56 protein-coding genes and 1 tRNA gene are annotated in these 56182 nt (G+C 60.7%); 49 read left to right on the top strand and 8 right to left on the bottom strand.

Translation table 11 applies throughout. The features are described 5' to 3' along the window. Positions 1–68: 68 nt before the first annotated feature. Positions 69–2522, bottom strand: coding sequence for a PTS transporter subunit EIIC (locus ACTQVX_RS07675; RefSeq protein ID WP_441560760.1), 2454 nt, complete (start codon positions 2520–2522; stop codon positions 69–71). Positions 2523–2746: 224 nt separating this feature from the next. Here ACTQVX_RS07675 and ACTQVX_RS07670 point away from each other — a divergent pair, with 224 nt between their 5' ends. Continuing rightward, positions 2747–3466 carry a GntR family transcriptional regulator gene (locus ACTQVX_RS07670; RefSeq protein WP_427719731.1) on the top strand — a complete coding sequence of 240 codons (720 nt, stop codon included), beginning with the start codon at positions 2747–2749 and terminating at the stop codon, positions 3464–3466. A gap of 184 nt (positions 3467–3650) precedes the next feature. Further along, positions 3651–4589 (top strand): ABC transporter substrate-binding protein, encoded by a 939-nt coding sequence (locus ACTQVX_RS07665; RefSeq protein ID WP_441560757.1) that lies wholly within the window; start codon positions 3651–3653, stop codon positions 4587–4589. 114 nt (positions 4590–4703) lie between these two features. Here ACTQVX_RS07665 and galE read toward each other — a convergent pair whose 3' ends face one another. Next, positions 4704–5765, bottom strand: a complete 1062-nt coding sequence (gene galE, locus ACTQVX_RS07660; RefSeq protein ID WP_427728932.1) for a UDP-glucose 4-epimerase GalE — start codon at positions 5763–5765, stop codon at positions 4704–4706. A 266-nt stretch (positions 5766–6031) separates the two neighbouring features. Here galE and ACTQVX_RS07655 point away from each other — a divergent pair, with 266 nt between their 5' ends. Continuing rightward, positions 6032–7237 (top strand): coiled-coil domain-containing protein, encoded by a 1206-nt coding sequence (locus ACTQVX_RS07655; protein WP_152067824.1) that lies wholly within the window; start codon positions 6032–6034, stop codon positions 7235–7237. Positions 7238–7455: 218 nt separating this feature from the next. On the opposite strand, the gene murB is transcribed toward ACTQVX_RS07655, so the two are convergent. After that, entirely contained in the window at positions 7456–8418 is a 963-nt protein-coding gene (murB, locus tag ACTQVX_RS07650; RefSeq protein ID WP_441560762.1) for a UDP-N-acetylmuramate dehydrogenase, read from the bottom strand. A 183-nt stretch (positions 8419–8601) separates the two neighbouring features. Here murB and ACTQVX_RS07645 point away from each other — a divergent pair, with 183 nt between their 5' ends. The 39 genes from ACTQVX_RS07645 to hisE all read left to right on the top strand — a co-directional run bounded on the left by ACTQVX_RS07645 (position 8602) and on the right by hisE (position 47234). Further along, positions 8602–9630: a LacI family DNA-binding transcriptional regulator gene (locus tag ACTQVX_RS07645; protein WP_118388843.1), complete on the top strand. Its 1029-nt coding sequence runs from the start codon at positions 8602–8604 to the stop codon at positions 9628–9630. A 204-nt stretch (positions 9631–9834) separates the two neighbouring features. Beyond that, positions 9835–12363: a phosphoketolase family protein gene (locus tag ACTQVX_RS07640; RefSeq protein WP_441560755.1), complete on the top strand. Its 2529-nt coding sequence runs from the start codon at positions 9835–9837 to the stop codon at positions 12361–12363. A gap of 193 nt (positions 12364–12556) precedes the next feature. Next, positions 12557–12700 carry a hypothetical protein gene (locus ACTQVX_RS07635; protein ID WP_441540165.1) on the top strand — a complete coding sequence of 48 codons (144 nt, stop codon included), beginning with the start codon at positions 12557–12559 and terminating at the stop codon, positions 12698–12700. A gap of 67 nt (positions 12701–12767) precedes the next feature. Continuing rightward, positions 12768–13502, top strand: a complete 735-nt coding sequence (locus ACTQVX_RS07630) for a GntR family transcriptional regulator (RefSeq protein ID WP_441560753.1) — start codon at positions 12768–12770, stop codon at positions 13500–13502. Positions 13503–13798: 296 nt separating this feature from the next. After that, positions 13799–15262 (top strand): YfcC family protein, encoded by a 1464-nt coding sequence (locus ACTQVX_RS07625; protein WP_441540167.1) that lies wholly within the window; start codon positions 13799–13801, stop codon positions 15260–15262. A 10-nt stretch (positions 15263–15272) separates the two neighbouring features. After that, the gene (locus ACTQVX_RS07620; RefSeq protein WP_441540168.1) at positions 15273–16835 is read left to right on the top strand and encodes an amidohydrolase; all 1563 of its coding nucleotides are present in this window, start codon (positions 15273–15275) and stop codon (positions 16833–16835) included. Positions 16836–16843: 8 nt separating this feature from the next. Next, complete coding sequence (locus ACTQVX_RS07615) at positions 16844–17710, top strand: sugar phosphate isomerase/epimerase family protein (protein WP_441560751.1); 867 nt, start codon at positions 16844–16846, stop codon at positions 17708–17710. 101 nt (positions 17711–17811) lie between these two features. Beyond that, on the top strand, positions 17812–18780 hold the full coding sequence (locus ACTQVX_RS07610; protein ID WP_441540170.1) for an SIS domain-containing protein: 969 nt from the start codon (positions 17812–17814) through the stop codon (positions 18778–18780). A gap of 100 nt (positions 18781–18880) precedes the next feature. Then, the gene (locus ACTQVX_RS07605; RefSeq protein ID WP_441540171.1) at positions 18881–19753 is read left to right on the top strand and encodes a PfkB family carbohydrate kinase; all 873 of its coding nucleotides are present in this window, start codon (positions 18881–18883) and stop codon (positions 19751–19753) included. A gap of 56 nt (positions 19754–19809) precedes the next feature. Continuing rightward, a complete protein-coding gene (gene frlD / locus ACTQVX_RS07600; protein WP_441540172.1) occupies positions 19810–20610 on the top strand; it encodes a fructoselysine 6-kinase in 801 nt (266 codons plus the stop codon). 12 nt (positions 20611–20622) lie between these two features. Next, positions 20623–21486: an amidohydrolase family protein gene (locus ACTQVX_RS07595; protein WP_441540173.1), complete on the top strand. Its 864-nt coding sequence runs from the start codon at positions 20623–20625 to the stop codon at positions 21484–21486. Beyond that, positions 21486–21914, top strand: a complete 429-nt coding sequence (locus tag ACTQVX_RS07590) for a secondary thiamine-phosphate synthase enzyme YjbQ (RefSeq protein ID WP_441540305.1) — start codon at positions 21486–21488, stop codon at positions 21912–21914. Before ACTQVX_RS07595 ends, ACTQVX_RS07590 begins: the two co-directional genes overlap by 1 nt. Before the next feature lie 76 nt (positions 21915–21990). Continuing rightward, the gene (locus ACTQVX_RS07585) at positions 21991–22800 is read left to right on the top strand and encodes a BtpA/SgcQ family protein (protein ID WP_441540174.1); all 810 of its coding nucleotides are present in this window, start codon (positions 21991–21993) and stop codon (positions 22798–22800) included. Positions 22801–22811: 11 nt separating this feature from the next. Then, complete coding sequence (locus ACTQVX_RS07580) at positions 22812–24341, top strand: FGGY-family carbohydrate kinase (RefSeq protein ID WP_441540175.1); 1530 nt, start codon at positions 22812–22814, stop codon at positions 24339–24341. Between the two features lie 53 nt (positions 24342–24394). Continuing rightward, positions 24395–25069: an SGNH/GDSL hydrolase family protein gene (locus tag ACTQVX_RS07575; RefSeq protein WP_441560749.1), complete on the top strand. Its 675-nt coding sequence runs from the start codon at positions 24395–24397 to the stop codon at positions 25067–25069. Between the two features lie 219 nt (positions 25070–25288). Next, on the top strand, positions 25289–25777 hold the full coding sequence (locus ACTQVX_RS07570) for a hypothetical protein (RefSeq protein ID WP_441560747.1): 489 nt from the start codon (positions 25289–25291) through the stop codon (positions 25775–25777). Positions 25778–25815: 38 nt separating this feature from the next. Beyond that, on the top strand, positions 25816–26583 hold the full coding sequence (locus tag ACTQVX_RS07565; protein ID WP_441055349.1) for a GntR family transcriptional regulator: 768 nt from the start codon (positions 25816–25818) through the stop codon (positions 26581–26583). Then, a complete protein-coding gene (locus ACTQVX_RS07560) occupies positions 26568–27281 on the top strand; it encodes a GntR family transcriptional regulator (RefSeq protein ID WP_427719867.1) in 714 nt (237 codons plus the stop codon). The genes ACTQVX_RS07565 and ACTQVX_RS07560 overlap by 16 nt, the downstream gene beginning before the upstream one ends. A 193-nt stretch (positions 27282–27474) precedes the next feature. Continuing rightward, positions 27475–28590 carry an SIS domain-containing protein gene (locus ACTQVX_RS07555; protein WP_441560745.1) on the top strand — a complete coding sequence of 372 codons (1116 nt, stop codon included), beginning with the start codon at positions 27475–27477 and terminating at the stop codon, positions 28588–28590. Between the two features lie 60 nt (positions 28591–28650). Continuing rightward, the gene (locus ACTQVX_RS07550) at positions 28651–29712 is read left to right on the top strand and encodes an SIS domain-containing protein (RefSeq protein WP_441540179.1); all 1062 of its coding nucleotides are present in this window, start codon (positions 28651–28653) and stop codon (positions 29710–29712) included. Between the two features lie 46 nt (positions 29713–29758). Continuing rightward, positions 29759–30178 (top strand): PTS sugar transporter subunit IIA, encoded by a 420-nt coding sequence (locus ACTQVX_RS07545; protein WP_427719849.1) that lies wholly within the window; start codon positions 29759–29761, stop codon positions 30176–30178. 57 nt (positions 30179–30235) lie between these two features. Then, a complete protein-coding gene (locus ACTQVX_RS07540) occupies positions 30236–30718 on the top strand; it encodes a PTS sugar transporter subunit IIB (RefSeq protein WP_427719850.1) in 483 nt (160 codons plus the stop codon). A gap of 60 nt (positions 30719–30778) precedes the next feature. Next, positions 30779–31552, top strand: a complete 774-nt coding sequence (locus tag ACTQVX_RS07535) for a PTS mannose/fructose/sorbose/N-acetylgalactosamine transporter subunit IIC (protein ID WP_427794525.1) — start codon at positions 30779–30781, stop codon at positions 31550–31552. Then, positions 31533–32366 carry a PTS system mannose/fructose/sorbose family transporter subunit IID gene (locus ACTQVX_RS07530; RefSeq protein ID WP_427719852.1) on the top strand — a complete coding sequence of 278 codons (834 nt, stop codon included), beginning with the start codon at positions 31533–31535 and terminating at the stop codon, positions 32364–32366. The genes ACTQVX_RS07535 and ACTQVX_RS07530 overlap by 20 nt, the downstream gene beginning before the upstream one ends. A gap of 88 nt (positions 32367–32454) precedes the next feature. Next, a complete protein-coding gene (locus ACTQVX_RS07525; RefSeq protein ID WP_427719853.1) occupies positions 32455–33345 on the top strand; it encodes a DMT family transporter in 891 nt (296 codons plus the stop codon). A gap of 225 nt (positions 33346–33570) precedes the next feature. Further along, positions 33571–34344 carry a PTS mannose/fructose/sorbose/N-acetylgalactosamine transporter subunit IIC gene (locus ACTQVX_RS07520; RefSeq protein WP_035137735.1) on the top strand — a complete coding sequence of 258 codons (774 nt, stop codon included), beginning with the start codon at positions 33571–33573 and terminating at the stop codon, positions 34342–34344. Further along, positions 34325–35158, top strand: a complete 834-nt coding sequence (locus ACTQVX_RS07515) for a PTS system mannose/fructose/sorbose family transporter subunit IID (protein WP_427719852.1) — start codon at positions 34325–34327, stop codon at positions 35156–35158. The genes ACTQVX_RS07520 and ACTQVX_RS07515 overlap by 20 nt, the downstream gene beginning before the upstream one ends. Before the next feature lie 91 nt (positions 35159–35249). Further along, positions 35250–36464 carry an MFS transporter gene (locus ACTQVX_RS07510; RefSeq protein ID WP_441540180.1) on the top strand — a complete coding sequence of 405 codons (1215 nt, stop codon included), beginning with the start codon at positions 35250–35252 and terminating at the stop codon, positions 36462–36464. Positions 36465–36634: 170 nt separating this feature from the next. Continuing rightward, positions 36635–37696 (top strand): SIS domain-containing protein, encoded by a 1062-nt coding sequence (locus ACTQVX_RS07505; protein WP_441560743.1) that lies wholly within the window; start codon positions 36635–36637, stop codon positions 37694–37696. A 73-nt stretch (positions 37697–37769) separates the two neighbouring features. Continuing rightward, a complete protein-coding gene (locus ACTQVX_RS07500) occupies positions 37770–38606 on the top strand; it encodes a sugar phosphate isomerase/epimerase family protein (protein WP_441062947.1) in 837 nt (278 codons plus the stop codon). Positions 38607–39070: 464 nt separating this feature from the next. Then, on the top strand, positions 39071–40786 hold the full coding sequence (gene hisG, locus ACTQVX_RS07495) for an ATP phosphoribosyltransferase (RefSeq protein ID WP_441540182.1): 1716 nt from the start codon (positions 39071–39073) through the stop codon (positions 40784–40786). A 105-nt stretch (positions 40787–40891) separates the two neighbouring features. After that, entirely contained in the window at positions 40892–42328 is a 1437-nt protein-coding gene (gene hisD / locus ACTQVX_RS07490; RefSeq protein ID WP_152067999.1) for a histidinol dehydrogenase, read from the top strand. Between the two features lies 1 nt (position 42329). Then, positions 42330–43445: a histidinol-phosphate transaminase gene (gene hisC / locus ACTQVX_RS07485; RefSeq protein WP_441540183.1), complete on the top strand. Its 1116-nt coding sequence runs from the start codon at positions 42330–42332 to the stop codon at positions 43443–43445. Further along, positions 43446–44033: an imidazoleglycerol-phosphate dehydratase HisB gene (gene hisB, locus ACTQVX_RS07480; protein ID WP_441540184.1), complete on the top strand. Its 588-nt coding sequence runs from the start codon at positions 43446–43448 to the stop codon at positions 44031–44033. Between the two features lie 137 nt (positions 44034–44170). Further along, the gene (gene hisH, locus ACTQVX_RS07475; RefSeq protein WP_441560741.1) at positions 44171–44872 is read left to right on the top strand and encodes an imidazole glycerol phosphate synthase subunit HisH; all 702 of its coding nucleotides are present in this window, start codon (positions 44171–44173) and stop codon (positions 44870–44872) included. Further along, a complete protein-coding gene (locus ACTQVX_RS07470) occupies positions 44869–45612 on the top strand; it encodes a HisA/HisF-related TIM barrel protein (RefSeq protein WP_441560739.1) in 744 nt (247 codons plus the stop codon). The genes hisH and ACTQVX_RS07470 overlap by 4 nt, the downstream gene beginning before the upstream one ends. A gap of 3 nt (positions 45613–45615) precedes the next feature. Further along, the gene (hisF, locus tag ACTQVX_RS07465) at positions 45616–46398 is read left to right on the top strand and encodes an imidazole glycerol phosphate synthase subunit HisF (protein WP_117769949.1); all 783 of its coding nucleotides are present in this window, start codon (positions 45616–45618) and stop codon (positions 46396–46398) included. A 142-nt stretch (positions 46399–46540) separates the two neighbouring features. Further along, positions 46541–46870, top strand: coding sequence for a phosphoribosyl-AMP cyclohydrolase (gene hisI, locus ACTQVX_RS07460; RefSeq protein ID WP_154515095.1), 330 nt, complete (start codon positions 46541–46543; stop codon positions 46868–46870). A gap of 46 nt (positions 46871–46916) precedes the next feature. Continuing rightward, a complete protein-coding gene (hisE, locus tag ACTQVX_RS07455) occupies positions 46917–47234 on the top strand; it encodes a phosphoribosyl-ATP diphosphatase (protein WP_006235893.1) in 318 nt (105 codons plus the stop codon). Positions 47235–47344: 110 nt separating this feature from the next. Here hisE and ACTQVX_RS07450 read toward each other — a convergent pair whose 3' ends face one another. Further along, on the bottom strand, positions 47345–48256 hold the full coding sequence (locus tag ACTQVX_RS07450; protein WP_441560737.1) for a hypothetical protein: 912 nt from the start codon (positions 48254–48256) through the stop codon (positions 47345–47347). A 338-nt stretch (positions 48257–48594) separates the two neighbouring features. Here ACTQVX_RS07450 and larC point away from each other — a divergent pair, with 338 nt between their 5' ends. From larC to ACTQVX_RS07425, 5 genes are all read left to right on the top strand, one after another. Continuing rightward, positions 48595–49080, top strand: a complete 486-nt coding sequence (gene larC, locus ACTQVX_RS07445) for a nickel insertion protein (RefSeq protein WP_441560735.1) — start codon at positions 48595–48597, stop codon at positions 49078–49080. Between the two features lie 59 nt (positions 49081–49139). Continuing rightward, positions 49140–49688 carry a phosphodiesterase gene (gene yfcE, locus ACTQVX_RS07440; protein ID WP_441547332.1) on the top strand — a complete coding sequence of 183 codons (549 nt, stop codon included), beginning with the start codon at positions 49140–49142 and terminating at the stop codon, positions 49686–49688. A gap of 2 nt (positions 49689–49690) precedes the next feature. Beyond that, positions 49691–50551 carry a nucleoside triphosphate pyrophosphohydrolase gene (gene mazG, locus ACTQVX_RS07435; RefSeq protein ID WP_441560733.1) on the top strand — a complete coding sequence of 287 codons (861 nt, stop codon included), beginning with the start codon at positions 49691–49693 and terminating at the stop codon, positions 50549–50551. A gap of 168 nt (positions 50552–50719) precedes the next feature. Then, entirely contained in the window at positions 50720–51481 is a 762-nt protein-coding gene (locus ACTQVX_RS07430) for a hypothetical protein (protein ID WP_441540190.1), read from the top strand. A 19-nt stretch (positions 51482–51500) separates the two neighbouring features. After that, complete coding sequence (locus ACTQVX_RS07425; protein ID WP_441540191.1) at positions 51501–52502, top strand: Ppx/GppA phosphatase family protein; 1002 nt, start codon at positions 51501–51503, stop codon at positions 52500–52502. Between the two features lie 149 nt (positions 52503–52651). On the opposite strand, the gene ACTQVX_RS07420 is transcribed toward ACTQVX_RS07425, so the two are convergent. Next, positions 52652–52736 (bottom strand) — tRNA-Leu (locus tag ACTQVX_RS07420). Positions 52737–52767: 31 nt separating this feature from the next. Next, positions 52768–53391, bottom strand: coding sequence for a hypothetical protein (locus ACTQVX_RS07415; protein ID WP_427718884.1), 624 nt, complete (start codon positions 53389–53391; stop codon positions 52768–52770). 163 nt (positions 53392–53554) lie between these two features. Here ACTQVX_RS07415 and ACTQVX_RS07410 point away from each other — a divergent pair, with 163 nt between their 5' ends. Both ACTQVX_RS07410 and ACTQVX_RS07405 read left to right on the top strand, forming a co-directional pair. After that, positions 53555–53842, top strand: a complete 288-nt coding sequence (locus tag ACTQVX_RS07410; RefSeq protein WP_055252380.1) for a PTS sugar transporter subunit IIB — start codon at positions 53555–53557, stop codon at positions 53840–53842. A gap of 11 nt (positions 53843–53853) precedes the next feature. Further along, positions 53854–54228, top strand: coding sequence for a VOC family protein (locus tag ACTQVX_RS07405; protein ID WP_427718886.1), 375 nt, complete (start codon positions 53854–53856; stop codon positions 54226–54228). Positions 54229–54522: 294 nt separating this feature from the next. Here ACTQVX_RS07405 and ACTQVX_RS07400 read toward each other — a convergent pair whose 3' ends face one another. Continuing rightward, on the bottom strand, positions 54523–55818 hold the full coding sequence (locus ACTQVX_RS07400) for a sensor histidine kinase (protein WP_441560731.1): 1296 nt from the start codon (positions 55816–55818) through the stop codon (positions 54523–54525). Further along, positions 55802–56182, bottom strand: a 381-nt coding sequence (locus tag ACTQVX_RS07395) for a winged helix-turn-helix domain-containing protein (RefSeq protein WP_441560729.1), incomplete at its 5' end; no start/stop codon positions are given. The genes ACTQVX_RS07400 and ACTQVX_RS07395, both read right to left, overlap by 17 nt.

Genomic DNA, 56182 nt, shown 5'->3' with positions numbered 1-56182 from the left:
TTAGGGCATCGAGCGCGGCGGTTGAAGACGATTGAGCCATGTTGTCGCAAATGCGGCAAGAGGCGCGGCTAGATAAGTCCAAAGTGCTCGAGCGCGGTGACGACGCCGTCGTGGTCGAAGCTGTCGGTGACGTAGTCGGCCTTTTCCTTGAGGAAGTCCGGCGCGTTGCCCATGGCGACGCCAACATCGACCGCCTCCATGAGGGCGATGTCGTTGCTTGCGTCGCCGATGCCGTACACAGTGCCGTGATCTGGCCCCAGGGCGTCAAGCACGGCCTTGATTCCGGCCCGTTTGGTGCATTCGCGAGGCGAGATTTCCGTGACCTCGAGTTCGAGCTCGTTGAGGCAGAGCAGAGGCCCAAGCTCTTCATCTTGGGCGATGCGGTTGGCGAGCGGTGTGGACATAAGAATTTTATAAGCGTTGTAGTGCTTGAGTTGCGTGACGGCGTCGCCCACGGTGCGCGCGTATCCGTACGTCTCGGGGGCATCTGCGCTCATGCGCACGACGCGATCGATGCCCTCAAAGCGAATGACCTCACCCGATTGTTCGAGATAGGGGGCGAGGCGCTGTAGCAGACCGGGGTTTATGGCCGCATTTCGTACGATGCGCCCCTCGAGTTCGGCGTAGCCGCCCGCGAGACATACGATGCCCGCCCACGGCAGCTCGAGCAGCTTGGGATGGATGCAGCTGAGGGTGCGCCCCGTGCAGATAAAGGCTTTGTTGCCGTTGGCGACAAACGTGCGAATTGCCTGTGCAACCGTTTCGTTGGGATAGGGGGAAAGGTCTCGCTCGCCCTCGGGGAGCTCTTGGGCAAGTTTGGGATCTTGCCAGGCAAGCGTACCGTCGATGTCGAAGAAGCAGATATTGCCATGCTTTTTGGCGTCATCGGCGGCATGAGAAAGCGGGGTGGCAAATGCAAAACCCGGTTCGAGTCCCATAGTCTGATCAAAGTGTTCTTTGACGCGGGGGACCGAGACGCCGATGATTACCTGGGCGGTCTTGCCGGTGACGATGAGGCCTTTGGCGCCCGCTGCGACAAAGGTTGCGTTGTCCGCGACGATAGAAGGGTCCGCGACTTCGACGCGCAGCCGCGTGGCGCAGTTGGTTGCGCCCACAATGTTGGAGACGCCGCCCAGAAGCGCCACAACCTGCTCGGCGAGCAGACGATCTTGTGATGCCTGGCAGTCGGAAGCGCCGGCTTCGGATAAGCGCTTTTCGTCAACGTCGTTTCCCGTCAAGCGCGAGAGCGCCGTGTTGCTGGCAATGTAGTCCTCGCGTCCCGGGGTTTTAAGGTCAAAGGTCAGGATAAGACCTCGAAAGCTCAGAAAGAAGATGACGCTAAAGACGAGTCCGATTCCGAGTGCCAAAAGGTAGGAGCCGGCATGCGTCCGCATGAGCGGGATAAAGTTGAAGGCAGCCATCTCCATAAGGCCACCCGAGAAGATGCCGACGACGCCAAAGAAGTTCATGGCCATGGCAAGGCAGGAGGATAGGACGGCGTAGAGCAAAAAGAGTCCGGGATAGGTGAACATAAAGAGAAACTCGAGCGGCTCGGTGACGCCGCAGACCATCGAGGCGACGATGGCGGGCAGAAGGATGGTCTTGAGGCTGGCACGGCGTTCGGGCTTGGCCGTGGTGTAGAACGCTACGGCGATGGCGGGAAGACCAAAGAGCTTGACCCAACCGGTGGCGGTGAAACCAGCCCAGGGCGCTAGCTCGTTGAGGGGGCGCGTGCTGTGCGAGAGGATGGGAAGCAAGTTGGTCCACGTGGCGTAGATGCCATCGGTAATAACCAGATTGTCGTAGTAGATTGGCATGTAGAGCAGGTGATGCAGCCCCACGGGCTCGAGTGCTCGCTCTAAAAACACAAAGGCGCCCACGCCGAAGGGACCGACGCCCGTAAGTGCATGGCGCAGTGTTTCGGTCATTGCGTATACGATGGGCACGATGGCGGCCGAGATAGCGGCAAGGGCGAATACGGCAAAAAAGCTAATGAGGTAGACCAACGAGGAGCCCGAGAAAGTACCGAGCCAATCGGGAACCTTGGCATCGTAGAAGCGGTCATGGATGGCGACGACGGTGGCCGATACCGCCAGCGGGCCGATAATGCCGGTGTCGAGCGTCTTGATGCCGTCGATGACGGTGATGCCGCTGGCGGAGGTCAAAGACGACGGGTACTTAAGTCCAAGGTTGTCACCGCTCAGCTTAATGATCTCGCTCAAAAAGAAGCAATAGGCAAAATAGGCCACGAGTGCCTCGAAGCAGCAGCGCGCCGGTTGCTTTTGGGCAAGGCCGATGGGCAGCGCTACGGCAAAAAGCAGTGGGAGGCGTTTAAAGACCGTCCACGAGCCGCGCTGGATGATAGCCCAAAAAATATACCAAGGGGTTCCGTATACGGCGAGGTCGCCGACGATGTCCGCAGACGTTGCGAGGGCGGAGACGCCGACTATAAGGCCCGATATGGAAAACAGCATGGCGGGCGCGAACATTGCCCCGCCAAAGCGTTGGATTTTCTGCAGCATAATATGCCTTCCGGATGCAACATGCTGTGCGAGCAAGAACGTTTAAACAATGAACTCATTGTAGAGGACTGGCTGCTTGCCGCATTGACGGTTTTGATTCGGTCCGATTTGGGTGCCGGGGGAACCGTCGACGGTAAATAATCCGTGCTTTGCCGATAGACGGTTTAAACAACCCCAAGAAATGCTATCGTGCCTAGCCATACATATTCATTAGAGGTGAAGCCATGCCAAAAGCGATTTACGAAGGAATCTACCGCGAGATCCGTTCGCGCATCATTAACGGGACCTATGCGTTTCAGGAGATGCTGCCAACCGAAGCCGAGCTGACCGCAGAGTTCGACTGCACGCGCAATACCGTCCGCCGCGCCTTGAGCATGCTGGCCGACGAGATGTTTGTGCAGCCCATACACGGCAAGGGCGTGCGCGTTATTTGGCTCAAGGGCGAAACCGACATGTTGGGCGCACTCGAGGAAGTCGAGTCGTTTGGCGAATTTGCAAAGCGCAACAATGCCGTTGCATCGACGGACGTTAAGTCCTTTGAACATCTGGTCTGCACCGAGCAGCTCTCTCGTCGCCTGGGCTTTAAGGTGGGCGAGGAGCTGATTCGCGTAGTGCGTGTCCGAAGCCTCAACGGCAGCGCGCGCCAAGTGGACCATGGCTACTTTTTGGAGTCGATTGCCAAGGGTCTGACCCCCGAGATCGCGGCAGAATCTATCTACGACTATCTGGAGCACAAGCGCGGCATCAAAGTGATGGCGAGTCGCCGTACGGTGAGTGTCGAGCTCGCCAACGATGAAGACTGCAGCTATCTTGACCTCGGCAAATACAACTGCGTTGCCGTCATGGAGAGTCAGTCGTACACCTCGGACGGCATCTTGTTTGAGGTGACGCATGCTCGCACACACCCCGAGATCTTCCATTACCGCATCAATTCCAAGCGATAGGTAACAGACGCATAAGCTTGCGTTTCGATATGAAGCGCCCCGTGCAGTCGATGGGATATCGGCCGCACGGGGCGCTTTAATTGTTTAGACAATATTTGTCAAGTACGAATGTATCAGGAACCGTTCACCGAAGTTTTTCTACCGCTCTAACAATACTTGTTCAAACAACTAGCCAAATAGCGTATTGTACAAATCAGAAAAAGGGGCAAAGTCCCCGAACCAATCTCCGAAGGCGGCGGCAAAGGGTGCCGCCACGGTCTTTGGCCTAGGTCTCATGGGCTGCGGTGGCTCCGCCGGCTCCGGCTCCTCTGCTTCTGGTGACGCTGCCGAGGTCTACTTCCTCCAATTCAAGCCCGAGGTCGACAAGGAGTGGAAGGAGATCGCCAAGGCATACAAGGAGGAGAAGGGCGTCGAGGTCAAGATCGTGACCGCCGCCTCTAACACCTACGAGGAGAAGCTCAAGTCCGAGATGTCCAAGAGCTCCGCTCCGACCCTGTTCCAGGTCAACGGCCCCACCGGTCTTAAGAACTGGAAGGACTACTGCGCCGACCTGTCCGATACCAAGGTCCGCGGTGAGCTTGTCGACGACTCCCTGGCTCTGCAGTCCGACGGCAAGGATCTAGGTATCGACTGGGTCCAGGAGAGCTACGGCATCATTTACAACAAGGAGCTCCTCGAGAAGGCTGGCTACAAGGCCGAGGATATCAACTCCTTCGACAAGTTGAAGGCTTGCGCCGATGACATTCAGGCCCGCAAGGACGAGCTTGGCGTTGACGGTGCCTTCACTTCCGCCGGCATGGATGACTCCTCCAGCTGGCGCTACACCACCCACCTCGCCAACCTCCCGCTCTACTACGAGTTCGAGAAGGAGCACAACCAGGAGGATGACGAGATTAAGGGCGAGTATCTCGACAACTTTAAGCAGATCTTCGACCTGTACATCACCGACTCCACCTGCGATCCTTCGCAGCTTGCCTCCAAGACCGGCGACGACGCCTCCAATGAGTTCGCAACCGGCAAGGCCGTCTTCTATCCTTCTTGTTGTGGGGTCGGCCTGCCGATGGGTGTGCAGTCCGCCTCCGATGTTCTGATTCGATACACCTATTGTATACATGTTGTTTAAACATGTATAGGCAAGATAAAAAAGTTGGTCGATTTTCGGCGAATGGTTACATGCCATGAAAAAGCCCCGGTCTCACATCGTGAGATCGGGGCAAGAACGGTATGTAGGTTTTTGCTACTCGGCGTCGGCGAAGCCGTTGGGGTTGTGGCTCTGCCAGTTCCAGCTATCGCGGCACATGTCCGCGATGTCGTACTGTGCCTTCCAACCCATCATGCGCTCGGCCTTGGAAGCGTCGCACCAGTTGGCGGCGATGTCGCCGGCGCGGCGCTCGCGAATCACGTAGGGCAGCTCTTTGCCACAGGCCTTGGAGAAGGCTGCGACAACCTCGAGCACCGAAGTGCCGGTGCCGGTGCCCAGGTTGAAGATCTCGACGCCGGTCTTGCCGTTCATCCAGTTGAGAGCGGCCACATGGCCCGATGCCAGGTCACACACGTGGATGTAGTCGCGCACACCGGTGCCGTCGGGGGTGGGGTAGTCGTTGCCAAAGACCTGAACGGCTTCGAGCTTGCCCACGGCAACCTGCGCGACATAAGGCACCAGGTTGTTGGGGATGCCCTTGGGGTCCTCGCCGATCAGGCCCGACGGATGGGCGCCGATGGGATTGAAGTAGCGGAGCAGCACAACGTCCCACTCGGGATCGGCGGTGTGAACGTCCATAAGGATCTGCTCAATCATCCACTTGGTCCAGCCATAGGGGTTGGTCGCAGGCTTCTTGGGGTCTTCCTCGGTGACGGGCGGGTTATCCGGATCGCCGTAGACGGTCGAGGAGCTCGAGAAGATGATGGACTTGCAGCCATGGTTGCGCATAACGTCGACGAGCACCAGGGTGTTCTCGATGTTGTTGTGGTAGTACTCGACGGGCTTGCTCACCGACTCGCCGACGGCCTTAAAGCCGGCGAAGTGGATGACGCGGTCGATCTGATGGGTATCGAAGATCTTGTTCATGGCATCGCGGTCGAGCACGTTGGCCTCGTAGAAGGTGAGGTTCTTGGCGGCCTTGTCGCCCACGATGGTCTTGACACGGTCGACGGCGACGGCGCTGGAGTTGGAGAGGTCGTCGACGATGACGACCTGGTAGCCACCCTCGAGCAGCTGAACGACGGTGTGCGAGCCGATAAAGCCGGCGCCACCGGTTACGAGGACGCAGGTGTCTTTGGGGTCGAGTGCTTTGGACATGTAGTCTCCTATCGAATCAGGAACACTTCCTGAGGGAGTATAGCGCAGGCAGGGGCACCCAAAACGTGCAGGGCAGGAAAAGCAGACGAGCATGCTAACGTACTCATGGAAATGTTTGGCGTGGGCATAACCTTGACTTTGACGTTTGCATACGAGCCGCCGACCATGGGGTTTGCTGCCGTTCGTGGAAATCGTTGGGACGCGTCGGATGTACGCTAATATGTATGAGTTGAGCGACATATAAATAAACATGTAACGGAGTAGATATGTCACCAAACAGCGATTCCATCCTTTCCCAGGAGCTTTCGCGTCGCACTGCCCTCAAGGCCTTGTTCGGCGCCGCTTCTGCAGCCGTTCTTTTTGGTCTGCCCGCTCGCGCCCATGCTGCGGAGGCCACCAAGGAAACCACTGACAAGCTCAATGCGGCCCAGGCTCAGCTTGACGAGGTCCAGGCCCAGCTCGACAGCATCGCAAATGAATACGCGGCGCTGGCCAACAAGAACGCCCAGACCCTCAACGATATCGAGAGCGTACAGGGCCAGATTGACAGCACGCAGGCGCAGATTGACGAAAAGAAGGCCGAGCTCAAAAAGAAGCGCGGCGATCTTTCCGATCGCGTTTCCGCCAGCTATAAGTCGGGCGGCACCAACATCCTGTCGCTGCTGCTCGCCTCGGGCTCGTTTGAGGAGCTCGTCGCCAATGCGCACTATGTTGAGAAGATCAACAAGAGCGACCGCGACGCCATCGAGGATATCCAGACCATCCAGAAAGAGCTCGATACGCAGAAGTCCGAGCTCGAGTCGCAAAAAGCCGACTTGGAGAAGCTTAAGGACCAGCAGACTGCCCAGATGCAGGACATGCAGGCCAAGCAGCAGGAGGTCCAGACGGTTCTGAACGGCCTCTCCGACGATGTCAAGGAGCTCATGGCCCAGCGCGATTCCGAGATTCTCGCTGCCGCCCAGGCTGAGGAGGCTGCCAAGAAGGCTGCCGCTGCTGCGGCTGCCGCAAACAAGAACAATTCCTACTCGGGTGGTTCGAGCTCGGGTGGCGGATCGTATGCGCCCGGAAATCCGCAACAGAATGCCGGCTCGGGCAAGCAGCAGGCTGTCGTCAACGCATGCTACTCCACGCCTTCGCCTGGCCTGAACTGGTGCGCCGCCTGGGTCACCAACGTCTTCCGCAACGCCGGCGTGGGCTACTTTGGCGGCAACGCGTGCGACATGTTTAACGCCTGGTGCTACAGCTCCGATCGTTCGGCGCTGCAGGTGGGCATGATCGTGGCCGACTCGTCGCACAGTGGCACCGGTATGCCGGGTCTGCTGTACGGACATGTGGGCATCTATGTTGGCGGCGGCATCGTTATGAGTAACGAGGGCGCCATCACGTCGAGGTCGCTTGACTCGTTCATTAGCTTTTACGGTACTGGCTCTGGCGTGCGCTGGGGCTGGCTTGGCGGTATTGCGCTGTCGTAGCTGCGGCTTGGTCCGGGACTGCGGGCGAGGCATAAGGTTGCCTGCTCGGGCAGTCCTGCGCAAGACGAAGGCCACATTAAGTGGCCTTCTTTGCGTGCGGAACTCGCGATCAACCTTATGCCTCGCCCGCAGTCCCAGACCTTCCGGGCTCAAGGCGCGACACACCGGACTGGTTGTCTGAATTAAAGAAAGTGAAGGCCCCTTTCGGGGCCTTCCTTTTATAAAAATTCGCCTACTCGGTGGACTTCGGGTTCTAGGTCTACGTCGAACTGCTCTTTGACGGTTGCTTGGATGTGGCGGATGAGTTCGTCGACGTCGGCGGCGGTGGCGTGGTCGGCGTTGACGATAAAGCCGCAGTGTTTTTCGCTCACCTGGGCGCCGCCGACGGCATGGCCGCGCAGGCCGGCGTCCATGATGAGTTTACCGGCAAAGTGGCCCTCGGGGCGCTTGAAAGTGGAGCCGGCACTCGGCATGTCGAGCGGCTGCTTGTCCTCGCGGCGTTGGCGGTAGTCGTCCATGTCGGCCTTGATCATCGCGGCGTTACCCGGGGCGAGATTGAAGGTGGCCGAAAGCACGATGAAGCCGTCGTCGGCGATGCGGCTCTTGCGATAGCCCAGATTGAGCTCGTTGACATCGAACTCGATGATGCTGCCGCTACCGCGGGTGCCGTCGTCGAGCATGCGGGCGGGCTTGTAGACGCGTACAGACTCCAGCACATCGGCCATGCAGGCACCGTAGGCGCCGGCGTTCATGTAGCAGGCGCCGCCGACCGATCCGGGGATGCCCGAGATGGGCTCCATGCCGGTGAGGCAGGCTTCGGCTGCCGCGGCCGCAACATCCGAAAGCAGCGCACCGGCTGCTGCCGTAACGTGCGTGCCGTCGACGGTAATGTCGGAGAGGCCCTCGCCTAGCGCTACGACGACGCCGCGTATGCCCTTGTCGCCGACGAGTAGGTCGGAGCCGTTGCCCACGATGGTGAGTGGCAGATCGCAGCGATAGCAGGTATCGAGCGTGGCGACGAGGCCCTGCTCGGTGTCGGGCGTGACAAAGACGTCGGCCGGGCCGCCAATCTTAAACGTGGTGTGCTCGCGCATGGGCTCGCTCATCAACACGTTGTCCTCGCCGGCAACGCCAGCGAGCGTGCACAGCAGGTCCTCGTTAAAAAAGTCGTTCTCGTGCATCCGAATATCCGCCTTTTGGTGGTCGTTGTCATCAATCGATTGCAATATACCCCACCTGGACGTATTTGGTGCGCTGGCGGCGATAAAACAGCCGTCTACCGGATTGGTAAAGTGTTTATCACCGAGGTAGAGGGGCAGTCGCTATACTTTAAAGAGATTGCGCGTAAACCCGGAAGGAGCGAGATGGCCAACAAAGTCACCCTCAAGCAGATCGCCCAGGAGGTGGGGCTTTCCCCCTCGTCGGTCTCGCTTGTTCTCAACAATCGGCCTTGTCGCATCTCGGAAGAAAACCGCAAGCTCATCAAGGAGGTCGCGGCGCGCAACCACTATGTTCCCAACCAGATTGCACGCAGCCTGGTCATGCGCGAGTCACGCACCCTGGGCCTTATCGTCCCCAACATCGAGAGCCGATTTTTTGCCTCACTTGCCGGTAGCTTGGAAAAGCGCTGCCGCGAGGACGGCTATGCGCTCTTTATTACCAGCTCGGGCGGAAGCGCCGACGATGACTTGGAACTGCTGCGCCAGCTGGTGACGCGCGGCGTCGATGGTGTCTTCCTGGTGGTAGGCGACGAGTTCTCGGACGACCGTGCCCTGCGCGAAGAGGTCAGCCATCTACCCATCCCTGCCGTGATGGTCGACCGCGCCATTGAGGGGCTCGAGTGCGACAAGGTGATGTTCGACCACGAGATGGGTGGCTATATGGCTACCCGCTATCTGATCGAGCAGGGCCACCGTCGCATTGCCTGCTTGGTTAATGCGCGTCGTTCCAATACGGGTCGCAAGCGACTTGCCGGCTATGAGCGCGCGCTGCGCGAGGTTGGCCTGCCTATCGACGCGCGTTTGGAGTTTGAGAGCGAGTACTACATTCCGAGCGCCTACGAGGCCTCGGAGGCGGTGCTCGCAACCGACGCCACTGCCGTATTCGCGAGCTCGGACAACATTGCCCTCGGTTTGCTCAAGCGTTTGCACGAGATGGGGAAGAGCATCCCGGGCGATATTTCGGTGGTGAGCTATGACAACTCGGCGGCCGACGTTCTCTTTGAGCCGGCGCTGACCGCCATTGAGCAGGATCCTGGTGTCCTCGCGGAACATGCTTTTGGCTGCATGTCCAAGCGTCTTGCCGGTAGGGGCGGTAGGCGTGCCGAAGAGGTCGTCCTGGAGCCGGCGCTTATCGTTAAGGGCAGCGTGCTCGAGCTTACTAAACATAACTAAACACGTTTATCAATTTGCAGAGACCGAATGTGGAGCACCTGTGGCAGACAATGCCGCAGGTGAATGTCGCGTTTTGTTGATCGATGTGATTGATAAGGGTGATAAAACGTTTTTTCACCATGATAAAACGTTTTAGCAAATATACTAGTCCCAACGAATGGTTGCCGTATTGGAGGGCGACCGCACAGCGGAGGGACATAAACAATGGCTAAAACACTGGGGACGCCGTGGCAAAAGCTGGGCCACGAGGTGCCGGCTTCCGAGCTCGAGGGCGTCGACCTGTATTGGCGTGCATCGAATTATCTGTCCGTCGGTCAGATCTACCTTCGCTCTAACCCGCTCATGCGCCCCGACTTTGTCGATGAGAAAACCGGCGAGGTGCGCGACTTTGGTCGCCCGGACGTTAAGCACCGCCTGGTCGGTCACTGGGGCACCACGCCCGGCATCAACTTCCTGTTCGGTCATGTCAACCGCCTCATCGCCGATCACAACCAGAACGCGATCTTCTTGATGGGCCCGGGTCACGGTGGCCCCGCTGGCACCGCCCAGTCGTTGCTCGATGGTACCTACCGCGAGATTCGCCCCGACATTACCAATGACGAGGCCGGCCTGCAGAAGTTCTTCCGCCAGTTTTCCTACCCCGGCGGTATTCCGAGCCATTTTGCGCCCGAGACGCCTGGCTCCATCCACGAGGGCGGCGAGCTCGGCTACACGCTCAGCCACGCTTACGGTGCCGTCATGGATAACCCGAGCCTGCTGGCCGTGGCTGTGGTGGGCGACGGCGAGTCCGAGACCGGTCCGCTCACGACCTCTTGGCAGTCTAATAAGCTCGTGAACCCGGCAACCGATGGTATCGTCCTGCCGATCCTGCACCTCAACGGCTACAAGATCGCCAACCCCACCATTCTTGCCCGCGTGTCCGACGAGGAGCTCACCAAGTTCTTTGAGGGCATGGGCTATAAGCCGCATTTCTTTGTCGCCGGCTTTGACGACGAGAGCCATGCGAGCATTCATGCGCGTTTCGCCGCCCTGTTCGAGCAGGTCTTCGATGAGATCTGCGACATCAAGGCCACCGCTATGGCTCAGGCCACTGCGGGCGAGACCGTGGTCCGTCCGGCCTATCCCATGATCGTGTTCCGTACGCCCAAGGGTTGGACCTGCCCCAAGCAGATTGATGGCAAGAAGACCGAGGACTCCTGGCGCGCCCATCAGGTGCCGCTCGCGAGCGCCAAAGATACCCACGAGCACTTCCGCGTGCTGCGCGAGTGGCTGCGCTCCTACAAGCCCGAGGAGCTCTTTACGCCCGAGGGCCAGGTGCGCCCCGAGGTGACGGCCTTTATGCCGACCGGCGAGCTGCGTATCGGCGCCAATCCCAACGCGAACGGCGGCAAGGTACGCCGCGAGCTCGAGCTTCCCGATATTCACGCTCACGAGATCCCCGCCGCAAGTAAGGGCCACGGCTGGGGCTCCACCGAGGCCGCCCGCGTCTTTGGTGAGTACACTGCCGATGTTCTGGCCAAGAACATGGATGATTTTCGCATCTTCGGTCCCGACGAGACCGCGTCCAACCGCCTGCAGGCTGCCTATAAGGTGACCAAGAAGCAGTGGGATGCCGGTTTCTACGAGGACGATGCCAACGACGAGCTGCTGGCCGGTTCCGGTAAGGTTGTCGAGCAGCTGTCCGAGCACCAGTGCGAGGGCTTCCTCGAGGCCTACGTGCTCACCGGCCGCTCCGGTGTGTGGAGCTCTTACGAGAGTTTTGTCCACGTGGTCGATTCCATGGTCAACCAGCACTGCAAATGGCTCGAAGCAACCAAGCGCGAGATTCCGTGGCGTGCTCCTATCAGCGGCCTCAATATTTTGCTGTCGAGCCATGTCTGGCGCCAGGACCACAACGGCTTTTCGCACCAGGACCCCGGCTTTATCGACCTGCTGCTCAACAAGGCCAACGACACGCATGTCGTGAATGCTTATTATCCGGCCGATGCCAATATGGCCCTTGCTGTGGCCGAGCGCGTCTACCAGTCCACCGACTGCGTCAATGCCATCTTCTGTGGCAAGCAGCCCGCCCCCACCTTCCAGACGGTCGACGAGGCCAAGTCTGAGCTCGTCGAGGGCGTAGCGACCTGGGAGTGGGCATCGACTGCCGACTCGCTCGCCGAGGCCGACGTCGTGGTCGCTACTTGCGGTGACGTGCCGACGCTCGAGGCACTGGCCGCAACCGATATGCTGCGCGGGCTGGGCATCAAGGTCTGGTTTGTCAACGTAGTCGATCTGCTCAAGATCCAGAACGTCTGCGAGAACGACCAAGCCATCAGCGATGAGCGCTGGGCTGAGTTGTTTGGCCGCGGCGAGAAGCCCGTGCTCTTCGCATTCCACGCTTATGCCGGCACGATTCGCCGCCTGATCTGGAACCGTCCCGGTCACGATGCCTTCCGCGTTCACGGCTACGAGGAGAAGGGCTCCACGACCACGCCGTTTGACATGCTGCGCCTGAACAACATGGACCGCTGGGCCCTGGCCGCCGACGTGCTGCGCATGGTTGACGCCGATAAGTTTGCCGAGCAGATTGATGAGTGGGAGGCCTTCCGCACCGAGGCCTTTGAGTTCGCGTGCGACGAGGGCTTCGATCACCCGGCCTTTACCGACTGGGTCTGGCCCGACGCCGCAGCCGCAACCGCTGCCGACGGCGTACTCTCCGCAACCCAAATGACCGCGGGCGACAACGAGTAACTTTGTTACGCGGTTTTACCAAACCGCGTAAAGGCTCGACGCTGCGCGGGTTCCAAGCACCCCATCTCGCCGTTCAAACCGTCGCTCGCGTACAGAAGTACGCGTCGCTCCTCTTTCACGGCGACCTGGGGCACTTGGAACCCGCTCGCTGACTTTTGCTCAACCAGCGGCGAGCGGCAGCTCGGGGGTGCTTGTGCTGGACGGTCTCGCGCTGGGGCCGCCTCCGGGCGGGTTCGCCAAGCGCGAGGAGCGTTTTGGTTTTTCGCAAGTAAGCGCGGACGAAATCATCGACCAGATTCCCGATCTGCTCAAACATGCAGAGCTCCTATATGTTTAGCCCCATTTTCCCATGTGCGGTAGAATGAAGTCTATGAGATCAGGAACGCCGTAAAGGGAGAGTTTTTGTGGATGCGCATCTGGATGGGGGCTCTTCCGCCCCGCTGTATCAACAGGTGCTCGATTTGCTTAAGAGCGATATCGAGCAGGGGACATATCCCGTTGATTCGCAGATCCCAACGGAACTTGAGCTTTCTAAGATGTACGGCGTGGGAAGGGTCACGGTTCGCCGCGCTATAGAGGGGCTTGTGGACGAGGGGTATCTCACCAAGCGGCAGGGGCGTGGTACGTTTGTGACCGCGACCAAGATAATTCGCAAGGTGCATCAGAAGGACGATGTTCAGAGTTTTACCCAAGCATGCGCTGAAAACGGCCAGAAGGCGGGCGCTCGCGTTGTCGCCCGCAGGGTCGTTGCCGCCGATCGCGACCTCGCTTCTTTCTTGGGCCTGGATGAAGGCTCTGACCTCATCTTGGTCTCACGCGTGCGTACCGCAGACGGCGTGCCGGTCCTGTTCGAGAACAACTACTATCCTGTCGAGGGATTCGAATTTCTCAAAGATATCAGTCTCTCCAATTGTTCGATATTCGAGACTGTGGGGGAGCGTACGGGCAGGTATCCCTGTTCGTCCGATCCCTGCAGGTTGGAGATTGCCCGTGCGGGAATCGATACCGCCCGCGAGCTCAAGGTCCCAGTAGGGGAGCCGCTCTTCTTCATGAACGTGGGCTTTCTCGATTCCAACGGAGAACCCTTCTGCTACGGCAGACAGTACTACGTGGGTTCACGCTACAGCTTCGATATCTAGCGAGTCCCGTGGAGGCTGCTCCCGCCTCTTGGAGCCTTGCATCCCTTTATGCATAACCGGAACGCGCGAGGCTTCTCGGGAGCATCCCTTATCGAGCCTCCCTGCCTTCTTGTGCCGCGCCGCCCTCACCATCGCTGCAACGGGTCCGTTTAGCGCGTAAAAGCAACCGTTTATAGAACAATCTAATATGTTTCTTGACCGGCACCTTCATGCAGGTTATACATAGGACAACCTAAGATGTTTGCTTATACATGAGGATTTATGGCAAGCATCGTTGTTCTGACAGGAGGTCAAGAATGTCGGATACCAAAAAGGAGAAGCCCAAGCGCAGATTCCGCCTCCAGCTTCCCCATGTGTACACCATCGCGTTCATGCTGATCGTATTCTTCGCGGTGCTCACATGGGTCGTTCCATCGGGTCAGTTCGACCGTCAGATCATTCAGACGGCTGCGGGCGAGCGAGAAGTCGCTGTAGCTGGAACGTACCAAGAGGTCGATAAGGTCTACACCGATCCGGAGACGGGGGAGACCGTCGATTTGCGACAGGGCATCGATGCCGTTCTGCAGGCTCCCACCCAGGGCATCCAGGCTGCGGCCGATGTCGTCGCGTTCGTCCTGCTGATCGGCGGATCGTTCGCCATCGTCACCAAGACCAACGCCCTAAACGCCGGTATGAGCCGCGTGATCAAGAAGTTGAAGAACAAGGACATCTTGATCATTCCCATCACCATGATCCTGCTCTCGATCTGCGGTTCCACGTTCGGCATGTCCGAGGAGGCGCTGCCGTTCTACGCGATCTTCATCCCCATCATGCTGGGCATCGGGTATGACTCCATGACCGCGTTCATCATCTGCTTCCTCGGTCCCAACCTTGGTTACTGCGCATCCACCATCGATCCCTTCAACGTGCTGATCGCCCAGGGTGTTATCGGCATCGAGGGAAATCCCCAGCTGTGGCTCCGCGCCATCCTGTGGGTCATTTTCACCGCCGCGGGCATTTTCTGGGCCATGCGCTACGCGCACCGCGTCAAGCTCAATCCTAAGTCTTCCATCACCTATGAGGATGATAAGCAGAAGCGCATCGAGTTCTCCGTCACCGACGCCTCTGTCGAAGAGGAGTTCACGCTTCGCCACAAGCTCGTCCTCATTGATTTCGCGGTCGGCATGGGCGTTATCGTGTGGGGCCTCGTTACCCAGGGCTGGTATATGAACGAGATCTCTATGGTGTTCCTGGCCATGGGCCTTCTCGCTGGCATTCTCGGCGGTTTGGACGAGAAGACCATTGCGGAGGAGTTCGTCCGCGGAATCGCTGACTTCGCCTACGCAGCCTGCATCATCGGTATCGCCCGCGGCATCCTGGTCGTCGCAGAGGGCGGAATGATCATCGACTCTATTCTTAACGGGCTTGCCGGACTCCTTGCGGGCGCTCCGTCCTTCATCTATACCACGTTCATGTACATCGTCCTTGGCCTGCTTTCGCTGCTCGTTCCTTCCAGCTCCGGCCTCGCTGCACTCACCATGCCCGTCATGGGCCCGCTGACCGAGCTTATGGGTCTCAATCCCGAGGCCGCCGTCACCGCTCTGCAGTTCGCGAACCAGACCATCAACACCATCAGCCCCGTTGCGGGCATGACCGTCGCGGGTCTCGCCGTAGCGAAGATTTCCTTTGGGCAATGGTGGAAGACCATCTGGAAGTTCTTTATCTTCATGGTTCTGTTCGGATTGGTCGCGACTACGATCTCCGGCCTGCTGCCGATGTAGGAGGTGCCCAGTGTCTGATCGTTCGCTCGTATTGCTGTCCCGCAGCATCTTTACCGGCCTTTCTGATGAACCGATCGACGGATATGTCTCGATTCGCGGTAATCGCATCGAATCCGTGGGTGCCTCTGATCGGGCTGCCGAATATATTAAGCATGCGGACGAGGTTCGCGACCTTGGCTCCAGAACCGTCATGGCAGGCCTTGTCGACGTGCACACGTTCTTTACCGGCTGGGTGCTTCGTCGCATCGGCGCCGATCTTATCGATGTGGCCTCGGCAGATGATGTTCTCACCGCGATGTCGAATTGGAAGGAGGAGCGGCCCCAGGCCCCTATGGCGTTGGGCATGAACCTTCCAGACGCTCTCATGGGTGACGACCTGGTCGATATGCTGGACGAGAAGTTCTCATCCACGCCTGCCGTCGCCTTTACTGCCGGCGCGGAGACCTGCGTGCTCAACTCTGCCGCTTCCGAGCGCTACGGGTTCACGCCCGAAGCCTGCTATGCCGAGATGATTTGGCGTCTTATGCGCGACTACCTGCCCCTTCGGGAGGTTCGTGATGCATATGGCGACTATATGGCCATGCTCAACTCCCGTGGCGTCACCGCCATCAAGGAGATGTGCTTCGACGATTATTACGGGTTTGCGGACGAGATGTATCGCCGCGAGCAGGAAGGCGAGCTCACGGTTCGAGTCGACATGATGAGCCAGCCCGTCGGGCGCGGAGCCGATCTTGATTACGCCTGCTCGGCGCGCAATCGCTTCCAAGGAGACTTCGTCAGGTTCTCCGGCTTCAATCGCATGACCGATCGCGGCGTGTGGTGCGGCCTGGCCGAGATGATCGATCCCTACGAGGAGGGGGCCGATGCGGGCGCCGGCGGAAAGACCGTGGTCGAGGAGCCCGAATGGGACCTCATTTCTCGCGAGCTGTCTAAGATCGATGCCCAAGGATTCCGTTACTCCCTTCATTGTCAGGGGGATGGGGCCGTTCGCAAGACAATCGACCTGTATGAGCGCCTGCCGCGCGACGAGTCGGGAAGGCTCGCTCGCAGGCATTCGATTACGGACCTTGAGAACTCCGATCCGATCGATCTGGCGCGCATGGGCGCCATCGGCGGAATCTGTGAGGTCTACCCCCAGATCCTCACCCTTGATAAGCGCGAGGATTGCCTTTCGACCATGCGCCGCCAGATAGGAGAGAAGAGGCTTTCCCGCAGCTGGAACCGTCGCGCCATGGTGGATAGTGGATGCGTGCTGTGCTGCGGCACCGACCTCCCCCTTCTTATCCCGCATCTGGGAGATTCGATCTACAGCGCCTGCGGAGGGTATTTCGCCGACGGATTGGACGTCAACCCGCAAAATACCGTCAGCGTTGCCGAGCTGCTGCGGGCATGGACTGCCGGGGGTTCCTACGATCTGGTTCGCGAGGACGATTTCGGTACGCTCGAGGCGGGCAAGCTCGCGGACATCTGCGTTCTCGACCGCGATGTGTTTGCGGTAGACCCCAAAGATGCCCGAGACATCCGGGTCTCGCTCACGCTGAGCGATGGCCGGGTCGTGTACGAAGATTGCTAGGAGAGGAGATGCCTAACATGGATTTAAACGCTTCTGTGCCCCGTCTGCATCGCGAGCAGGTCGCCGGCATGAACATTCACTACATCATGTGGTCGCTCGATTACTTCCTTGATGTCCAGCAGCGCCTTGGCTTCAAAACCATCGAGCTGTGGGCGGCAGAGCCGCATGTGACGCTGGACCACACGGGGTATTTCGAGGCCGACGAGCTCCGCCACAAGATCGAGTCCCGCGGCCTCTCCGTGAGCTCCCTGTGCCCGGAGAACGTGGTGTATCCGTGGCAGTACGCTGCTAGAAAGCCCCTCCACGCGCAGCGGAGCCTTGCGTACTTCAAGCACGGCATCGAGCTCGCCGAGGTGCTCGGCGCCCCGTATATGTCCATCAACTCCGGTTGGGGCGACTGGGACGAGGACCGCGAGGAGGCTTGGAAGCGCTCTGCCGAGCACTTGGCGATTCTTGCGGACTATGCCGGCGAGCACGGCGTGACTCTCTGCATGGAGAGTTTGCGGCCGGAAGAGAGCAACTTGGTGGTTACGCTCGCAGACGCTAGGCGCATGCTCGACCAGGTAGCCAGCCCGCACCTTACCCCAATGGTGGACACTACCGCTATGGGAGTCGCCGGCGAGAGCCTTGAAGAGTGGTTTGCCGAGTTTGGCGACGGTGCCATAAAGAACATGCACTTCATTGATGGCGACCCATACGGCCATCTGGTTTGGGGCGATGGAAAGCACAGCATGGACGATTTCGTACGCGTCCTCAACGCGCATGGGTTCGAGGGCTATCTTGGCCAGGAGATCACCGATGGAAAGTATTTCGATGATCCTGCCGCCGCGGACCGGCGCAACATGGACGCCTTCGAGAAGTATTTTGTCGATTAGCGCGTAGCTCCCCATTCGCGCGGGGCGATCAACACGCGCGACGTGAAGACTTGTAGTAAACGCTGGCGGACTCGTCCGCCGTATCGAAAGGAAGAACAACAATGAACGCACATGATCTCATCGCCGACGCAATCGCTAAAAAGGGCCGTTTCGATAGCGTCTTTTGGGTCGCCTGCGGCGGTTCCCTCATCGACCTGCTGCCTGCTCACGAGCTGCTGAAGCGCGAGGCGACCACGTTTACCAGCGAGGCGTATACCGCCCGCGAGTTCGATATCATGCGCCCCAAGCGCTTGGGCGAAAAGTCCCTTGTTATCGCTTGCAGCCATTCCGGCAACACGCGCGAGGTAATCGACGCGTGCACGATTGCCAAGGCGGCGGGCGCAACCGTTATCGCCCAGACCGACAACGCCGGCTCCGGCATCGATAACGGCGAGTGGACCTGCTGGGTGTATCCGTGGGGCGAGGGAGTTCCGCAGGCGGAGGTGCCCGCCGGCATCTCCCTGGCTCTTGCTGCCGAGGTCTTGGACCAGCAGGAGGGCTATGCCGACCTTGCGGACATGTACGAAGGCATCGCCAAGATGGATCAGATCCTGCCCGCAGCTCGCCAGAAGGTCAACGCCGAGCTTTGCGACCGCTTCGCCGCCCTGTGCCAGGACCACAAGTTCCTGTATATCTTGGGATCCGGTCCCGTGTTTAGCCAGACCTATGGCTTCGCTATCTGCTCGCTTATGGAGATGCAGTGGCAGAGCTGCGCCTATATCCACTCCGGTGAGTACTTCCACGGCCCCTTCGAGGTGACCGAGCCCGGAGTCTTCTACTTCCTGCAGATGTCCTCCAGCGAGTGCCGGGCTATGGACGAGCGCGCCCTCGCGTTCCTCGAGACCCATACCGACACCCTCATGGTGCTCGATGCCATGGAGTACGGCATGGACCAGATTCCGGCGAGCGTCCGCGCGTTCCTCGATCCAATCCTGTTCTACGCGATGAACTGCGAGCTGCGCTCCGCTCGCGGCAAGGTGTTCGACCATCATCCTGACGTCCGTCGCTACATGGGCATCGAGAAGTACTAACGGCTTTTAAAGCGGGGTGCCGGGCACGTTGAGCCGCGCGAATCCCTCGCACCCCTGCTGCTCGCCGTAACCGCGGCGATATACCCGAATGGAGTTAACCATGGCAGCCTATCCTATAAGCGTGCTCGGCTTTGGAGACAATGTCGTCGATAAGTACGAGCACATCAAGACCATGTACCCCGGCGGCAATGCGGTGAACTTCGCCGTCTTCGCCAAGAAGCTCGGCGTCGACCGCAGCGCTTACATGGGAATCTTCGGATCCGATCAGGAAGCAGAGCACGTTATCGCGTCGCTTGAGGACGAGGGCATCGAGCTTCTTCGCTGCCAGCAGGCCCTGGGCGTCAACGGCGCTGCTCGCGTGACCGTTGACGAAACCGGGGACCGCATCTTCCTCGGTTCCAATGAAGGCGGTATACGTGGCGACATGCGCTATGTGATAGACCGCTTCGCCGCCGAATACGTCAGCGGCTTCGACCTGGTGCACAGCGGCAACTACTGCTTCACCGAGCGCGAGCTTCCCAAGATCAAGGCTGCCGGCGTGCCGATCAGCTTCGACTTCTCCGATGACTCCACCGACGAGTACTTCGAGCAGATTGCGCCATTTGTGACGTACGCCTTTATGTCCATGGGCGACGCTTCCCTGGAGGATATCAAGACGAAGCTCGAGTGGGTGAAGGCGCTTGGCCCCCAAATCGTATGCGCGTCGCGCGGGAGCAAGGGCTCCGTCGCCTATGATGGCGAAAACTTCTACGAGCAGGGCATCAAGCCCGTGGCGCCCGAGGACCTCAAGGACGCTATGGCGGCCGGCGATTCGCTGCTGACGGCGTTTTTGGTCACCTATCTTTCCAAGAAGAAGGCCGGCGAGTGCGGCGAGGCCGCGATTCGCGAGAGCTTGGACTTCGCTGCCGGTTTTGCGGCGGAGACCTGCAAGATCGAGGGCAGCTGGGGCCACCCGCTGGTCTACGAGAACTAGGCTGTTTGTCGTGGCGGGGTGTCTTGGAGGCGCCCCGCCTTGCGTTAGGAGTCAAAATGACCGTTCGTGCCTGCGCAGTAGGGTTTTGCTGCGCCGATGTCTACCAGAACCTGGATGTCTTCTATCCCACGGGCAACGGAGTCGATTGGGGCGTGCACCTCTCGAGGATGGGCGTACCCGTCTCGGTCGTTTCCGTGGTGGGCGAGGATCGCTACGGCGAGAAGATGCGCGAGGCGCTCGCCGCAGAAGGGATAGATATCTCCCACCTGCGAGTCGAGCAGGGCGATACCAGCGTGATGCTCATGGCGCTCAAAAACGGAACCGACCGCGTGCATCTGGAGGCGATCGACGGGGTGATGGAGAATTACTTCCTTACAGATGAGGACGAGGCTTTCGTGCTCGAGCACGACATCATCCATACCGATTTGTTCGGTAATTGCCTCGATCGCCTTCCAGAATGGCATGCCGCGGGCAAAACGGTGGTAATGGACTTTTCCGTGTTCAGCCAAGATCCCGAGTATCGCTGCGAAGAACTGTTTCCGTTTGTTGACTACGCCTTTATGTCGTTTGAGGAGGATACGCCGGAGCTTTGCGCGTGGCTGGAAAAAGTCCAGGGCTACGGACCGCGTGTAGCCGTCGCGACCCTTGGCGAACGAGGAAGCGTCGCGTTCGATGGCGAGCGGTTCCATGAGTGCGGCATTGTCGAAGCTGCAGAAGTTGTCAACACGGTCGGGGCGGGGGATTCCTATATCGCCGGGTTCACCCACGGACTGATACTCGGTGGCGGCGTTGATGAGTGCATGAGCGAGGGCGCGGAGCTCTCATCGCGCGTCATCGGTCGCTTCGAGCCCTACTAGGAGGCGTTTGCGATGTTAATCGACATGCATGTCCACCCCATGCTGTACAAGGAGATCTATACGCCGGGCGATGCGCCGGATGGGTTCTCGTTTTGGGAGCGAGAATTTGGCATGGGGCACATGGGCCCTATGGAATGGGATGAGATCGAGGTCGAGCTCGACGTCTGCAGCGTGGACAAGAGCGTGCTCATGCCCTTGGATGTCACCAGCGCCCTGGGAGGCCATTTTGGGACGAATGAGCAGATCTCTTCGCTGGTCGCCGCGCATCCCGACAGGCTCTGGGGATTTGCGAGCGTGGATCCCGCGCTTGACGACGCGCCGGAATCCCTGGAACGCGCCTTTAAGGATTTGGGGGCAAAGGGTTTATTCCTGCATCCCGCGAAACAGGGATTTGACCCCAACGACCCTCGTGCCCAGCGGCTCTATCGTATCTGCGAAGATTACAACATGCCCGTCATGTTCGATGCCGGATTGTCGTGGGAGCCTTCCGCTCCGCTTTCCGCCTGTCATCCGCTTGCTTTCGAACGCGTGATCATGACGCATCCCCATGTGAGGTTTTGCCTCGCCCATTTCGCATGGCCATGGGTTCGCGAAATGGTGGCCATGATGCTCAAATATCCCAACTGCTACACCGAGACCTCGATCACGTATCTGGATTCACCCGAAGAGATGATGATGCGCCTGTTCACTCAGGACATGGGTCCGCTGTGGTACGAGAGGAGCCTGTCGCACCAGGTGATGTTCGCGAGCAACACGCCCCGGTTCCGTGCGTTCAAATTGAAGCGCGCCCTTGATGCCGTGCCCATGCGCGAGGACGCGCGCGAGAGACTATATGGCGGCACGGCGCTTCGATTCCTGGAAGGCGGAGACTTGTGATGGTTACGCTTGAGACCCTATCGTATCTGAGCGATAAGCCCGAACAGTTTATAGATATCACCAGCGATGTGCATGCCGCGATCGAGCGAAGTGGCGTCACCAACGGCTTGGCGGCGATCATCTTGTCGCACACCACCTGCGGAATCGTGGTGAATGAGGGCCTTCCCTGCGTCGAGACCGACCTTGCGGAAACCCTCGATCGCATCGCGCCCCTGGACATGCCCTACGCCCACGCCCACTTCCTTCCCAGCTACGGGGCGACGGGCAATAATTCCTGTGGTCATATCAAGAGCATGATCACCGGCAACAGCTGCTTATTTCCCGTCCAAGACGGAAGGGTGGTCTGCGGCGGCGCGCAGAATATCTACCTTGTCGAGTTCGATGGGCCTCAGCGTAGGAAGATCTACGTTGAGGTCTTGGGAGAGTAGACGGATTCGGGACCGGCGGCATTTAAAATCCCGCCGGTCCCGTTGTGCATGGAACGACGTTTAGATGGGAGTTGCCATGTCATTTTTGACCGAGTTGTTTGGTACCGAGAAGCCCATTATCGGGTTGCTGCACCTCAAACCGTTGCCCGGAGACCCCTTGTACTATCCAGGTGGAACCATTGCTTCGGTTGCGGAGGCCGCCAAGCGCGATCTCGATGCGCTGCAAGAAGGCGGGGTCGACGGCATCTTGATCACCAACGAGTTCAGCATGCCGTATCAAAAGCGCGTGTCGGCCGTGACGCTTGCCGCGATGGGGCGCGTTATCGGCTCGCTGTCCGATCATATTTCGCTGCCCTGGGGCGCGGAGGCGATTTACGACGGGGACGCAACAATCGAGTTGTGCGCGGCAGTTGACGCGCAGTTTACGCGCTGCATGTTCACCGGTGCATGGGCGGGCGACCTCGGCGTCATCGATCGCGATTTCGCCCATACCATGCGGCTCAAAAGCGCCTTGCGCCTAGATGACCTCAAGCTCTTCCATTTTGTCACCAGCGAGGGAGAGGTGTATCTCAACGACCGCACCACGGCCCAGATCGCCGATTCCATCATGTTTAACTGCATGCCTGATGCCCTAGTTGTGGGAGGGGAGGCGCCCGGACGCGGCCCCTCCTCGGAGCTGGTCGGTTCCGTACGCGATGCCGCTTCCGAGGTTCCCGTGGTGTGCGGCACCGGTTGCAGGGCCGAGACGGTGGCAGATGTACTCTCGCACTGCGACGGCGCCTTTGTGGGAACGTGTCTCAAACGCGATGGTGTATTCTCCGCACCTATCGATGCCGACCGCGTCGCCTCCTTTATGGCGGCTGCGCGTGCGGCTCGCGGCGAATAGGGGGCCGGGCGATGACGTATTATTTGGGCATCGATATCGGTACGGGCGAATCGAAGGGTGTGCTCATAGATTCCGACTGCAACGTGGTGTGCTCCGTCGCGTGCTCGCACGAGACCCGCAATCCCCGTCCCGGTTGGTTCGAACATGATGCTGAGCAGGTCTGGTGGGGGGATTTCTGCAAGCTCTCCCATGAGATCATCGCACGTATGGGTATCGAGCCCTCATCTATCGGCTGCGTGGGATTCTCGGCGCTGGGGTGCGATTGCGTATCGGTGGATGGCGAGGGCCGCGCGCTCGCGCCGGCAATTCTCTATGGAGTCGATGCGCGGAGCCAGCCCCAGATCGAAAAGATTCTTTCGGCGTATGGCGAAGAGCGGGCGAGGGAGATGATGGGACACGATCCCTGCTCGTCCGACATAGCCCCTAAAGTGATGTGGTTCTATGACAACATGCCCGAGATTGCCACCGCCGCCGCTAAGTTTCTGACGGCATCGTCCTATCTCTGCGCGAAGCTGACCGGACGATTCTGCATCGATCGATATCTTGCGGAGGACTTCCTGCCCTTGTATAACCGGGAGACCTGGGAAGTGGATGATGAGGGCTGTAAGGGGTTTTGCCGTCCCGATCAGATGGCGGAGGTCATGAGCGCCACGGATATCGCGGGCGCGGTGACGCCACAGGCCGCCGCCGAGACAGGGCTCGCCGCCGGGACGCCGGTGCTGGTCGGAACCGGGGATTCCGGCGCCGAGGCGATCTCAACGGGTGTGGCGGTGCCCGGAGACCTGATGGTTCAGATGGGAAGCAGCTGTTATTTCATCTATATCAGCGATCGCATGGTGGAAGATGCCAGGCTGTGGCCCGGGACCTTTATCATTCCCGGTACGTATGGAATCTGCGCGGGAACGAATACCGCGGGCACGCTGACCAAGTGGATTAGGGACGAGTTCTACCGAGATGCGCTGGCCGATGAGCTTTCTGGGGGACCGAACGCATTCGAGGTCATGGCGCGCGAGGCGTCCGAGGTTCCGCCTGGAGCGGATGGTCTGATCTGCCTGCCCTACTTTGCGGGTGAGCGCACCCCCTTGAACGATCCCTTGGCGCGCGGCGTATTGTTTGGACTCACGGTCGGGCATACTCGCGGGCATGTGGCACGCGCGGCGTTGGAGGGTATCGCTTTCACCGTGGCGGCGCATGTGGATATCTTGGAACGGGAGCACGGCCTTGCCATCAAACGTCTTATGGCGGTGGGCGGCGGTACCAAGAATCCCGTATGGCTGCAAGCGATCGCGGACGCATGCGGTAAAGAGGTTCGTACCGCGCGCGTGACGATGGGTGCATGTTTTGGGGACGCGCTGATGGCGGCGCTGGCTGACGGCGCGTGCGCGGACTGGGACGAGCTTGTCGAGCGTGTCGGTGCGGGCGGGGTGGTGGCACCCGATCCGGCTGTCCATGCGCTTTATCGGGAGCGCCGAAAGGTGTTCGATATGCTGTACCAAAGGAACAGCGACCTTATGCACGAGCTTGGAGCGAGCGTCGGATGATGGCGGAGAGCGCAAACGGGGCGTCGCGGCACGGTGAGCGGGGGTCCCGAGAGATGGAAGAGGGCGCGATGAGCGTGAGAACGGTATTGTGTTTTGGTGACAGCAACACCTATGGATACGATCCCGAGGGCGTTGCGAGCGGGACGAGGTTTCGTTATCCGTTCGATGTGCGATGGCCGGGCGTGCTGCAGGGGTTGCTGGGACCGGAGTGGCTGATTGTCGAAGAGGGCCTATGCGGCCGGACCACGGTTCATCGCGACCCGTTCGAGGGCGGTTTGTGCGGTTTGGACGATATATCGGTTGCGCTTGCCAGCGCGCAGCCCATCGATTGCGTGGTTTTGATGCTGGGGACTAACGACATGAAGACCTGCTTCAATCTATCCGCAAACGATATCGCTCGCGGCATCGAGTCGCTTGTGCTCGCTGTCAAACGTTTCCCTTGGGCGGTGGGGTGCCCCTCGCCCAAGGTCTTGATCGTCTCCCCGCCGCATGTTGGCAAAGGTGTGGATAAGGTGGTCCTTTCGTCGTTTGGCGATCATTCGGTTCGGGTCTCGCATGAGGTGGCGCGGTCCTATCGCGTGATTGCGGAAGAGCAGACGTGCGCGTTCCTGGATGCCGCCGGCGTCTGCGATCCAAGCCCCGTCGACCATATCCACTTGACTCCCGAGGGCCATGAGGCGCTTGCCCATGCTGTCAAGGGCACTCTGGAAGAGCTATTTCGTCCATAGATGGATGCCGCGCTTGGGGCGGGCGCGCTCGACCGTTTCGATATGCGGGGTCTGATTATTTTTAAGTAATGGAGACTTTGCTGATGCCGCCCCGGCCCTCGTCTGTAAACTCTTCCGCTGGGCGAGTTTTACGTGCCATGCACCGATGAACTAAAGTAACAGCTTGAAATTGGTGCTATATTCGGCTTGAGTTGTTTAATGCTAGTACGGGAGGCTGATATGGGGCTGTTCAAGAAGAAAAACCCGCAGGACGCCTTTGATCCCGATGTGTTTACCATCACGGATACTATTTTGGACCCGCCGCGGTTTACGTTTTTGCCGGCCATCTACCAGGATGCCGCGCGTCGCAAGTGGGCCGTGCATCAGCGCGGTGCGCAGCCGAAGATCTTTGACTATGCGGACGTTTTGCAGTGCGAAGTGGCCGAGGCGGGCGATCCGGAGGCCGAGGAAGTGGTCTCAAAACAGGAATTTGCCCAGCGTATCCTGGCAAATCCTGCCAAGGCGGCGAAAATAAACGCTGCCAAGCGTAATATGTGTCTTGGTATGGGCGTTGTTGTGGCGGTTCAGACGGGAAAAGACGAGGTTTCCAAATTAGAGATTCCCGTTATGACCGACGAAGTCAAACGCGATTCAAGTCTATATAAGTCGTATCGGAATGTTGCCGAGAAGATCAAGGCCGAATTTGATGCCATGGGAGGGCTGGTCTAATTTTGGCGGCATACGTTTCTGAATGAGGAGTCTGTGCAATGGCAGGCGAATCTTATGCAATTCCCCCCAAAGATCGTGCTGTTGAGGGAATTCTTTGGTATATCCAGCACCACCAGCTTGCCGGCGGCGATCGCCTGCCGGCCGAGCGCGTGCTGTGCGAAGAGATCGGCGTTTCGCGTACAGCGTTGCGCGCCGGTATCACGCGGCTCATCTCTTGTGGAACGCTCGAGAGCCGTCGCGGATCGGGTACGTATGTGTGTCCTCCCAAGCCGCTGAACATCTTCCAGGAAACGTATAACTTCTCCGATGCTGTGCGGACTGCCGGCCTGCACCCCTCTTCTCGTCTGGTTTCCACCGGGACCATCGAGGCGGATGAGGCGCTTGCCGACAAGCTTGGGGTGTCTGTAGGCGCTCCTTTGCTCCGCATGCAGCGCGTTCGACTTATTGAGGGCGAGCCGGCGTCAATCGAGACGGCTCACGTTAACCTGTCCCTGTGCCCATCGCTTACCGAGCACGATTTTGAGTGCGAGAGCCTTTACGATGTCTTGCTCAAAGAAGGTGGCGTGCGTGTTGAGCATGGACGTGAGCATATCTCCATCTCGCGTTTGAACGTCGAGGAGGCCGAGCTGCTCCAGCAAGAAGAGGGAACGCCGGTGTTCTATGAGAGCTCGATCGAATTTGATAAGGACATGCGTTTTGTGGAGCATTGCAAATCGGTGATTTTGCCCACAAAGTTCCGCTTTGCCGATAACGGCGAAAAGAACGGAATGAGAAGCGTGGCAGGTGAACAATGGCTGAAACAGTAGATGCCACCCCGGTTTATATGCGCATTCGACGCCGCATCGAGGAACGTATCGAGCGCGGTATATATCCCACGGGTTCCATGATTCCGTCCGAAAAAGACCTCGCCGAGGAATTTGGTACGACACGCTTGACCATCCGAAGCGCTGTCGATGAGCTGGTTCGGCGCGGGCAGATTCGACGCGTCCGCGGAAAGGGCGCGTTTGTGGCGCAGAAAGTACCCGTTGCCTACGAGCGAACAGGAGGCTTTCGCGAGTCGGTTCGTGCTTCGGGCGGCGAGCCGTCCGTCCGTATCCTCGCGCGTTCCAAGCGTTATGCGGGCCCATATTATGCCAACCTGTTTGGCATTGCCGAGGACGATTTGTTGTATTCGATTCGGCGTTTGAACTGCGTCAACGGCGATCCCGTATCGATTGAGATGGCGTTCATCCCGTGCCGGCTGTTTCCCACAATCGAAGATATTGACGTGTCGGTCTTCAGCTTGTACGAGACCTATGAGATGCTAGGCCGAAAGCCGGTCATGGCTCAGGAGAAGCTCGATATCGAGGCGGTGGGCGCACGCGACGCGGGCTTGCTTGGCTTGGAACAAGGGGATCTTGTTTTGCTTTTGGAATGCGTGAGCTATGACGCGAGCGGTCAGGCTATCGAGTATGTAAAGTCCTTCAATCGTGGCGATGCGGGCGGCTACACCTATACGTACTAGCTGGGGCTTTGCATCGCGCGCGGTAACAGCCGGTCTGTTTGGGCAATTTGACCGACTGTATATACAACCTTACATGGCTCAAAATCGACCGTTCGCCGAAGGGGATAAATTAATCGACAAAGAGGTATCAAAAAGCCGTAACCTGTAACTGTGATTGGTATCAAATACTAATGATTTGTTACGAGGTGAGACGATGAAGATGCTCGATTACGTTCAGCTTGCCCATGTGCGTATGGGAGAGAACCTCGAGCGTTCGTCTGAGCTGGTAGCGCAGCTCGTTGATATTTTCCAGTCCGGTTCTTTTGACGCGCTGCGCATCGTTGCTTCGGGTTCGTCGCGCCATGCTGCGGATTGCGCCCGCGATTACCTGCAAGATGCGCTGCAGATGCAGGTGTCCGTTGTGACGCCCGAGGCCTTCGTCGATTTTGAACACACCTATCCACAGCATGCGCTCAACATCGCCGTCTCGCAGAGCGGCTATTCAACCAATACGATTGCGGCGCTCGATTACATGTGCGCACACGATATGGCTGCAGTTGCGCTCACGGCAAACGTCGAGGCACCCATCAAGGAGCACGCTGACATCGTTCTTGACTACGGTGTGGGCGTCGAGTCGGTGGACTTTGTGACTCTGGGCGTTGAGGTTCTCGTTGAGTACCTGGTGCTCTTTGGTATTTACGGCGGTCAGGCGCGCGGAACGATTGACGCCAGGGGCGTTGCCCAGCGTCTTGACGACCTGCGCGAGGCTATCCATGCCAATGCCGTGATGTGCAAGACCGCCGAGGCATATGTCCAAGACCACATGCTCGATCTTTCTGAGCACACGCCCGCCATGGTCGTCGGCAACGGACCCAACTACGGTGTTGCCGAGGAGGCGGCGCTCAAGCTGAGCGAGACCATCAAGATTCCTGCCATGCACCACGAAGGCGAGGAGTTCGTCCACGGTCCCGAGATGCAGATTGTTCCGGGCTATCTGGTGTTTATCGTCGACGATCCGCAGGGGTCGGAGCGTCTTGCGAATATCGCCGATGCGCTATCGAACGTTACGGCAAAAACGGTGCTGCTCACGGCCCATCCCAAGGGTAAGGCTCACGAGGTTGTGGTGCCTCAGGTGGCTCCGCTGCTCAGCGCAATTCCCAATCTTGTGTTCTTCCAGACGATTGCGGCCATGATCGCCGAGCGTCTGAAGTCATGGGACGTGCACCCGTATCTCGATGCCGTCTCCAAGCAAATGGAGGTCAAGGCAGAGGGCTACGAAGAGTCAGTCAATGCGCTTAAGGCCAAAGCGGCTGAGTGTTACGGAATGTAAGCGGGTTTTGATGCCCGTTGGCATGGGGGATGTGAAGACAACCCCAGAAAGGAGAGACAAATGAAGGAAACCGAGAAGATCGAGATCATGCATTTCGACCAGGAGGGCTACCTCGAGGACGGCAAGGCGCTCTACGAGACCGGCAAGAAGATGACCGCGCTCGCCGACAAGGTCGCCGACGAGGGCTACGACGCCGTGTTCCTGATGGGCGTCGGCGGCACCTGGGACGAGCTCATGCAGCTCGAGTACCTCATGAACAAGTTCGGCGACCGCGACCTCGAGGTCTACCTGATCCACGCCGCCGAGTGGAACGTCTCCGGCCACAAGCGCATGACCGAGAAGTCCGTCGTGCTCACCGCCTCCGAGTCCGGCACCACCCCCGAGGTCCTCGAGGCCGTCAAGAAGATGAAGGACATGGGCGTGCGCGTCTACGCCATGACCAAGCCCGAGGGCCCCATCGGCCAGGCCGTCGGCGCCGAGAACTGCGTCGCCATGGCTTCCGACCATGGTTCGGGCGGCTGCGAGAAGGGCTACTACCTCGCCGACTGCTTCGGCCTGCGCCTGCTCAACCGCCGCGGCTGCTTCCCCAAGTTCGACCTGTTCATCGAGCAGACCAAGGACATCTGGAAGGACATGCTCGACATCCGCAAGCGCTTCGAGCCGCGCGCCGAGGAGCTCGCCAAGAAGTACGCCCTGGCCCCCTACACCATGTTCATCGGCTCCGGCGCCCTGTGGGGCGAGACCATCCTCTTCTCGATGTGCATCCTCGAGGAGATGCAGTGGAAGCGCACCCGCTACATCACCTCGGCCGACTTCTTCCACGGCACCCTCGAGCTCGTGGAGCCCGGCGTCCCGGTCTTCCTGTTCATGGGCGAGGACGAGAACCGCAAGCTCGACGAGCGCGTCCGCGCCTTCCTGACCCGCGGCGTGACCGGCGACACCGACGTCAACGTCATCGACACCGCCGAGTTCGCGATCCCCGGCCTTGACGACGAGTTCCGCGTCATCGTGTCCCCGTGGATTCTGACGGTGCTCGTTACCGACCGCCTGGCTCGCTACTACGAGACGGTCACCAAGCACAACCTCAAGTATCGTCGCTACTATCACCAGTTCGACTACTAAAGAAAACGGGTGCGGGAACGCGCCGGGCTATTGAGAGGAACACAGAATGAGACAGTACATCATCGCCAGCCATGCGCACTTCGCTACCGGCATCAAGGAGAGCATCGAGCTACTCTCGGGCGCTCGCGACAACGTCCACGATCTTTCGATGTTCGTCGATGACCGCATGGACGTGGCCGAGGAGGCCCAAAAACTGCTGGCAGGCATGGCTGCCGACGATGATGTCGTCGTGTGCACCGACCTCTTTGGCGGCAGCGTCAACAACGAGTTCACCAAGATCGTCCAGACGCGCCCCCGCACGTACCTCGTTACCAACATGAACCTTCCTCTGCTCATTCAGCTGCTGTTCTCTGACGAGTCGGTGCCGGTTGAAGAGACGATTCGCACCATCGTCGCTGCGGACGATACGCGCGTGAAGTTTGTCAACGATCTTTTGGTCGATGACGACGAGGAAGAAGAGTTCTAATCCGCAGCACCTACTGACACGCCGTAAGACGGCACAAGACCTTTGGGGGGTCACATTATGATTCAGCTACTTCGCGTCGACCATCGCCTGCTTCATGGCCAGGTCGCAGTTTCCTGGGTTCAGGGCCTCGGCTCCAACTGCATCTTCTGCGTGGGCGATAAGGTCGCTAACGACCCGGTGTGGAAGACGACGCTCAAGATGGGCAAGCCTGCCGGCTGCAAGCTCGTCATCAAGGATATGGCGAATGCCATCGAGGCCATTAACTCGGGTGTGACTGACAAATACAAGATGATTATCTGCGTCGCCACCATCGCTGAGGCAAAGCAGCTTGTTGAGGGCTGCCCGCAGATCAAGTCGGTCAACCTGGGCAACACCAAGCCCAAGGACGAGAAGCGCCCCGATGCTCGTCAGGTCTCTCGTCAGATCTTCCTGACTGCGGCCGAGGAAGCCGATGTGCGCGAGATGCTGAGCCGCGGCGTCGAGGTCGAGATTCGTCCTCTGGCCGACGACCCCAAGGTCGACTGCGCAAGCGTGCTCTAGGCGTTTAATTTCGAAGAGCCTGCGGGTTCTTCGTAGTGTCCTATTAGGAAAGGGGGATGTATGCTTACCCAAGCAATCCTCATCGGACTTATCGCCGCGTTTGGTAAGTTCGACTACCAGCTCGGTACGCTCTATGCGTTCCGCCCCATCGTCCTGTGCCCGCTCGTGGGCCTGGTGCTGGGGGACCTGCAGTCCGGCCTCGCGATCGGTGCGAGCCTGGAGCTGCTGTTCATGGGCTCAATCTCCATCGGTGCCTACGTGCCGCCCGATGAGACGATCGGCGGCGTGCTCGCCTGTGCCTTCGCTATCCAGCTGGGCCAGAGCACCGAGGCAGCCATCGCGCTCGCTATGCCCATCGCCACGCTGTGCCTTGCCATCAAGAACATCCTCAACGCCGCCCTGCCGATTTTGGTTGACCGCGCCGATGTTTTCTCTGCCCGGGGCAACCTTAAGGGCGTCTATGCGATGCACTTCCTGATCGGTTCCACCGGTATCATCATGGCGTTCCTGTTGTGCTCGCTGTCGTTCTATCTGGGTGCTGACGCTATCCAGGGCGTGCTCGACTTTATCCCCGACTTTGTCCTTGCTGGCTTTGGCGTTGCCGCCAACATCCTGCCTGCCATGGGCTTCGCCATGCTCGGCCGCCTGGTGCTCACCAAGCAGCTCGTGCCCTTCTACTTCCTGGGCTTTCTGCTGTGCTCCTACGCCAACGTGCCCGTCCTGGGCGTCGCCCTGATCGCCATCATCATCGGCATCGACAAGTTCGACCTGCTCGGCCTGGGCGGAGCCCAGCCCCAGCTCTCCGCGGAAGGGGATGAGGACGATGACTTCTAGTCCCGAGAACAAGATCACGCGCTCCGACCTCATCAAGAGCGCCGTCAACACCGGCGCCCTGGGCATGGAGTTCTCCTGGACCTACTACAAGCAGATGAACATCGCCTTCTGCCTGATGGTCGCCAACATGCTCAAGAAGATCTACGCCGGCCGCCCCGACGACTACGCCGAGGCCCTGCACCGCCACTGCGCGTTCTTCAACATCACCGTCCAGTTCGCCCCGTTCGTCGGCGGCATCGCGATGGCCATGGAGGAGAAGGTCGCCCGCGGCGAGATCGAGCCCGAGAGCGTCAACGACGTCAAGGCCGCCCTCATGGGCCCGCTGTCGGGCATCGGCGACTCCATCTTCCTGTCGACGCTGCGCGTGGTCGCCGCCGCGGTGGGCATCAGCCTGTGCCAGGCCGGCAACCCCTTCGGCCCCATCGCCTTCCTGCTCATCTACAACGTCCCCGGCTTCGCGCTGCGCATCTGGGGCGCCGTCAAGGGCTACGAGCTGGGCGTGGGCTTCCTGGACGAGGCCCAGAGGACCGGCCTCATGCAGAAGATCATGACCTGCGTGGGAATCGTGGGCGTCATGGTCGTGGGCGCCATGTGCAAGGACATGTTCTGGGCCAGCATCCCGGTGGCCATCGGCTCGGGCGAGGACGCCCAGACCCTCCAGGACATCCTGGACGGCATCATGCCCGGCATGCTCGGCATGCTCGCCTTCTGGCTGTACTACTGGCTGCTGTCCAAGAAGATCAACCCCATGGTGCTGATCGTGGCCACCATGGCCGTGGGCATCGTCGGCGCGTTCTTCGGCGTGCTGGCGTAGGTTCCTGCGTTCTATTCTGCCCCCAAGGGAAACGGCGACCCATTGCGGTCGCCGTTTTTTATTACCGAAAGCTAGCTGGAGGTGCTTCGTGATTCGATCTGACAATCCACCCGATAATGGCGTGAGCGGGGCGATGTATCTATTTGGCACGGCGCTCTTGTGGAGTTTTATCGGCATCCTCGTTCGCGCCAATTCGCAGTCAGCTCTTTTGATCGGTGCCGTTACGGCAATATTTATGGCGCTCTTTATCCTGCTCGTCGGCAGGCCCGTCTTTCGCGTCAGCCGTCTTATTGTCCTTGTGGCCGTCTGCAACTTCGTGACGGGCACCACGTTTAACTTTGCCAACCAGCTCACGACGGTCGGCAACGCGATCGTTCTGCAGTACACCTCGATGATTTTCGTTATCGTGTATCAATCGCTCGCAACTCGCACGTTGCCCTCGCCTGCGAAGATTGCCTCCGTGGTGGTTGCTTTTACGGGTATGGGACTTTTCTTTTTAGGTGATTTGAGTGCCGAGGGCATGCTCGGAAATCTGCTTGCCGTCATTTCGGGCGCCACCTTTGGGCTGTGTTTCTTTTTAAACTCTCGCCCCGATGCGTCGCCTATGGTGTCCTCGCTCATCTCCTGCGGCATCTCGATACTTCCGATCGTCTATTTTGCCGGCGACCTAGGCTCCGTGAAACCCTTTGAGTGGGGGCTTATGCTGGTGCATGGCCTTTTTTGCAGCGGCCTTGCGAGTGTGCTGTATGCCAAGGGGATTGCGCGCACCAACGCGTTTGCGGCCAACTTGGTTTGCATGAGTGAGGTCGTGCTCGCTCCCTGCTGGTCGGCGCTCCTCTTTGGCGAGGTCTTTCGCTGGAACGAGTTTTTGGGCGCAGCGATTATCGTTTTGGTGATTATGGCCAACTTGGCATCCGATGCCTTTGGCGATGGCTTTCTGGTGACGCTTGTCCTCCATCGAAACAAAGAGCGCGCCTGACGGGATACGTCTGCCGTTTACGGTAAAAAACACTCCGCTGAGCGAGTGGTATTAAATAGTAAGAACCTGCATACCTATAATTGGTATCAAATCATTTGTGCCTGGCATGGGTGTTAGCAGCACACCAGGTACGCTTCGAGCCGTGGAATCGAACTCCCGGAATTGATATCAACAACGCGCGCGACGGGAGTGACGACGGTTCGAGATTCCTTATTGGGAGGAATTATGCTTGTCCAAGCAATACTCGTCGGCTTAGTCGGAGCGTTTGGATGCCTCGACTACCAGCTCGGCACCCTCTACGCGTTCCGCCCCATCGTCCTGTGCCCGCTCGTGGGCCTGGTGCTGGGGGACCTGCAGACTGGCCTTGCCGTTGGCGCCAGCCTGGAGTTGCTGTTCATGGGCTCGATCTCCATCGGCGCCTACGTGCCGCCTAACGAAACCGTCGGCGGCGTGCTCGCCTGCGCGTTTGCCATTCAGCTCGGTCAGGGTACCGAGACGGCCATCGCGCTCGCCATGCCCATCGCCGTCCTTGCACTGACGATCGGCAACATTACCAATGCCTTGTTCCCTGTGTTTGTCGATATGGCAGACAAGTTCGCCCTCAAGGGAAACCTCAAAGGCATCTACGCCGTTCATTGGGGAATTGGAATCTGGGGCTGCGTCGAGTACTTCCTGCTGTGCGGCGGCGCCTTCTATTTGGGTTCCGACGCCATCCAGGGCCTGCTCGACTTCATCCCGCCCTTCATCATCGACGGTTGCGGCGTTGCCGCCAACATCCTGCCTGCCATGGGCTTCGCCATGCTCGGCCGCCTGGTGCTCACCAAGCAGCTCGTGCCCTTCTACTTCCTGGGCTTTCTGCTGTGCTCCTACGCCAACGTGCCCGTCCTGGGCGTCGCCCTGATCGCCATCATCATCGGCATCGACAAGTTCGACCTGCTCGGCCTGGGCGGAGCCCAGCCCCAGCTCTCCGCGGAAGGGGATGAGGACGATGACTTCTAGTCCCGAGAACAAGATCACGCGCTCCGACCTCATCAAGAGCGCCGTCAACACCGGCGCCCTGGGCATGGAGTTCTCCTGGACCTACTACAAGCAGATGAACATCGCCTTCTGCCTGATGGTCGCCAACATGCTCAAGAAGATCTACGCCGGCCGCCCCGACGACTACGCCGAGGCCCTGCACCGCCACTGCGCGTTCTTCAACATCACCGTCCAGTTCGCCCCGTTCGTCGGCGGCATCGCGATGGCCATGGAGGAGAAGGTCGCCCGCGGCGAGATCGAGCCCGAGAGCGTCAACGACGTCAAGGCCGCCCTCATGGGCCCGCTGTCGGGCATCGGCGACTCCATCTTCCTGTCGACGCTGCGCGTGGTCGCCGCCGCGGTGGGCATCAGCCTGTGCCAGGCCGGCAACCCCTTCGGCCCCATCGCCTTCCTGCTCATCTACAACGTCCCCGGCTTCGCGCTGCGCATCTGGGGCGCCGTCAAGGGCTACGAGCTGGGCGTGGGCTTCCTGGACGAGGCCCAGAGGACCGGCCTCATGCAGAAGATCATGACCTGCGTGGGAATCGTGGGCGTCATGGTCGTGGGCGCCATGTGCAAGGACATGTTCTGGGCCAGCATCCCGGTGGCCATCGGCTCGGGCGAGGACGCCCAGACCCTCCAGGACATCCTGGACGGCATCATGCCCGGCATGCTCGGCATGCTCGCCTTCTGGCTGTACTACTGGCTGCTGTCCAAGAAGATCAACCCCATGGTGCTGATCGTGGCCACCATGGCCGTGGGCATCGTCGGCGCGTTCTTCGGCGTGCTGGCGTAAGGGCCCAGCTGCATAGATTTTCGTTGCAACCTGGAAAGGGGATGGAGCAGGCCTATGCCCTCCATCCCTTTTTTATGTAAAAGGAGTTCGTATGTTCGCGAAGGATCGCGAAGCAATGCGCCTGAAGCCGGCGGAGGTCAGGCTGATTCTTATTGAGTCCCTGCAGTGGTGCGCCAACAACGCGGTCTACTTTTTGGGGCTTATCGGTGCGGCCACGTATGATCTGGCTGGCACGGCCTTTTTGGTTGCCGCCATTACGCTCGCGCGCAATCTTATGACGTCGGTGGGCAATATGGTGTCGGGTTCGGTCATCGACCGCTTTGGACCGCGCCGGACGTCGTTTGTGACGTGCGTGATTACGGCAGTGCTATCGCTTGGCGTGGGGTTGGCGCCGTTGTCTGTCCCCGGGCTTGTGTTTGCCGCGTGCGTCTTGGGACTTGCGGGCGGCTTTATCAACACCTGCACGCATGCGTTTCCGGGATACCTGGAGTCGACCACCGAGGGCCGTACCCGCGTGAACGGCCTCATGGTGTTCTACAGCAATATCGCCTATACCGCTGGCCCGCTGCTCGGTGGTGCCATCGTGAGCTGTTTTGCCACGCAATCGGTCTATCTGCTTATGGCGGGCATGATGGGTGTGGCGGCCGTGCTTTCCTTGGGCTGTCACGAGTGTGTTGCTCCCGCAAAAGGGGAGAAGCCGAAGGGCGGTATTCTGGGCGGCATGGCCGAGGGCGCGCGACTTACGTTTCGCGACCACGATCTGCGTCTCATCTTTATCTCGGGCTTTTTGGGTTTCTTTGCGTTTGGCGCGTTCGATTCGCTGGAGTCGTTGTTCTACCGCGATGTGCTCAACGTGGATATCGTCTGGCTGGGCTGGCTGTCCTCGGTCGTGGGCCTCACTTCCTCGGTGGGCGCGTTCATCCTGACCAAGCTTTCTGCTCGCCATGTCAACCTGCGATTGTTGCTCGGCGCGCTCATGGCCGTGGGCATTGGGTCCATGGTGTACGTGGGCACCGATATGCTGGGGGTCGCGATTATCGGTCAAGCGATTAACGGTCTGGCCTGGGGATTCCTGGAACCGCTGCAGATGATCTTGATTCAGGAGCGCGCCGACATCAAATACCTGGGGCGCATTACCGGCTTTGTGCGTTTTGGCCTGATGAGCGCCGGCGTGCTGCCGCTGCTGGCGGCTCCGTTTTTGGCGGAGGCTTTGGGCGTCCAGACGGTACTGTTTGGAGCATCGACCATTATTGCGCTGGTAGGAACGCTGTTCTTTGTCACACAAGGGAGGCGCCAGAGGCGTTAGCTATACATTCAATTCTAATTTAATACCACTCACCAGAGAATTTCGACCGTTCACCGATGATTGGAACAGATTGATAAGTGGTATTAAAAACACGTTAGGTGTATGTCTATAATTGGTATCGAAAATAAACGCGATGTATAGAGTTGCGTGCAGGACAGAAAGGAAAAGCCATGAAGGAAACCGAGAAGATCGAGATCATGCATTTCGACCAGGAGGGCTACCTCGAGGACGGCAAGGCGCTCTACGAGACCGGCAAGAAGATGACCGCGCTCGCCGACAAGGTCGCCGACGAGGGCTACGACGCCGTGTTCCTGATGGGCGTCGGCGGCACCTGGGACGAGCTCATGCAGCTCGAGTACCTCATGAACAAGTTCGGCGACCGCGACCTCGAGGTCTACCTGATCCACGCCGCCGAGTGGAACGTCATGGGCCACAAGCGCATGACCGAGAAGTCCGTCGTGCTCACCGCCTCCGAGTCCGGAACCACCCCCGAGGTCCTCGAGGCCGTCAAGAAGATGAAGGGCATGGGCGTGCGCGTCTACGCCATGACCAAGCCCGAGGGCCCCATCGGCCAGGCTGTGGGTGCCGAGAACTGCGTCAAGATGGCTTCCGATCATGGTAACGGCGGCTGCGAGATGGGCTACTACCTCGCCGACTGCTTCGGCCTGCGCCTGCTCAACCGCCGCGGCTGCTTCCCCAAGTTCGACCTGTTCATCGAGCAGACCAAGGACATCTGGAAGGACATGCTCGACATCCGCAAGCGCTTCGAGCCGCGCGCCGAGGAGCTCGCCAAGAAGTACGCCCTGGCCCCCTACACCATGTTCATCGGCTCCGGCGCCCTGTGGGGCGAGACCATCCTCTTCTCGATGTGCATCCTCGAGGAGATGCAGTGGAAGCGCACCCGCTACATCACCTCGGCCGACTTCTTCCACGGCACCCTCGAGCTCGTGGAGCCCGGCGTCCCGGTCTTCCTGTTCATGGGCGAGGACGAGAACCGCAAGCTCGACGAGCGCGTCCGCGCCTTCCTGACCCGCGGCGTGACCGGCGACACCGACGTCAACGTCATCGACACCGCCGAGTTCGCGATCCCCGGCCTTGACGACGAGTTCCGCGTCATCGTGTCTCCGTGGATCCTCTCCTCGCTGATCACCGATCGCCTTGCCGCTTACTACGAGACGGTCACCAAGCACAACCTCAACTACCGTCGCTACTATCACCAGTTCGACTACTAAGAGCAAATAACGTTTGTGTAATTGGGCCTCGCTCCTATATGGAACGGGGCCTCGCTTAGGTTGGAGAGTAATTATGAGCTATCCCCAGCTTGCCGCCATGAATATCAGCCATCGTTATTTTGACCTTGAGGAGTTCTTTTCTTCGGCAGCGGCCTCGGGCTACACGTGTTGCGAGCTTTGGACCGGGGCGATGCATCTGTATGTCGATTGCCATGGATACGATTCGCTCGAGCAGGTGCGGGAGCTATCACAGCGGTATGGGGTTCGGATTGTGGGGCTTTGTCCCGAACAGAACAACCCCAAGCCGTGGAATATCGCGGCGCGCGGGAATGAGGCGCGCGCCCGCACGCTCGCGTACTTTAAGAACGTTGTGGATATCGCGACGGAACTTGGAGCCGAGCAGGTCATGGTCTCGAGCGGCTGGGCATTTTTGAACGAGCCGATCGAGGACGCGTGGGGTCGCAGCGCCTCGATGCTGCGTGCGATTGGCGAGCATGCGGGAGAGCGCGGCGTGCGACTGGTGCTCGAGGCCCTACAGCCGGTTGAGTCGATGATCGTGAACTCGGCGGCCGACACGAAGCGCATGATCGAGGCAGTTGATCATCCGGCACTTAAGGCGTGTCTGGATTTGGGCGCTATGGCGGTGGCAGGGGATACCATCGACGATTATTTCGATCTGCTTGGCGATGATGTCGCCCACGTGCATTTTGTCGATGTTGCGGCAGACGGCACGACGCATCTTGCCTGGGGTGACGGCGACCGCGATATGCGCGCCGACCTGGATAGGCTGGTGGCGCGCGGCTATCGCGGAGTTGTTTCGGCCGAGACCTATGACTGGCGCTATTTTGCCGACCCCGCAGCTGCCGATGCGCAGGTAATGGCAGAGTATCGTCGTGCGATTGGCGCCTAAGTGGGACAGGGCGCCGAGCTGGCGTTTGGCGAATTTTAGTTTGGCGCTCTCTGAGAAATGGGACAGACTTTCCGCTTGAAGCCCAACCGGAAAGCCTGTCCCGGAATGAGCCTCCAGAATGGGATGTACTTTCCGTATGCGGTCCTATCCGGAAAGTACATCCCATTCCAAGCCCAAATTCCGGGACGCACTTTCCGCTGAAGACCTCAACCGGAAACCGCATCCCGTTCTGGACTGTAATTTCGGGGCGCAGTTTCCGCCAGAAGTCTCAACCGGAAACCGCATCCCAGTTTTTGGCCGGCGGGCGGGATGTGCCTCCTCCATTGTTTCCAAATGAATACGCTGTGAGCCGAGGGGGACGGTTCTCCCCGCAAGCACTCTAGTATGCTAAAGTACCCAGAAGACCGGCGGAGCTATGCCGGTCTTCTGTTCTATAAGAAACACAGCATGAGGAGGCTCACCAGATGACGGCCACACCGTGGGGATTCCGGGACATATTGCCCGAGGAGGCTCAGGCACGCGAGGAGATCGCGTATACGGTGAAGGGCTGCTTAAGGGAGCATCATTACCTTCCGGTCGAGACGCCGCTGCTCGAGGACAAGGGTTCGCTCGAGGAGGGCGGCCGCATTGCGGACACGCCGTTTAAGCTCTTTGATGACGACGGTCGCCTGCTGGTGGTCCGTCCCGACAACACGCTGCCGATCGTGCGCCTGGTTTCGACCCGCATGCGTGCGGCCGATCTGCCCCTGCGCCTTCGCTACGAGGCGCCGGTGGTTCGCGAGTGCCAGCGCAATGCCGGTGGCTCGCGTCAGTTTACGCAGCTGGGCTTTGAGCTTATCGGTGCGGGCGATACCGCGGGCGATGTAGAGATTGTTTCGCTGGTGGCCGAGGCCGTGCGTAAGCTGGCGCTTCCCGATGCTCGTATTATCGCAGGTAGCGTGCGTCCTTTTAAGGAGCTGCTCGCGGTGTGCGAGGATCGCGAGCTGGCAGCCGAGGCCCTGCGCTGCGTGCATGCCAACGACTTTGTGGGTCTCGATGCCCGCGTGGCTGCCAGCACCGAGTCTGATGCCGTCAAGGCCGCCATTAGCGAGCTGCCGCGCCTGCACGGTGGTGCCGAGGTGCTCGACCGCGTGGACGCGCTGCTGGAGGCCGCCGGTATCGCCGCGCCGCCGACGCGCGAGCTGCGTGCCCTGGTCGAGGGTTTGGCTCCCGAGGACGCCCAGGTGCTGTCGTTCGATTTCTCCATTATGAACTCTTTCGATTACTACACGGGCCTGGTCTTTAAGGCCTATGCCGGTGGCTTGCCCGATCCGGTCGGTTCGGGCGGACGCTACGACTCCATCTTTACCGGTGCATTTGGCGGCGGCATCGAGGTGCCGGCGGCGGGCTTCGCCTTTTCGCTCGAGCGTTTGGAGGCCGCGCGTACCTCGGCAGAGGACGCTGCTTCCGACGGCGATCACGCCGCGGGCCGTGGCGCCGAGGGTCCGCTGCGCATTGCCGTGCCCAAGGGCTCGCTTAAGGCTGACACGCTCGACGTGCTCGAGGCCGCGGGCCTGGACGTCTCTGAGTTGCGTGACCCCGGCCGTCACCTGATTGTGCGCGGTCGCGACACGCGTGCCGGTGAGGGCACGGTCGGCGATATCGAGTTTGTTATCGTGCGACCCAGCGATGCGCCCGCCTTTGTGGGCTGCGGTGGCGCCGATTGCGGCATCTGCGGCTGGGATTCGCTCATCGAGGCCGACCTCAACCTGCTGCAGCTGGTCGACTTGGGCTATGGCCTGTGCACCTTTATCGAGGCGGAGCCCGCGTGGCGCGCCGGTCAGGCCGAGCGCAACTATGCCCGCCGCGGGTCGCTTCGCGTGGCTACCAAATATCCGCGCATCGCGAGTGCCTGGTATGCCGAGCGCGGTGTGAACGCCGATATCGTCTCGCTGCACGGTAACATCGAGCTGGGCCCCATCGTCGGCATGACCGATCGCATCGTGGATATTACCGCTACGGGTGCCACGCTGCGCGACAACGATTTGGTCATCACCGGCCGCATTATGGACTGCACGGCGCGCTTTTTTGTCAACCCGGGTGCCGCTCGCTTGGATCCGCGCGTACGCAATCTGGCAGATCGCTTGGCGGCGGCCGTTAAGGATAAGCATTTTGAGCCCGTTGCGGGCTCGGCACAATAGCGCGAGCACGCACGGGCGCCCCAACGTCTGGGCTGCGGGCCGATGGGCGCCGCCGCCCGGCCTCTCGTTTTTCGAACACAACCTCGACCGATAGGGGATACCGATATGAAGACTATCAAGCTTGCTCCCGGTGAGCGTCTCGTTACCAACCAGCTCAACCGTAAGGGCGTGCTGCCGCAAAACATCGTCGACGCCGCCCGCGATATCGTGGCCAACGTGCGCGCCAACGGCGATGCCGCGGTGCGCGACTACTGTCAGCGTTTTGATGGTGTTGAGCTGCAGAGCTTCCGTCTGCCGCAAGAGCAGATCGATGCCGCGCTCGAGGGCCTCGATCCGGCCTTTGTCGCGGCGCTCGAGAAGGCTGCGCGCCAGATTCGCGAGTTCCACCAGCGCGAGGTCGAGCAGAGCTGGTTTACCACGCGTGCAGATGGCACCATGCTCGGCGTTAAGGTGACCCCGCTTGCGGCGGCCGGCATCTACGTGCCGGGCGGTCGCGCGCAGTATCCCTCCACGGTGCTCATGAATGCCATTCCCGCCAAGGTCGCCGGCGTCGAGCGCGTGGTCATGGTGACCCCGCCGCAAAAAGATGGCCTGATCAGTCCCTACACGCTCGCGGCGGCAAAGCTCGGCGGCGTGGACGAAATCTATATGGTGGGCGGCGCCCAGGCCGTGGCCGCGCTGGCATACGGTACCGAGACCATTCCTCGCGTCGACAAAATCACCGGTCCGGGCAACGCCTTTGTTGCCGCGGCCAAGCAGATTGTCTCGGGCGACGTGGGCATCGACATGGTCGCCGGTCCCTCCGAGGTCTGCGTGCTGGCAGATGCCACGGCCAAGCCCATGGTGGTCGCGGCCGACCTGATGGCCCAGGCCGAGCACGATCCGCTAGCAGCCTGCTATCTGGTGACCTGCGACGAGCAGTTTGCGCGCGAGGTCGAGGCGGGTATCGACATTTTGGTGGCACAGTCCCCGCGTGCCGAGATCACGCGCGCCTCGCTCGACAACGAGGGCACCATCGTGGTGGCCGCCGATATGGCTGCTGCCGTCGAGGCGGTGAACACCGTGGCGCCCGAACACCTGGAGCTGCACTGCAAGGATGCGATGGGCCTGCTCGGCGGCATTCGCAACGCCGGCGCCATCTTTGTGGGCGCTTGGAGCTCCGAGCCGCTTGGCGATTATGTTGCCGGCCCCAACCACACGCTGCCGACCGGCGGCACGGCCATGTTCTCCAACCCGCTTTCGGTCGAAGAATTCGTCAAGCGCTCGAGCGTCATTTGCTATACGCCCGAGGGCCTGCTCTCGGACGCTCCCGCGACGCAGCGCCTGGCCGAGGCCGAGGGCCTGTGGGCGCACGCGCTTTCCGCCGCGCTGCGTCGCCGTGTGCTGGAGCAGGGCGAGGGTGCCGTGAGTGCTGAGTCTCTGGCCGCGGCCGACCTGACCAAGGTCGCCTGGCCGGGCGACGCCGTGGCGACGGTCGCCGAGGGTGTGGACCTAGCGGCTGCAAGCGCGGATGGCGCTGGCGCGACCGGCGAGGAGGCCTAATATGGCCGAGCTGACGTCTCGCATGAAGGAGCTCGTCCAGCCCTACTTGGCTGGCATTGAGCCCTACAACCCCAACTTTACGCCCACGCGCATCAACCTTTCGGCCAACGAGAACACCTATCCCGTGCCGGCTGGCGTGCGCGAGGCGGTCGACGCCGCCCTGGCTGCCACGCCGCTCAACCGCTACCCCGATCCCATGTCGAACGACCTGCGCGACGAGCTTGCCGCTTGGCATGGCGTGGCGCGCGAGAATATCTGCGTGGGCAACGGCGGCGACGAGCTGCTCTATAACTACCTGCTGGCGTTTGGCGGCGCGGGGCGGACCCTGCTCAACTGCCCACCGTGTTTTAGCGAGTATGCGTTCTTTGCGTCGCTCTGCCAGACCGAGGTGCGCGACGTGTGGCGCGACCCGGCGACCTTTGAGCTCGACCAGGCTGCCGTGCTCGCGGCGGTGCCCGAGTGCAACTTGGCCATTGTGACCTCGCCCAATAACCCCACGGGTGATGTGGCGCCGCTCGACTTTGTCGCGGCCCTGTGCGATGCGTGCCCCGGCATGGTGATGGTCGACGAGGCCTACGTGGAGTTTGCCGATGATTCGTTTGGCGCGGCCACCACAGCGCAGGGACTTATCTCCGAGCATCCCAACCTGGTGATCCTGCATACGCTGTCCAAGGCGTTTGGCGCCGCCGGCACGCGTCTGGGCTATGTGATTGCGGCGCCCGAGGTCATCGACGTGTTCGCGGCGATTCGCCAGATCTATTCGGTCAACGTGCTGAGCCAGGCGGCGGCGCTTGCCTGCGTGCGCGCCCGCGATGCGTATGCGCCCGTGGTGGCACAGGTCGCATCCGAGCGCGAGCGCGAACTGTGTGCCCTGCGCGCAATGGCTGCCGGGGGTCTGCCCGTGGAGGCATGGCCGAGTGCAGCGAACTTTGTGCTCGTGCGCACGCCGCATGCTACGCGCGTGCGTGAGCGCCTGCGCGACGAGTATTCGATTTTGGTGCGCGACTTTAGCTACGCGCCGGGGCTTGCGGACTGTCTGCGCATTACCGTGGGCACCCCGCAGGAAAACGATGAGGTGCTGGCTGCGTTTGCCGCGCTGGTGAAGGAGGAGATGTAGATGAGCCGTTATGCCGAGGTGACCCGCAAGACGGGGGAGACCGATATTGTTGTCAAACTCGACCTGGACGGATGCGGCGTGTGCGATATCTCGACCGGAGTGCCGTTTTTCGACCACATGCTCAACGCCTTTGGCCGCCATGGCCTGTTTGATTTGACGGTGCATGCAGTAGGCGACGTGGAGGTCGACGCGCACCATACCGTCGAGGACACGGGCATTGTGCTGGGTGAGGCGTTTTGCCAAGCGCTGGGCGACAAGGCGGGTATTACGCGCTTTGCAGACGCGGCGATTGCCATGGACGAGACGCTCGTGATGGCCGCCGTGGACATTTCGGGTCGCGGCCAGGCCTACTGCGAGCTGCCCGTGCCGACCGAACGTGTGGGCAGCTTCGATACCGAGCTGGCCGTCGAGTTCTTCTATGCCTTTGCGCGCGATGCCAAGCTCACGCTGCACGTGCGCGAGTTCGCAGGCGGCAACTCGCATCACATTATCGAGGCCGCCTTTAAGGCCGTGGGCCGCACGATGCGCCACGCCTGCGAGCTCGATCCCCGCGTGCAGGGCATCCCCAGCACCAAGGGCTCGCTGTAGCCTTCCAAAAAGGGACAGGTTTATTTTGGCAGGTTTTATCTGCGGAAATGTTGTCTCATACGGTGGGTGAACGTTTAACCGACCAAAATAAACCTGTCCCTTTTTGGCAGGTTTTGAATGGGAAAAAGGAGGGTCGCGTGGGCGAACCGAAGATCGTGGTGGTCGACTACCACAAGGGCAACTTGTCGAGCGTCGTGCGCGGGCTTGTGCGCGCCGGTGCCGCCGCCTGCACGTCGGACGATCCGGAGCAGATCCGCCGCGCCGACGGCCTGGTCATCCCGGGCGTGGGTGCGTTCTATGACGCGATCGCCTTTATGCGCCAGAGCGGCGAGGAGGCGGCCGTGCTCGACGCCGTTGCCGCCGGAACTCCGCTGCTCGGCATCTGCCTGGGCCTTCAGCTATTTTTTGAGCGCGGCAACGAGGGCGTGCCTGCGGACGAGGGCGCGGTCGCCGACGGCAGCGCCCCCGAGCAGGCTGGCGGTCCCTGGGTCGATGGCCTGGGCATTATGCGCGGTTCGTGCACGCGCTTGGAGTCGAGCCGACTGAAGGTGCCGCACGTGGGCTGGGACCAGGTGCACATGACGCCCGCCGGTGCGGCCGATCCGCTGCTTGCCGGTTTTGCCGAGGGTGCCAACATGTACTTCACCCACAGCTACGCGGTGGCTGACGACGCCGATGCCGCCGATGTGCTGGCGCGCACACACTATACGCGGAGCTTCCCGTGCATCGTTCGCCATGGCAACGTGTGGGGCTGCCAGTTCCATCCCGAGAAATCCTCCGCGCTGGGTCAGCGCATCCTTAAGAACTTTGTGAGCATCGTTGAGGAGGTTGGCCGATGATCCTGTTTCCCGCAATCGATCTGATCGGCGGCAAGGTCGTGCGCCTGGAGCGCGGTGACCGCAGTCGCTGCAAGGTATATTCCGACGACCCCGTGGCCGTTGCCCGCTCGTTTGCCGAACAGGGCGCGAACTGGGTGCACGTCGTCGACCTGTCCGCTGCCTTTGGCGAGGACGAGGGCGCACGTACTGCCAACTCGGCGGCGATTAAGGCCATCTGCGGCGTCGACGGTCTGTCCGTGGACGTGGGCGGCGGCGTCCGCTCGCTTGCGCGCATCGACGAGTTGGCAGGCTACGGCGCATGCCGTATCGCGCTGGGCACCGTGCTGGTGACCGAGCCGGGTTTTGCCGAAGTGGCAGCCCAAGGCTTTGGCGAGTTGCTGGTGGCAGACATCGCCGCGCGCGACGGTCAGGTCAAGGTGAACGGCTGGCGCGACGGCGCAGGTGTGGCGCTCGACGATGCCGTGGCGCAGCTTTCCGAGCTGGGCTTTAAGCATCTGGTGTATACCGACATCGCGCGCGATGGCATGCAGACGGGTATCGATGTGGCGGCGTATCGCCATGTGGCCGAGGTCGCGGGCTTTCCCGTCGTGGCTTCGGGCGGCATCTCGACGCTCGACGACATCCGCGCACTGGCCGCGGTGGGTGAGGGCGCGATTGAAGGCGCCATTACCGGCCGTGCGCTCTACGAGGGCAACTTTACGCTGGCCCAGGCGTTGGCCGCCGCCCGAGGGGAGGAGTAGCCCATGCTTACCAAGCGCGTAATTCCCTGTCTGGACGTCAAGGACGGCCGCGTGGTCAAGGGGGTTAACTTTGTGAGCTTGCGCGATGCGGGCGATCCGGTGGAACTGGCGCGTGCCTACGACCGCGAGGGTGCGGACGAGGTCGTCTTCCTGGACATTACTGCCACGAGCGACAACCGCGCGACGACCATCGAGATGGCAGCGCATGCGGCCGAGGAGCTCGCCATTCCCTATACCGTGGGCGGCGGCTTTCGCGACCTGGCGGGCATGCGCACCATGGTTGCCGCCGGTGCCGACAAGGTGTCGCTCAACTCGGCGGCCGTGCGCGATCCGTCGCTGATTAGCCAGGCTGCCGCGGCGTTTGGCAGCCAGGCCGTGGTCGTGGCGATCGATGCCAAGCGCGTCGGCTTGCCCGGCGCATCCGGTGCCGACAAGTGGGAGGTCTTTACGGCGGGCGGTCGCAACGCCACGGGCATCGACGCGGTGGCGTGGGCCGAGGAGGCGGCTCGTCGCGGCGCCGGCGAGATCTTGCTCACCAGCATGGACCGCGACGGCACCAAGGCCGGTTTTGATTTGGCGCTCACCCGCGCCGTGGCCCGCGCGGTGCCAATCCCCGTCATCGCGAGCGGTGGCGTGGGCACGCTCGAGCATTTTGCCGAGGGCGTGATCGAGGGCGAGGCCGACGCCGTGCTGGCGGCGAGCGTCTTTCACTTTGGAACCTTCAGCATTCGCCAGGTGAAGGAGTATATGGCCTCGCAGGGCATCCCTGTCAGGTTGGACTTCTAGCGCTGCGGCTTGTCCAGGCACCCGACCTTCCGGCTCCAACCCTCCTCGCGTACTTAAGTACGCGTCGTCGGGCTTGTCGCTCGGAATCTCGGGCACCCGGACAACCCTCGCCGACCTGCGAAGTTTGAATTTGGGGAGAGAAATGGAAGAGATAACCGATCCTTCAAAGCTTGCGTACGACGCCCGCGGGCTGATTCCTTGTGTGGTTCAGCAGTATGACACCGGCGAGGTGCTCATGGTTGCCTGGATGAACGAGGAGTCGGTGGGGCTGACGCTCAAGACCGGCACCACGTGGTTTTGGAGCCGCAGTCGCCAGGAGCTCTGGAACAAGGGCGCGACGAGCGGCAACATGCAGGAGGTTCGTGAACTCTGGGCCGACTGCGATAGCGACACGCTGCTGGTCAAGGTCGACTCGCCGGGTCCGGCCTGCCATACCGGCAACCGTACCTGCTTCTTTAAGAAACTCGCGTAGGGCGGGCGCTCGACCAGGCGCTTGGCCAACCAGAAAGGATTGAACCATGGGTGTGCGTACCGCAAATGTTCAGGATGGAAATATCGGCGAGACGCTAACGGGGCTGGCCGAGGTGATTCACGGTCGTCGCGACGCGTCGCCGCAGGAAAGCTATACCGCTCGACTGCTGACCGATGTGGAGGATGAGCTGCTCAAGAAGCTTGCCGAGGAGGCGAGCGAGGTGATCATGGCCTGCAAGGATAACGACCACGATCACATTCGCTACGAGGCTGGCGACCTGGTTTACCACCTGCTCGTGACGCTTGAGCGCTACGGCATTACCCTCGACGAGCTGGCCGGCGAACTCAACGCCCGCCGCCACTAGTCGTTAAAGAACGTCCCCGATGACCATAGAAGTTGCGGTGGAATAGTTCTTGTTTGACGGTCTTAGGGCTATAAATAGGAGCTATTTCACCGCAACTTATGAAGGGATGGCTAGGCGAGGGGTGTGGACTCCCATTCGCCGGTGGGGTGGGGGATGTCGAAGGTTCGGTAGCCGCAGTCGTAGGCATGGGCTTGGGCCTCGCGGATATTCCAGCAAATATCACAGGCGCGGTGCGCATCCGAGCCAAAGGTAATGGGCGCCTCAGCATGGGCAAAGCACCGCAAAAGGCCGGTCGCGGGATAGTAGTCGTCGAGCCCCTTGCGCGGTGCGGCGGTCGAGACCTCAACGCGGCGGCCCGTATCGTGCGCACACTCGGCCATCTGCCGCCAAAACGGTGCGGGGTCAAAATCGGGCGCAAAGCCTTCCTTCGAAAAGCGCATGACCAGGTCGGGGTGAGCCATCACATCAAAGTTGAGCGAGCTTTCGCAGGCGCGGCACCAGTCATCGACATAGCACTCCCACACGCCGCGCACGCCCAGGTTTTCCCAAACGTGCAGGTTGGTGTCGTCGTCGATCCAGCCGCAGCGTGAGTCGGGCGTATCGGGGCGTGCGACGCCCTCTGTCCCCGTCGTGCCCGCAGCGCCTGCCATGATATTGCCCGGGTTACCAATCCAATGCACGCTGCCCAGGCGTACGACGGCGCCCCGGGACCAGCGCTCAACCAAAGGCTCGCAGCCTTCGTACCAATCGCACTCAAAGCCATAGACAAGCTCGAGCTCCGGCGCAATCTGCGCGGCAAGCTTGCGGGCATCCTCAAAAGCCAGACGATGCGCCGGCAGGTCGCCCTCGACAACCTGCACCTCGCAGGTGGCATCCATACTGGCAGGCAGGGTAAGGTGATCGGCCGAGACCATGGTGCGGCAACCGGCTGCAGCAGCGGCGCGGACGTTGTCTTCAAACGAGGCGTGTCCGTCCGAAAACGAGGTGTGAGTATGGCAATCGACCAGCGGGCAGGCAGGCATGGCGGCTCCTTTACGTCAAGCGAATCTGCTCCATTGTAACGGCGCGGCCTCCAGTGCGATGTACGCGCCGGGGGCCGAAATCGACTGGAAAGGACGGGCGGCGCATAAGGGCGGGCTCGCGACATCGGCCTTGCTTCGAATCATGTACCTCAGCCTCCAAAACCGACAAAAAATGACATGTTTGGAGGCTGATGTACATGTTTGGCCGAGGCGGTGGAGTGTCGGTTCTTGCAGACAAGGAAAATCGCGCTCATAGCGCGCCGCCACACTTGCGGCGCTCGCGATGTGCTAGCGTTTGGGTGAATAAAACGAGCCCGTGCGGAAAGGAGCCGGACCGTATGCAACGTGGAACTACATCTCCGCTATCCCGCGAGACCGATGCGCCCGAAACCATCGTCAAGCTGGAGTGCGACATCGACGACGCGTCGCCCGAGGTGCTCGCCTACGCCGCCGACCGCCTGCGCGAGGCCGGCGCGCGCGAGGTGCATTGGCTGCCCCTCTATTGCAAGAAAGGCCGCCCTGGCTGGCAGTTGCAGGTAATCTGCACCCACGAGGATATCGAGCGCCTGCAGACGATCATCTTTTTGGAAACCACGACCAATGGCATCCGCCGCCAGGTTATGGAGCGCGTTTGCCTGGCACGCCACTTTGAGCGCGTAACGACGCCGTGGGGCGAGGTGTCCGTCAAGGTGGCCACCTTGCCCGACGGCAGTGAGCGTGCGGCGCCCGAGTACGAAGACTGCGCCCACCTTGCCCGTGAGCACAATGTGCCGCTCCAACGCGTGATGCAGGCGGCCCAGAGCGCGGCACTGCGATTTGAATAACGCGGCTGGTGGCGACATTCCGCGCCCGGCCACGTCAACCCCACCCCGAAAGGACCTCCATGAAATACCTCATCGCTTCTGACATCCACGGCTCGGCATATTGGACCGAGCGCCTCTGCGCCGCCATCGAAGCCGAGCAGCCCGACCGCATCGTCCTGCTGGGCGACCTGCTTTATCATGGTCCGCGCAACGACCTGCCGCGCGACTACGCTCCCAAGCGCGTGATTCCGTTGCTCAACGCCCTGGCCGACCGCATTATCGCGGTGCGCGGCAACTGCGACGCCGAGGTCGACCAGATGGTTCTCGACTTTCCCGTCATGGCCGACTACGCCACACTGTTCGACGAGACCGGCCGCGAACTGTTCCTGACGCACGGCCACGTCTTTGGCGCCGGCATGCACAACAGCGTCGACCACGTGCCCGCGCTGCCCGAGGGCTCCGCGCTCGTCTACGGCCACACGCACGTCAAGGTCAACGAGGAAAGCACCGCACACCCGGGTCTGTGGCTCTTCAATCCCGGCAGCGTGAGCATCCCTAAGGACGGCACGCACAGCTATGGTATCTACGAGGGCGGCGCGTTCCGCCATGTGATCATGGAGGAGGACTAACCATGGCCGAGCACATGGCTCAGCAAAATGCCGAAGGTTCGCGCGACCTGTCCACGCTGGTCGATGCATCGGCCGAGTTACAACATCTGGTACAGACTATCTGGCGCCTGCGTCAGCCCGACGGCTGCCCGTGGGACCGCGAGCAGACGCACCAGAGCATTGGCAAGAACATGATCGAGGAGGCCTACGAGGCGCTCGACTGCATCGAGGCGGATGACGCGGCCCATCTTCGCGAGGAGCTGGGCGATGTGCTCATGCAAGTCGTGCTGCATGCGCAGATTGCGGCGGACGCCGGCGAGTTTACGCTGGCCGACGTGGCGCGCGATATCGACGCCAAGCTCATTCGCCGCCATCCGCACGTGTTTGGCAATGTGGATGTCGACAACTCCGACGAGGTGCTCAAGATTTGGGACGAGGTCAAACTTGCCGAGAAGGCCGCCAAGGACCAGGCCGTGGCGGCGGGCGAGGCTGCGCCCGAGGGCCTGCTCGACGGCGTGCCCACGCATCTGCCGGCGCTGATGCAGGCTCAGAAGGTGTCGCGCAAGGCGGCTGCCGTGGGCTTTGAGTGGGATACGGTCCAGGACGTGTGGGACGAGGTCGCCGAGGAACGTGCCGAGTTTGAGGCCGAGGAACCCGGCTCGCCCGAGCGCGAGATGGAGTTTGGCGACCTGCTCTTTGCCCTGGTCAACGTTGCGCGCAAGGAGGGCATCGACGCCGAGAGCGCCCTTCGTGCCAGCACGGCAAAGTTCCGCCGCCGTTGGGCCGCAATGGAGCAGATGGCGGCCGATGCCCATGTTGATCTTGCCGAGCTTTCGACCCACGGGCTCAACGACCTGTGGGATGCCGCAAAGGCAGAGGAGTAGGACACGGTGTTGGTCGGCGGGGCGTAAGGGCGGCGCCCCGTCGACTTGCCCGTTGGCGACCACGCGCGCTCGAGTAATGGATTTGTCCTACGGCTCGTCCGGCTGGTCCGCCCGCGTGCTATAACTAAAGGACTTAGCGCAAACAAACCTCAACCGCACAAGGCGCACATGGATCAGTTTTACGACAACAGGCACTATTCCGCCGGTTCGCGCGAACCGTCACCTCGCCGTGCGCATTCGGTGCAGCTTGGCGGGTCTGGTTATGCTGGCGCTGATCGCTCCAGGTATAGCTCGCCGGCGACTTCGCATCCTAATGCTCAGCCAAATAGTTCCTCGGACAGTCCGGTGCGCCCATCGCGTTCCAAGCATGCGTCGCGCCCTTCGACCCAGGCGTCCGACAAGCCGCGCCGTCCCTCAAGCCGTCTTTCGGGCTCGGACTTTATGCACTACGCCAACGATAACGCGGTGGTCAAGGCAATCTATGATTTTACCCACGGTCCCCAGCGAGGGCTGTTTGTTGGCATTGTCGTCGCCCTGGCGCTCGTGAGCCTGTACTTCCCGGTGCGCGACCTGTATGTGGCAAAACGCTCGAGCGACATCTTGGCCAAGCAGGTCGAGATTCGCGAGCAATATAATGACGACCTGCAAAAAAGCGTCGACAAGCTGCTCTCGGAGGAGGGCATTAAGGACGCGGCGACCGAGGACCTGGGTCTGGTGATGCCCGGCGAGAAGAGGATTGAAGTGCAGGGCCTGGACGACGATTCCGATACCTCGTCGAGCCAGAAGTCGTCGAACGCCAAGAAGGCCAGCGAAGTTGCCAAGGAAATCGAAGAGGTCGGCAAGGACGCGCCGTGGTACATCCAGACGCTCGACATGCTGTTTGGATTTAACGGCGTCGAGGGCCAGGCAGTCGTGTCCAATGGCGAGTAGCGCCCGGAGGGGGGCCGCAATGACGAATTGCAAACGATATAAGGTGGCGGCGATTGACCTGGGAACGGTGTCGTCGCGACTGGTGCTGGCCCAGGTCGAGGACGGGGCGATCGTGGAATCGTCCAAGCATACCGAGATTACCGACTTGGGCGAGGGCGTGGACGCAACGGGGCGCTTTTGCGAGGCGGCCGTTGGGCGCGTGCTCGCTGCGTGCCGAATGTTTGTGGACGAGGCCCGTGCCTTTGGGGCCGCGTGCATCTGCACCACGTGCACGAGCGCCGCGCGCGATGCGTCCAATGCCGCGCTGCTGCTGGACGGCCTGCGCGAGCTGGGGCTCGAGCCGCAGGTGATTCCGGGCGAGGTCGAGGCGCGCCTGACGTTTTTTGGCGTGGCGCACGACTTTGCCGGCGAGCGCATCATTGTTGCCGATTCGGGTGGCGGATCCACGGAGCTCGCGACGGGCGTCTATGCGCCGGAGCGTGGGATCTTTGCGCTGGAGGGAACGCGCTCGCTGGACATCGGTTGTCGCCGCGTGACGGAGCGGTTTTTCTCGGCGCTGCCGCCAACGGGCAGCGAGCTTGCCGCCGCTGGCGCGTGGGCAAACGAGCAGTTTGCGGGCTACTTTAAGAGCTTGCCGGTCGACTTTGAGCGAGCCGAGCGCCTGGTCGCGGTGGGTGGCACCGTCACCACGCTCGTTGCGCTCGTTCACGAGCTGGAGCCGTATGATTCGAGTTTTGTGCACCTGCGCGAGCTTTCGCTGGACCAGGTTTCGGCCGCTATCGAGCGCATGTCCTCGCTGGATGTCGCGGGCATCGCCGCGTTGCCAGGCGTGCAACCCAAGCGTGCGGGCGTGATCCTGGCTGGTGCTGTGGTGATTCGCGAGCTCATGCGAGCCGGCGGCTACGACGCGCTCACTGTAAGCGAGAACAGCCTGCTCGCCGGAATGGCCGCCACCATCAACGAGGTTCTCGACGGCGCGACCCCCACCATCGCCTGGACCCCCAGCCTCAGCGTCCTTTAACTATCCCCTCATAAGTTGCGGTGAAATAGTTCCTAAATGGGCTGATAAACTGCCAAAACAGGAACTATTCCACCGCAACTTAGAGGCTTGACGGTGTCCAAAAGAAACGAGCCCGCATTCCAAAGGGACACGGGCTCGTAAACAATACGTGGTAGGGGCGGTGGGACTCGAACCCACAATCCTTGCGGCGAGAGATTTTAAGTCTCCTGCGTATGCCAATTCCGCCACGCCCCCGTAAGACTAGAAGTCTAGCACAAGCCGTCCGTTACGCGTTGACGGCCATCGAGTGTTGGCCCGACTTTTCGAGGAACTCTTGGAACTTTGCCTCGTCGCCCTTGTTTTGGTACTGCAGGGCCAGCAGGTACTCCAGTCGGCAGCGCTTGACCGGGTCGTTGCCGACATCCTCGAGCATGCGCTCCAGCTCGGGAATGTCGTTGTGGCGCTTGAGGATCATCGTGTCGTACATCAGCTGGCATTCGTGCGCGACTGCCTCGGCTTGGCCACCCTCAAAGCCCTTGATCTCGTGCAGCAGCTCCTTGGACTTTTTGCGGTCCTCCTGGCCAACGTAGTAGTTAAAGGCCTTGATCACCAGATCGACGCGCTGCATCTTGGGCAGGTTGAGCCCCAGCAGCAGGTCAAACATCTCGTCGGCGCGCTCGTGGTCCTCGCGCAGCAGATAGGAGTTCAGGCGCAGGTAGTCGCGGTTGTAGCGCGGGTACAGCATGCTGGTGAGTTTGCCGTCGAGCAAACGATCGAACTCGTCCCACTGTTTGGCGGCCATGAGCCGCTGCAGGCGTTTAAACGTGGTGCGTTTTTTGATGCTAAAGAGCAGCGACACGGCGATACAGATGACAACGACGACGGTCCAGAGTGTGCGGGAATCGGGCATATTGAGCTCCTCGGTCGCTCGTAAAACAAGCGGTATGACAAAACCTACTAGATGTATTATACGCAGCGTGCAAGCAAACTGGCACAAAAGTGCATCGAGGCCGAGCGCCATCGCTCGCTGCGGTACACTTACCTAAAGTAAACCATGAAGGGAGACATTACCTATGAAGAAGATCGTTTTGGCTTGCGGTGCTGGCGCTGCTACTTCCACGCTCGTTGCCCAGAAGGTCGCCACCATGCTCGACGCCAACGGTTACGCCGGCAAGTATGAGATCGTGCAGTGCGCCATTTCCGAGGCCAAAGACGCTTGCGACGAGGGCGCCGACCTGCTGATCGCCACCACCGTTGCCCCCGAGGGCCTCACCTGCCCGTACGTGAGCGGCGTGCCCTTTATGACCGGCATGAACCGCGTCGCTGCCGAGAAGGCCGTTCTCGACGTCATGGCTCAGTAGACGCTGCCTGTATGAACGAGCAGAACGCCAACCCGGTCGAGCTCTTTGGCATGCGCGTTGCCCATGTGGGCATTAACGCCACCGACCCGGCAGACGCTCTGGAGATCGCGGAGCTGTTCTCGACGATGATGGGCCTGCCCGTCAGCGAGACCCCGATTTCGTACTTTAATGACTCGCTGGTCGAGATCATGAAGCAGAACGGTCGTGGCGCCAAGGGCCACATAGGCTTTGCCGTCAACGACATCGATGCTGCCGAGAAGTGGTTTGCCGAGCACGGGCTCGAGGTCAACGAGGAGTCGCGCGTGCTGCTGCCCGACGGCGGCACCAAGCTTGTGTACTTTAAGCGCGAGTTCGCCGGCTTCGCCGTGCACCTGTGTCGCGAGTAGCGCGCAAGCTGCTATAACGAAAAAAGGGATAGGGCCGCATGGACCTATCCCTTTTTTATGCCGAGGGGGCGACCTTTTGAGGGGACATGAAATCGGGGTCTAATACTTTTCCCGAGAAGTGAACGAGCAGAATTGGACCCCCGAAGGATCGACACTTTGAGGGTACCGTTTCCTGCGGTTTTGATGCTGGAATCCTGCGACTTTCCCGTCGAAAAATGTGGATGCTTCAGGGGTCCAAATACGCTCGTTCACTTCTCTGGAAAAGTATTAGACCTCGATTCACGAGGGGGCTTCCTACCGTGGCAGGCGAATCGTAAAGCGGCTACCGACGCCCTCGACCGAGGTCACGCCAATGGCGCCGCCATGGCTATCGACAATCCACTTAGCAATGGCAAGCCCCAGGCCCGAGCCCTGCGCGCCGGCATCGCGTGCGTTGTCGGCGCGGTAGAACCGTTCAAACGCGTGAGCTGCGGACTCCTGGTTCATACCGATACCTTCGTCCTCAACACTTATGTCGATCGTGCCCGTGCCCGTATCGGGAGTTATGGCAAACGTGACGGTCGTTCCCGCGTTCGAATACTTGGCGGCGTTCTGCACGATCACGCGCAGAGCCTGCTTCACAAGCGCCACGTCGACAGGTGCGTCGCAGCGCGGATCGTTGGCAAATGCAGCGTCAAAAGCCAGCCGATACGTGTGCGCGGCGTCGATCATCTGCGACTCCTCGCACACCTCGCCGACTAGTGCGGCCAGGTTGGTATGCGCACGCCGCAGGACCGTGCGCCCGGCATCGCCGCGTGCCAAAAACAGCAGCTGCTCCACGAGCTCCTGCATATGCTCGCTTTCGGCCTTGAGGGACGCGATGGATTCCGCCAGCACGTCCGGGTCGTCTTTGCCCCAGCGGTCGAGCATGTTTACGTAGCCCTGAATCACCGCGATGGGCGTGCGCAGCTCGTGGCTTGCATCGTTGACAAAGCGCATCTGCTGCAGCTTGGCCTCTTGCATCTGGCGCAGCAGCCGGTTGAGCGCGACCTCGATGCTTGCCAGGTCGGCGTCGCCGGTGGTGACGCTTGGCGAGTCGACACTCGCGCGCTCGATGGCCTGCTCCAGTGTTTCCATCTTGCCGCCGGAGAGTTGCGTGCGGCCGAGTTCGTCCACGCGCAGGGCCAAGTCGTTGAGCGGTGCCATGGTGCGACGCACGTGCCTCGCGCCGCCGAGCATGTTGAGCACGCTGATGACCTGCCAACCCACAACGACAAGGTAGAGAGGCCATAGCGTGACGAGGTCCTGCGCGAGGGGGAAGGTCTTGGTGGTACGCGCAAGTTCGACGGTATAGGTGAGCGTTGTCAGGTCCCAGTCGCGCGCGGGCTTCAGCGACATGCCGTGAACGGCGGCGCCGGGGATCCATCCTGCGGTAAACGCGCCGTCGGGCAGCGTCTGGTTGTATCCATAGACGAGGATCGCCGCCGCAATCACCATCAGCAGCAGATCGAGCCAGACGTAGCTCATCAGGCGGCGCCATATATAGCTCCAGTTGATGGCGCGGGCGATGGAGGTGACACGCTTGGCCTCGGCGTTACGCACGGCAGGCATAGCCCACCCCGCGTACGGTCTGGATGATGCGGGCGCCGCCGGCGTCCTCGATCTTGGCACGCAGGTGCGCGATGTGCACGTCGACGTTGTTGGTGTCGCCCACGTATTCGTAGCCCAGCGCCTCGTGCGCGATGCGCTCGCGTGTGAGCACGGTTTCGGCATGTGCCATAAGCAGGGCGAGAACGTCGAACTCGCGGGCCGTGAGCGCGATGGGCGAGCCGCCGACCGTGACTTCGCGGCGGTCGGGGTCGAGCACGACCGAGCCCACGGTGAGCGCGGCGGGGGAGGGCGCGACGGAAGCCTTGGTCGACTCGCTGACCGGGGGTACCGCAGCGGCGTCGCCGCCCGCGCCGCCCGCCATGCC

Source organism: Collinsella sp. LCP19S3_A6, from assembly GCF_052122015.1.
Classification (GTDB): Bacteria; Actinomycetota; Coriobacteriia; order Coriobacteriales; family Coriobacteriaceae; genus Collinsella.
Note: the sequence above shows the minus strand (reverse complement) of the source record. Positions and strands in the feature narration are given on the sequence as shown.

Excerpts from the sequence above, each read along its gene's own strand:
- ACTQVX_RS07675 (WP_441560760.1), bottom strand. The coding sequence starts at position 2,522 with ATGCTGCAGAAAATCCAACGCTTTGGCGGGGCAATGTTCGCGCCCGCC.
- ACTQVX_RS07670 (WP_427719731.1), top strand. The coding sequence starts at position 2,747 with ATGCCAAAAGCGATTTACGAAGGAATCTACCGCGAGATCCGTTCGCGC.
- galE (WP_427728932.1), bottom strand. The coding sequence starts at position 5,765 with ATGTCCAAAGCACTCGACCCCAAAGACACCTGCGTCCTCGTAACCGGT.
- ACTQVX_RS07655 (WP_152067824.1), top strand. The coding sequence starts at position 6,032 with ATGTCACCAAACAGCGATTCCATCCTTTCCCAGGAGCTTTCGCGTCGC.
- murB (WP_441560762.1), bottom strand. The coding sequence starts at position 8,418 with ATGCACGAGAACGACTTTTTTAACGAGGACCTGCTGTGCACGCTCGCT.
- ACTQVX_RS07645 (WP_118388843.1), top strand. The coding sequence starts at position 8,602 with ATGGCCAACAAAGTCACCCTCAAGCAGATCGCCCAGGAGGTGGGGCTT.
- ACTQVX_RS07640 (WP_441560755.1), top strand. The coding sequence starts at position 9,835 with ATGGCTAAAACACTGGGGACGCCGTGGCAAAAGCTGGGCCACGAGGTG.
- ACTQVX_RS07625 (WP_441540167.1), top strand. The coding sequence starts at position 13,799 with ATGTCGGATACCAAAAAGGAGAAGCCCAAGCGCAGATTCCGCCTCCAG.
- ACTQVX_RS07615 (WP_441560751.1), top strand. The coding sequence starts at position 16,844 with ATGCCTAACATGGATTTAAACGCTTCTGTGCCCCGTCTGCATCGCGAG.
- ACTQVX_RS07610 (WP_441540170.1), top strand. The coding sequence starts at position 17,812 with ATGAACGCACATGATCTCATCGCCGACGCAATCGCTAAAAAGGGCCGT.
- ACTQVX_RS07605 (WP_441540171.1), top strand. The coding sequence starts at position 18,881 with ATGGCAGCCTATCCTATAAGCGTGCTCGGCTTTGGAGACAATGTCGTC.
- frlD (WP_441540172.1), top strand. The coding sequence starts at position 19,810 with ATGACCGTTCGTGCCTGCGCAGTAGGGTTTTGCTGCGCCGATGTCTAC.
- ACTQVX_RS07595 (WP_441540173.1), top strand. The coding sequence starts at position 20,623 with ATGTTAATCGACATGCATGTCCACCCCATGCTGTACAAGGAGATCTAT.
- ACTQVX_RS07590 (WP_441540305.1), top strand. The coding sequence starts at position 21,486 with ATGGTTACGCTTGAGACCCTATCGTATCTGAGCGATAAGCCCGAACAG.
- ACTQVX_RS07585 (WP_441540174.1), top strand. The coding sequence starts at position 21,991 with ATGTCATTTTTGACCGAGTTGTTTGGTACCGAGAAGCCCATTATCGGG.
- ACTQVX_RS07580 (WP_441540175.1), top strand. The coding sequence starts at position 22,812 with ATGACGTATTATTTGGGCATCGATATCGGTACGGGCGAATCGAAGGGT.
- ACTQVX_RS07575 (WP_441560749.1), top strand. The coding sequence starts at position 24,395 with ATGGAAGAGGGCGCGATGAGCGTGAGAACGGTATTGTGTTTTGGTGAC.
- ACTQVX_RS07570 (WP_441560747.1), top strand. The coding sequence starts at position 25,289 with ATGGGGCTGTTCAAGAAGAAAAACCCGCAGGACGCCTTTGATCCCGAT.
- ACTQVX_RS07565 (WP_441055349.1), top strand. The coding sequence starts at position 25,816 with ATGGCAGGCGAATCTTATGCAATTCCCCCCAAAGATCGTGCTGTTGAG.
- ACTQVX_RS07560 (WP_427719867.1), top strand. The coding sequence starts at position 26,568 with ATGGCTGAAACAGTAGATGCCACCCCGGTTTATATGCGCATTCGACGC.
- ACTQVX_RS07555 (WP_441560745.1), top strand. The coding sequence starts at position 27,475 with ATGAAGATGCTCGATTACGTTCAGCTTGCCCATGTGCGTATGGGAGAG.
- ACTQVX_RS07550 (WP_441540179.1), top strand. The coding sequence starts at position 28,651 with ATGAAGGAAACCGAGAAGATCGAGATCATGCATTTCGACCAGGAGGGC.
- ACTQVX_RS07545 (WP_427719849.1), top strand. The coding sequence starts at position 29,759 with ATGAGACAGTACATCATCGCCAGCCATGCGCACTTCGCTACCGGCATC.
- ACTQVX_RS07540 (WP_427719850.1), top strand. The coding sequence starts at position 30,236 with ATGATTCAGCTACTTCGCGTCGACCATCGCCTGCTTCATGGCCAGGTC.
- ACTQVX_RS07535 (WP_427794525.1), top strand. The coding sequence starts at position 30,779 with ATGCTTACCCAAGCAATCCTCATCGGACTTATCGCCGCGTTTGGTAAG.
- ACTQVX_RS07530 (WP_427719852.1), top strand. The coding sequence starts at position 31,533 with ATGAGGACGATGACTTCTAGTCCCGAGAACAAGATCACGCGCTCCGAC.
- ACTQVX_RS07520 (WP_035137735.1), top strand. The coding sequence starts at position 33,571 with ATGCTTGTCCAAGCAATACTCGTCGGCTTAGTCGGAGCGTTTGGATGC.
- ACTQVX_RS07515 (WP_427719852.1), top strand. The coding sequence starts at position 34,325 with ATGAGGACGATGACTTCTAGTCCCGAGAACAAGATCACGCGCTCCGAC.
- ACTQVX_RS07510 (WP_441540180.1), top strand. The coding sequence starts at position 35,250 with ATGTTCGCGAAGGATCGCGAAGCAATGCGCCTGAAGCCGGCGGAGGTC.
- ACTQVX_RS07505 (WP_441560743.1), top strand. The coding sequence starts at position 36,635 with ATGAAGGAAACCGAGAAGATCGAGATCATGCATTTCGACCAGGAGGGC.
- ACTQVX_RS07500 (WP_441062947.1), top strand. The coding sequence starts at position 37,770 with ATGAGCTATCCCCAGCTTGCCGCCATGAATATCAGCCATCGTTATTTT.
- hisG (WP_441540182.1), top strand. The coding sequence starts at position 39,071 with ATGACGGCCACACCGTGGGGATTCCGGGACATATTGCCCGAGGAGGCT.
- hisD (WP_152067999.1), top strand. The coding sequence starts at position 40,892 with ATGAAGACTATCAAGCTTGCTCCCGGTGAGCGTCTCGTTACCAACCAG.
- hisC (WP_441540183.1), top strand. The coding sequence starts at position 42,330 with ATGGCCGAGCTGACGTCTCGCATGAAGGAGCTCGTCCAGCCCTACTTG.
- hisB (WP_441540184.1), top strand. The coding sequence starts at position 43,446 with ATGAGCCGTTATGCCGAGGTGACCCGCAAGACGGGGGAGACCGATATT.
- ACTQVX_RS07470 (WP_441560739.1), top strand. The coding sequence starts at position 44,869 with ATGATCCTGTTTCCCGCAATCGATCTGATCGGCGGCAAGGTCGTGCGC.
- hisF (WP_117769949.1), top strand. The coding sequence starts at position 45,616 with ATGCTTACCAAGCGCGTAATTCCCTGTCTGGACGTCAAGGACGGCCGC.
- hisI (WP_154515095.1), top strand. The coding sequence starts at position 46,541 with ATGGAAGAGATAACCGATCCTTCAAAGCTTGCGTACGACGCCCGCGGG.
- hisE (WP_006235893.1), top strand. The coding sequence starts at position 46,917 with ATGGGTGTGCGTACCGCAAATGTTCAGGATGGAAATATCGGCGAGACG.
- ACTQVX_RS07450 (WP_441560737.1), bottom strand. The coding sequence starts at position 48,256 with ATGCCTGCCTGCCCGCTGGTCGATTGCCATACTCACACCTCGTTTTCG.
- larC (WP_441560735.1), top strand. The coding sequence starts at position 48,595 with ATGCAACGTGGAACTACATCTCCGCTATCCCGCGAGACCGATGCGCCC.
- yfcE (WP_441547332.1), top strand. The coding sequence starts at position 49,140 with ATGAAATACCTCATCGCTTCTGACATCCACGGCTCGGCATATTGGACC.
- mazG (WP_441560733.1), top strand. The coding sequence starts at position 49,691 with ATGGCCGAGCACATGGCTCAGCAAAATGCCGAAGGTTCGCGCGACCTG.
- ACTQVX_RS07430 (WP_441540190.1), top strand. The coding sequence starts at position 50,720 with ATGGATCAGTTTTACGACAACAGGCACTATTCCGCCGGTTCGCGCGAA.
- ACTQVX_RS07425 (WP_441540191.1), top strand. The coding sequence starts at position 51,501 with ATGACGAATTGCAAACGATATAAGGTGGCGGCGATTGACCTGGGAACG.
- ACTQVX_RS07415 (WP_427718884.1), bottom strand. The coding sequence starts at position 53,391 with ATGCCCGATTCCCGCACACTCTGGACCGTCGTCGTTGTCATCTGTATC.
- ACTQVX_RS07410 (WP_055252380.1), top strand. The coding sequence starts at position 53,555 with ATGAAGAAGATCGTTTTGGCTTGCGGTGCTGGCGCTGCTACTTCCACG.
- ACTQVX_RS07405 (WP_427718886.1), top strand. The coding sequence starts at position 53,854 with ATGAACGAGCAGAACGCCAACCCGGTCGAGCTCTTTGGCATGCGCGTT.
- ACTQVX_RS07400 (WP_441560731.1), bottom strand. The coding sequence starts at position 55,818 with ATGCCTGCCGTGCGTAACGCCGAGGCCAAGCGTGTCACCTCCATCGCC.